This window comes from Planomonospora sp. ID82291 (assembly GCF_015711645.1).
GTDB lineage: Bacteria > Actinomycetota > Actinomycetes > Streptosporangiales > Streptosporangiaceae > Planomonospora.
In genome coordinates, this window is the sequence record NZ_JABTEX010000003.1 from 1,088,907 (window position 1) to 1,146,577 (window position 57,671).

Here is a 57,671-nt window from a genome sequence, read left to right on the forward strand (position 1 = left end):
GTCGACCTGACCGTGGACGGCGGCTGGCGCGCCTGAACCGCCCGCCCCGGTCCATCACGGCCTCCTAATGGGAACTACCGGGTCCGCCTCACTGGCAGACTCGATGCCTGGTAGCCGCTGGTGAGTGAGCACTCTCGCCTCCTGGACCGTGAGTCCTAGGGTCAGATCGTGCCCTCGCCGGTGGTCAGGGGTCTTGATCGCTGATGGGATGTCGTGCCCCCCGCGGGTTGGGGTGAGCACTGGTCCATTAGGTCGCCGACCGGCTCCTGCGGGCTGCTGAAACCGGTGTCGATCACGGAGGTTCGAATGCTGTTCGTCGGAGATGACTGGGCTGAGGATCACCACGATGTGGAGGTCCAGGACGAGCAGGGCCGGGTGTTGAAGCGGGTCCGGTTGCCCGAGGGGATGGCCGGGATGTCCCGCTTCCACGAGCTGGTGGGCCGGTTCGTGCCGGAGGACGGCGAGCCGGCGCAGGTGCTGGTGTGCATCGAGGTCGATCGGGGCCCGTGGGTGCGGGCGCTGCGGGCGGCGGGATACCGGGTGTTCGGGGTGGACCCCAAGCAGGCCGCCCGGCACCGGGAGATCCTCGGCTCGTCGGGGGCCAAGAGCGACAAGGGCGACGCGCACGCGCTGGCCGACATGATCCGTACCCGCCGTAACCAGCTGCGGGAGGTCGCCGGCGACTCCGAGGTCGCCGAGGCGGTCAAGGTCGTCACCCGCGCCCATCAGACGCTGTTGTGGGAACGCACCCGCCACATGCTCCGGCTGCGGGTGGCGTTGCGGGACTACTTCCCCGCCGCTCTGGAGGCCTACAAGCCCCTCGGCCTGACCTCGGATGCTGCGCTGAAACTCCTGGTCAAGGCCCCCACTCCGGCGACAGCGGCGAAGCTCACCGCCGTCCAGATCGCTGCCGCGCTGAAGGGGCGGCGGGATATCCCGGCCAAGGCCGAGACGATCAAGCAGGTGCTGCGGTCCGAGCAACTGGGCCAGGCCGATCTGGTCACCGCTGCCTACGCCTCGACCGTGCGGGCACTGGCCGCGGTCATCGCCACCCTCAACACGGAGATCAAGACCCTGGAAGACGAGGTCGAGGCGCATTTTGGCCGGCACCCGGACGCTGAGGTCATCCTCAGTCAGCCCGGCATCGGCGTCGTTCTCGGCGCCCGGGTGCTCGCCGAGTTCGGAGACGCTCCCGGGCGTTATGCCAGCGCGAAGGCACGCAAGAACTATGCCGGTACCTCGCCGGTCACCCGGCAGTCCGGTAAGACGCGGACCGTTCACGCCCGGTTCGTCCACAACGATCGGCTCGTCGACGCCCTGCACCTGCAAGCCTCCTGCGCCCTCCTGCACGACGTGGACGCCCGCGCCTACTACGACCAGATCAGAGCCCGCGACGTCAGCCACAACGCCGCCCTGCGCCAGGTCGGCAACCGCCTCGTCGGCATCCTCCACGGCTGCCTCAAGAACCACACCCTCTACGACCGGGCGACCGCCTGGTCACACCGCAACCACGACCTCGCCGCTTGACATCCAAGCTCCAGGGATGTCTGACCCGCCCGGTCTCGATCGGGACGGCCGGGCGGGCGGCGGCGGTCCGTCACCGCGGGCAAGGGACGTACCGGCTCTCGCCCCGCCCCTTCCGCGCGCCCCGGGTCACAGGTCGGACAGGCCCAGCTCGCGGGCGATCAGCATGCGCTGCACCTCGCTGGTGCCCTCGCCGATCTCCAGGATCTTCGCGTCGCGGTAGAAGCGGCCGACGGGGTACTCGTTCATGAACCCGTAGCCGCCGAAGATCTGGGTGGCGTCGCGGGCGTTGTCCATCGCGGCGTTGGAGGAGACCAGCTTGGCGATGGCGGCCTCCTTCTTGAACGGCTCGCCCGCCAGCATCCTCTCCGCCGCGTGGTAATAGGCCAGGCGGGCGGTGTGCGCGCGGACCTCCATATCGGCGATCTTGAACTGGATGGCCTGGTAGTGGCCGATCGGGTGGCCGAACGCCTGGCGCTCGCGGACGTGGCCCAGGCACTCGTCCACGCAGCCCTGGGCCAGGCCCACCGAGAGGGCGGCGATCGCGATGCGGCCCTCGTCGAGGGTCTGCAGGAACTGCGCGTAGCCGCGGCCCCGCTCGCCCAGCAGGTTCTCCGCCGGGACCCGGCAGTCGGTGAAGGAGAGCTCGCGGGTGTCGGAGCAGTTCCAGCCGACCTTGGAGTACTTCTTGGCGACGGTGAAGCCGGGGGTGCCGGCCGGGACCAGGATGGTGGAGATCTCCGGACGGCCGTCCGCGCGCCGCCCGGTGATCGCGGCCACGCCGACCACGCCGGTGATGTCGGTGCCGGAGTTGGTGATGAACGCCTTCGAGCCGTTGATCACCCACTCGTCGCCGTCGAGCACGGCGGTGGTGCGCATGCCGCCCGGCACGTCGGAGCCGCCGCCCGGCTCGGTCAGGCCGAACGCGCCCAGCATCTCGCCGCTCGCCAGCTTCGGCAGCCACCGCGCGCGCTGCTCGGCCGTGCCGAAGCGGTAGATCGGCATGGCGCCCAGCGAGACGGCCGCCTCGACGGTGATGGCCACGCTGGAGTCGACCCGGGCCAGTTCCTCCAGAGTGAGGCAGAGCGCGAAGTAGTCGCCGCCCATGCCGCCGTGCTCCTCGGGGATGGGCAGGCCGAACAGGCCCATCCGGCCCATCTGGCGGACGAGGTCGTAGGGGAACTCCTCGCGTTCGTACAGCTCCCCGATCACCGGGGCGACCGCGTCGCGGGCGAACGCCTCGACGGTCTTGCGCAGGTCCTCGTACTCTTCGGTCAGCTTCATCGCTGCGGTCACTCCTCGGTCGGGACTGCGGACGGGGCCTCGGACAGTGCCGTGGACGGGGCCGTGGACGGGGCCGTGGACGGGGCCGTGGACAGGGCCTGGACGACCCGGGACGGGCTGGGGCGGCCGAGCCTTCCGGCCAGCCAGGTGCTGGTCTCCACCAGGGCGCCGAGGTCGAGGCCGGTTTCCACGCCGAGGCCGTGCAGCATCCAGACCAGGTCCTCGGTGGCGAGGTTGCCGGTGGCGGACTCGGCGTACGGGCAGCCGCCGATGCCGCCGGTGGAGGCGTCGACCACCCGCACCCCGGCGCGCAGCGCGGCCAGCGTGTTGGCCAGGGCCTGGCCGTAGGTGTCGTGGAAGTGCACCGCCAGCCGCTCGGGCCCGCCGAACGCCTCGATCAGCGCGGCCACGTGGCCGGGGGTGCCGACGCCGACGGTGTCGCCGAGGGAGAGCTCGTGGCAGCCGAGGCCGAGCAGCCGACGGCCGACCTCGACGACCTGGCCGATCGGGGTGGGGCCCTCCCACGGGTCGCCGAAGCACATCGACACGTACGCCCGCACCTTCAGGCCGTGCTCCAGCGCCCGTGCGACGACCGGCTCGAACATCGCGAACTGCGACTCCAGCGTCCTGTTGAGGTTCCTGGCGGCGAACGTCTCGGTGGCGCTGGCGAAGACCGCGATCTCGGTGACGCCGTGCTCCAGCGCCCGCTCCAGGCCGCGCTCGTTGGGCACCAGCACCGGGTAGCGCACCCCGGGGACCTTCTCGACGGCGGCGAGCAGCTCGGCGGCGTCGGCGAGCTGCGGCACCCACCTCGGGTGCACGAAGCTGGTCGTCTCGATCACCGTGTGCCCGGCGGCGGCGAGCCGGGCCACGAACTCGGCCTTGACCTCGACGGGGACGACCACCGGCTCGTTCTGCAGCCCGTCGCGCGGCCCGACCTCGTAGACCGTGACCCGCTCCGGCAGGCCCTCCGCCCGGTACGGCGCGGGCCGTGCCTTCCCGGCCGTCCCCCGGGTCGCTCCGCCGGCCGTCCCCTCTGTCGTCCCCCTGGCCGTCACGGCTCCTCCTCCCGCCGGACGACGGCGAGCACGGCGTCCATGTCGACCGCCTGCCCGGCGCGCACCGGCAGCTCGGCGACCGTCCCGCCGACGGGGGCGGTCACGGTGTGCTCCATCTTCATCGCCTCGACGATGACCAGCGGCTGCCCTTCGGACACCCGCTCCCCCACCGCCGTCTTCACCACGAGCACGGTGCCGGGCATCGGGCTGCGGACCGCGCCGTCGCCGGCCGCCCCGGCGCCCGCCCGGTCCCCGGGGTCGCCCAGGTGGTGGCGGGTCAGGGCCCAGGCGCTCCCCTCCCGGCCGAGCCAGACGGTGTCGCCGTCGCGGGCGGCGGTGTAGCGCCGCCGGACGCCGTCCAGGGTGACGAGCAGGGTGACGGGTGTGCCGGAGCCGTCCACGGCCAGCTCCGCGCGCAGGACCCGGCCCGCGCCCGCCGTACCGGCGCCGTCGCCGTCGCCGTCACCGCCGCCGGACGGCAGGCGGACCTCGGCGGCCCCGCTCCCGGCGCCGGGCAGCCCGCGCACCCCGACCGCGGTCACGCCGCCGGGGCCCTCCAGGCGCCAGACGGTCCACGCGGCCCCGGCGCCGGGCCGCCAGCCGTCGGGCACGTCCCACGGGTCGGCCGGGGCGGCGGGCACGAGGTCGTGCTGCAGCAGCAGGGCGGCGGCGGCCAGGACGTCGTCCGGGGTGCCCGCGGGCGGGACCAGCTCGCCGAGACGGCGCTCGACCAGGCCGGTGTCGAGGTCTCCGGCGGCCACCTCGGGGTGGGCGACCAGCGCCCGCAGGAAGGCGATGTTCGTCGTCACGCCCAGCACGGTGGTGTCGGCGAGCGCCCGGTCGAGGGTCCGCAGCGCGCGCGGCCGGTCGTGCCCCCAGGCGATGACCTTCGACAGCATCGGGTCGTAGTCGCTGCCGACGACCGCGCCGGCCGCGAGGCCGGAGTCGACCCGGACGGTCCCGTCGGTGGCGGGCCGGCCGGGGCCGGGGAGTCCGGGCTCGTGCAGGGCGAGGATCCGGCCGCCGGTCGGCAGGAACCCGCGGGCGGGGTCCTCGGCGTAGACGCGGGCCTCGACGGCGTGGCCGTGCAGCCGCACGTCGTCCTGGGCGAGCGGGAGCGGCTCCCCGGCCGCCACCCGCAGCTGGAGCTCGACCAGGTCCAGGCCGGTGACCAGCTCGGTGACGGGGTGCTCGACCTGCAGGCGGGTGTTCATCTCCATGAAGTAGTAGTCGGCCGTGGAGCCCTGGACGATGAACTCCACCGTCCCGGCCCCGACGTAGCCGACGGAGCGGGCCGCCTCGACCGCCGCCGCGCCCATCCGGGCCCGCGTCTCCGGGTCCAGCAGCGGGGACGGCGCCTCCTCGACGATCTTCTGGTGGCGGCGCTGCAGGCTGCACTCGCGCTCGCCGAGGTGGATCACGTTGCCGTGGGCGTCGGCCAGCACCTGGATCTCGATGTGCCGGGGATCCTGCACGAACCGCTCGACCAGCAGGGTCGCGTCGCCGAACGCGGCGGCGGCCGTACGGCGGGCGGACTCCAGTGCCTCCGGCAGCTCGGCGGCCGAGCGGACCAGCACCATGCCCTTGCCGCCGCCGCCCGCCGACGGCTTGATCAGCGCGGGGAAGCCGACGTCGGCGGTGAGCAGGTCGTCGTCCGGCTCGGCGGCGCCGGGCACCACCGGCACCCCGGCCGCCGAGACGGTCGCCTTGGCGCGGATCTTGTCGCCCATGGCCTCGACGGCCTCGGCGGGCGGTCCGACGAAGACCAGGCCGGCCTCGGCGCAGCGCCGGGCGAAGGCGGTGTTCTCCGCCAGGAAGCCGTAGCCGGGATGGACGGCCTGGGCCCCGGTGGCCGCGGCGGCGGCGACGACCGCCTCGATGTCGAGGTAGCCGCCGGGCAGCCGGACCGCGGCGTCGGCCGCGCGGGCGTGCGGCGCGCCGGCGTCGGCGTCGGCGTACACGGCGACGGAGCGGATGCCGAGCCGCCGGAGCGTGCGGATGATCCGCAGGGCGATCTCGCCCCGGTTGGCGATGAGGACGGTGTGGAAGAGCATCAGGGGTGCCCCCGGCGGAGCGGGCGGGCCGTGACCGGGGTCACGCCCGCGGTGGAGGTCGCGGTCAGGGTCGTCGTCGCGGTCAGGGTCGTCGTCGCGGTCAGGGTCGTCGTCGCGGTCAGGGTCGTCGTCGCGGTCAGGGTCGTCGTCGCGGTCAGGGTCGCGGTCGCCGTCATGGTCGCGGTCATGGTCATGGTCGCGGTCACATCCGGAAGACGCCGTAGCCGACGGGGTCGAGGGGGGCGCCCGCGGCGGCCGACAGGGCCAGGCCGAGGACGGTGCGGGTGTCGAGCGGGTCGATGACGCCGTCGTCCCAGAGGCGGGCGGTGGAGTAGTAGGGGCTTCCCTGCTCCTCGTACTGCCGCCGGATCGCGTCGGGGTCGGCGTCGCCGACGGTGGACAGCACGTTGGCGGCCTGCTCGCCGCCCATCACCGAGATCCGGGCGTTCGGCCACATCCATAGGAAGCGGGGCGAGTAGGCCCGGCCGGCCATCGCGTAGTTGCCCGCGCCGAACGAGCCGCCGATGACGACGGTGAACTTCGGCACCCGGGCGCAGGCGACCGCGGTGACCATCTTGGCGCCGTGCTTGGCGATGCCGCCGGCCTCGTAGGCCCGGCCGACCATGAAACCGCTGATGTTCTGCAGGAAGACCAGCGGGGTGTCGCGGCGGTCGCACAGCTCGATGAAGTGCGCGCCCTTGAGCGCGGACTCGGCGAACAGGATGCCGTTGTTGGCGATGATCCCGACGGGGTGGCCGTGGACGCGGGCGAAGCCGGTCACCAGCGTCGTGCCGTACTCGGCCTTGAACTCCAGGAACCGGGAGCCGTCGACGAGGCGGGCGACGACCTCCCGGACGTCGTACGGCGTGCGGGTGTCGGCGGGCACGATGCCGTACAGGTCGCGGGGGTCGTGCGCGGGCTCCTCGGCGGGCAGGCGCTCCCAGGGGGCCTGCGGGCGGGGGGGCAGGGTGGCCACGATGTCGCGGACGATCCGCAGGGCGTGCGCGTCGTCCTCGGCGAGGTGGTCGGTGACCCCACTGGTCCGGGAGTGCAGCTCGCCGCCGCCGAGCTCCTCGGCGGTGACCTCCTCGCCGGTGGCGGCCTTCACCAGCGGTGGCCCGCCCAGGAAGATGGTGCCCTGGTTGCGGACGATCACGGCCTCGTCGCTCATCGCCGGGACGTAGGCGCCGCCGGCGGTGCAGGAGCCGAGGACGGCGGCGATCTGCGGGATGCCGCGCGCCGACATGGTGGCCTGGTTGTAGAAGATCCGGCCGAAGTGCTCGCGGTCGGGGAAGACCTCGTCCTGCCGGGGCAGGAACGCGCCGCCGGAGTCGACGAGGTAGACGCACGGCAGCCGGTTGTCGAGGGCCACCTCCTGGGCCCGCAGGTGCTTCTTGACCGTCATCGGGTAGTAGGTGCCGCCCTTGACCGTCGCGTCGTTGGCGACCACCACGCACTCGCGGCCGGAGATCCGGCCGACGCCGGTGATGATCCCGGCCGCGGGGGCGTCGCCGCCGTACAGGCCGGTGGCGGCGAGCTGCGAGAGCTCCAGGAAGCGGGAGCCGGGGTCGAGCAGCGCGTCCACCCGCTCGCGGGGCAGGAGCTTGCCGCGGGCGGTGTGCCGGGCCCGGGAGCGCTCCGGTCCGCCCAGCGCGGCGGCGGCGACCCGCTCCCGCAGCTCGGCGGCGAGCCGCCCGTTGACCTCGGCGTTCGCCGCGAAGGCGACCCCGCCCGGATCGCAGGTGCTGCGCAGCACCGGCCAGCTGCCCAATGCGGGCCTCCTTCGAGATCACCGCCCGGCGCCGTTGCCGGGGGTTAACGGCCGCTAACTCCACCGGAGATGTTAGTCATCGTTAACGCCACCGTCTACCATGCGAGTCGTGACGACCGCCCGTACCCCTACCCGCGAACGCCGCTCCCGGCGCACGGAGATCCTGGACGCCGCCGCGGAGCTGTTCGCGGCGCGCGGCTTCCACGGTGTCTCCATCGAGGACATCGGCGGCGCGGTCGGCACCTCCGGCCCGGCGCTCTACCGGCACTTCAGCGGCAAGGAGGCGCTGCTGGCGGAGATGCTGCTGGACGTCAGCGAGCGCCTGCACACCTCGGCGGCCGAGCGCGTCACCACCGCGCCCGACGCCGAGAGCGCGCTGGACGCCCTGCTGGCCGGGCAGATCGCGTTCGCGCTCGGCCATCCGGCGCTGATCACCGTGCACGACCGCGAGCTGGGCAACGTCCCCGAGCCGGCCCGCCGCCGGATCCGCCGGCTGCAGCGGCTGTACGTGGAGGAGTGGGTGACCGTGCTGAGCGAGCTGCACCCCGGCTGCCCGCCGTCCCGGCTGCGCGCGGCCACCCACGCGGTCTTCGGCCTGCTCAACTCGACCCCGCACAGCGCGGGCGAGCTGCCGCCGGAGGCGATGGCCCCGCTGCTGCACGCCATGGCCCGCGCGGCCCTGGCCGCGGCACGGAGTTAAGAACCGTTAACTTCACTCCCCGGAGAGGGGACGCCGGTGCGGGCCCCGGAGAGGGGACGCCGGTGCGGGCCCCGGAGAGGGGACGCCGGTGCGGGCGCCCCCTCTCCGGGCCGCGTCACGGCGGGGTCAGCGCTTGACCCTGACGTGGTCGGCGCGGCTGGAGTCGCCGTAGAAGTCCGCGTCCCCCTTGAAGACGAGCCTCCAGTGGCCCGACCGGTAGGCCCTGGCCTTGGTGTAGATCTTCCCGCTCCCGGTGGACCACGTGTTCTTCACGTGGTGCCACCGTCCGGCGCCGTCGGGCTTGAAGTACAGCCGGACCTTGGCCCGGTGCCCCTCCCGGCCCCAGCCGTCGCCGACCTGAAGCGTGCCGCGGAACCTCAGGTACCGGCCGTGGCGGACCGGTTCCGGCGAGGCGTTGAAGGAGGAGATCCGGCTCTCGCCGCGCTCGGGCTCCGGCTCGGGTGCGGGTTCGCGGACCGTCACGTGGTCGACGGGGCTGCTCGCGCCCTCGGCCCCGGAGTCGCCGCCGAACTCGGCGCGCCAGCTTCCGGACCGCACGGCGGCGGTGTCGACGCTGAAGCGGCCGTCGGCGTCGGTCCGGTCCGCGGCGACGCGCGTCCACCGGGACGAGCCGTCGGCGCGGAACAGGATCGCGACCTCGCGGTCGGCGCGGCCGTCCCAGCCGAGCGTGCCGTCGGCCTGCAGGCGGCCCCGGACGGTCAGCGTGTCCCCCCGGTCGATCGGGTCGGGCCGGGCGCCGAAGTCGACGATCCTGGTGTCGAGGACCTTCCTGGACTCGACGGTGAACTTGCCGCTCGCCGTGTCGTCCGGCTTGCCCGCGGCCCGGGCGACCGCGACGTAGCTCCACTGCCCGGCGGCGGCGGCGCCGAACTCCTTGGACGCGGTCCACCGGGTCTCCAGGCCGTGCGGCGCCGGGGTGAGCTTGACGGTCGCCCAGGCGGCCCCGGGCGCCCTGAGTCGGAACTCGACGTCGCCCGTGTGCCGGGTGGTGAAGGTGAACTTGACCGTGACCGGCGACCCGGTCACCACGACCGGGTTGGGGGCGATCGCCACGTTGGAGACGACGGGGTCCGGTGCGGTCCTGGCCGCGGCGGCCGCGAGGGGGGCCGCGGCGGCGGGGGGAGCCAGGGCGATCGCCCCGGCTCCCACGGCCACCGCGACGGCGGCGGCTCGGGTGCGGTGCAACATTCGGGTGTCCATCCTCCCGTGGGCTGGACGCGGCGGTGAGGGTGCCACGTCGGTACACCAAGTAGACGCATATACCGGTCGATCGGTTGATAAAACGCCCGAATTGGTGTCAGGAGCAGGTCCACCGGAGCCCGCCGTCCCCGGGCCCGGGGAAAGATCCGGTGGACGAAAGAGGCCAAGGACGGCGACGGGGACGGCTCTGCGGGACATAATCAGCCGTGTGGCGCGCGACACTGTTGAGACTCATTTCGCCGAAGCGGTGGCGGACCTGACCGTCGGGACCCGGCGCGACCCGGCGCTGCCGGTGCGCGAGGGCACGAGTCTGACGGGAGCCCGCTGCCGGGAGCTGTTCGAGTTCCAGCTCGGCAGCCGGCTCCTGGACGTCACCGCCCGCCTCCTGCGCGAACGCGGCGAGGGCTTCTACACCATCGGCTCCGCCGGTCACGAGGGCAACGCCGCGGTCGCCGCGGCCCTGCGCACGACCGACCCGGCGCTGCTGCACTACCGCTCCGGCGCCTTCTACCTGGCGCGCTCGGCGATGGCCGGGCGGCTGCCCGAGCAGGGCCTGCGGGACGTGCTGCTCGGCCTGGTCGCCTCGGCGGAGGAGCCGATCGCGGGCGGCCGGCACAAGGTCTTCGGCCATCCGGACCTCGCGGTGATCCCGCAGACCTCGACGATCGCCAGCCATCTGCCGCGCGCGGTGGGCGTGGCCTTCGCGATCGAGCGCGCCCGCCAGCTCGGCGTGCGGGGGGCCTGGCCGGACGACGCCGTCGCGGTGTGCAGCTTCGGCGACGCCTCGGTCAACCACGCCAGCGCCCTGTCGGGCCTCAACACCGCCGCCTACGGCTCCTACCAGGGTCTGGGGCTGCCGATCCTGTTCGTCTGCGAGGACAACGGGCTGGGCATCAGCGTGCGGACCCCGAGCGGCTGGGTGGAGGCCTCCCGCCACCCCCTGCTCACGTACTTCGCGGCCGACGGCTGCGACCTGGCCGACGCGCACGACGCGGCCAGGGCGGCCGCCGACCACGTGCGCGCCACCCGCTCCCCCGCCCTGCTGCACCTGGGCACCGTCCGGCTGATGGGCCACGCCGGCTCCGACGTGGAGCTGTCCTACCGGACCAAGCGGGAGATCAACGCCGACCTCGCCCGCGACCCGCTGGCGGCCACGGCCCGCCTGCTCGTCGAGGCCGGGCTGGCCACCCCCGACGAGCTGCTCACCCGCTACGAGACGATGCGCGAGCACCTGCTCCGGATGGCCCTGGAGAGCTCCCGGCGGCCGAGGCTGACCTCCGCCGTCGACATCATGGAACCGCTGGCCCCGCGCACCCCCGGGGCCGTGGCCGCGGCGGCGGCGTCCCCCGCCCCCGCCGCGGCCCGCGAGCGGGCCTTCGGGGGTCGGCTGCCCGAGGACGAGGGGCCGCTGACCCTCTCCCAGGCGATCAACCGGACCCTGGCCGACGAGCTGGCCGCCCGTCCCGACGTCCTGGTCTTCGGCGAGGACGTGGCCCGCAAGGGCGGCGTCTACGGCGTCACCCGCGGCCTGCAGAAGCGCTTCGGCGCGAACCGGGTGTTCGACACGCTCCTGGACGAGCAGACGGTGCTCGGCCTGGCGCTGGGCTCGGGCGTGTCCGGCCTGCTCCCGGTCCCCGAGGTCCAGTACCTCGCCTACCTGCACAACGCCCTCGACCAGATCCGGGGCGAGGCCGCCACCCTGCAGTTCTTCTCCCGCGGCGCCTTCCGCAACCCGATGGTGCTGCGCCTGCCCTCCTACGCCTACCAGAAGGGCTTCGGGGGCCACTTCCACAACGACGACTCCGTGGCCGCGCTGCGCGACATCCCCGGCCTGGTCGTCGCCTCCCCGGCCCGGCCCGACGACGCCGCCGCGATGCTGCGCACCTGCCTGGCCGCCGCGCGCACCGACGGCAGCGTCTGCGTCTTCCTCGAACCGATCGCCCTCTACACCGCGCGCGACATGTTCGAGGACGGCGACGGCGGCTGGCTCGCGCCGTACGCGCCGCCGTCCCGCTGGGCCGAGACGCACGTCCCGATCGGCCGCGCCCGCAGCTACGGCGACGGCCGCGACCTGACCATCGCGACCTTCGGCAACGGCCTGCGGATGAGCCTGCGCGCCGCGGTCAGGCTCACCGCGGAGGGGTACGGCTGCCGGGTGCTCGACCTGCGCTGGCTGTCCCCGCTGCCGGTCGAGGACCTGCTGCGCGCGGCCGAGCTGACCGGCAACGTGCTGATCGCCGACGAGACCCGCCGCAGCGGCGGCGTCTCGGAGGGGATCGTCGCGGAGCTGCTGGACGCGGGGTTCGGCGGGAGGATCGCCCGGGTCACCTCCTCCGACAGCTTCGTCCCGCTGGGGGATGCGGCCAAGCACGTGCTGCTCTCGGAGGACGAGATCGAGGAGGCGGCCCGCAAGCTCCTCGGCTGACGGGCCCGACGGCTCCGCGCTCCGGACGGGGAATCCCGGCGCCGACCGGGCGGAGCGCCCGGACCCGGGCGGGGCGGTGTCAGGCGGGGGCCATCGACTCCTTGAGTCCTTCCATGGCCTGGCTCCGGATCCGCGCCCGGAGCGCCGGGGTCCAGCCGACGACGAGCCCCACCGGCCGGCCGAGGGCCATCTTCGACCAGTGCTTGAAGTCGAAGTCGTCGTGCTGCCGGACGATCAGCCCGCTCTCGAACCGGAACAGCGAGTCGATCTGGTTGACGACCCTCCTGCCGGTCGCGGCGAAGGTGTATCCGGCGGTCCAGTCGGCGGTCACCTCGTGGCGGCCGGCGCTCACCCGCCCGAGCGAGACGTCCAGGCCGGTGCCGTACCCCATCAGCAGGCGCCACATGCCCATGATCCGGGCCCGGCCCTCCAGCTCCTGGAAGATCGGATCGCCGAAGGTGACGTCGGGGTGGTAACAGCGTTCCATGGCGTCGAGGTCGCGGCGCGCGAGCGCGTCGTAGAAGGTCCTGACGAGTGTGGCGTGGGTGTCGCTCACGGGCATCTCCCGATCATTGCCATTCTGCACTTCGAGCTTAATAACGGCAGATACTTCACAGGTATACAGCACCCCGGGCCTGTCTCCACCAGACTTGTTCCCGTGGGACGCTTTGCTCTGGCGTTCCGGGACGTCTGCGAGGGGAAGTGACCGTTGAGCGAGGTGTGGGTGACTCTCACCACAGCCCATCCGGGGCCGCCCGCGTGGGTCGTGCTGCTGTCCGCGCTGACCGCCCTGGCGGTGGTGGCGTGGTCCACCTCGTGGCAGCTCTCCCGGGGCCTGGTCACCATCGCCCACGAGGGCGGGCACGCGGTGATGGCGCTGCTCACCCGGCGCAGGCTGCAGGGCATCCGGTTGCACTCCGACACCTCGGGCGTGACGCTCACCCGCGGCAGGCCCACCGGTCCCGGCATGATCCTGACGGCCGCCGCCGGTTATGTCGCCCCCTCCCTGCTGGGACTGGGCGGGGCGTGGCTGACCTCCGCCGGCTACGTCGCCGTGCTCATCGCCGTCGTGATCACGCTGCTCGTCTGCATGCTGGTGGTGATCCGCAACCTGTTCGGGGCGGTGAGCCTGCTGGCCGTCGGCGGAGCGATCACCGCGCTCACCTGGTACGCCCCCGCGGACGTCGACGCGGTCATCGCCTATCTGACCGTCTGGTTCCTGCTGTTCGGCGGGATCCGGCCGATCCTCGAACTGGGCCGCAAGCGCCGCCACGGCCGCGCCCCCGACTCCGACGCCGACCAGCTCGCCCGGCTGACCTTCCTGCCCGGCGGATTCTGGGTGCTGCTCTTCCTGCTGGTCTCGGGAGCCGCCCTGCTGGCCGGCGCCTACCTGCTGGTGCCGCTGCCGCTCAGCCTGCCCTGAGCGGTCCTGTCGGCTTTCCCGGCGAACCCCGGCGAACCCCGGCGAACCCCGGCGAACCCTGGTGAACCCCGGCGAACCCTGGTGAACGAAAAGCCGTGAATATTACATATCAGGCGATCATGACCGGTGTTGACTTGTCGGATTCATTGACATAGCCGAGCATTATTTGGTTTTGTTGACAGTTAACTTGGTTGATGGTTTTATGGCGGAGTTGTTCCCCTCCGGCGAGAGTCGGCATGCTGTCTCACATCCATCCCGCGGTGACGATCACGACACTGCTTTTCCCCGCCTCGTTGAGCATAACGGTCCTTCTCTGGCTGCGGCTCCGACGGCTCCGGAGGGAGCAGGCGGCCGAGCGGGACAGGGCCGTGGCGCGGGCGCGCGAGGACTTCACCCGCGACATGCACGATCTCGTGGGCCACTGGCTCTGGCTCGCGTCGATCAAGAGCGAGCTGGCCTACCGGCAGGCGCGCGACGACGCCCGGCTCCGCGGCGAACTCGCCGAGGCCCTCCAGGCGGTACGGCACGCCGCCCACGCCGTGCGCAACGCCTCCCGGTCCCAGCGGACCCTCTCCCTGCACGGTGAGGCCGTACGGGCCGAGGCGCTGCTGTGGAGCCTGGGAGCCTACTGCCTGACCCGGGTGGACGCCGCCGGCCTGCCATCGGACCTGAACAGGGCGCTGGGCGCCGTGGTCAGGGAGGGCGTCACCAACATGCTGCGGCACAGCGCGGTCCGCAAGTGCGTGATCGAGACGGCCCGGCACGACGGCCGGCTGCGGCTGACCGTCGCCAACGACGGCGCGGCCGGTCCGGGGCGGTTCCCCGCCGGCCGCTCCCGTCCGGCGGCCCCGTCCGGCGCCCTCGCCGCCGAGCCCGCCGCCGGCTCCCCGCCCGTCCCCGGAACGCGTTCGCGAGCCGGGGGCCTGGCCAACCTCCGGCAGCGGATGGCCCGTCTCGGGGGCACCGTGGAGGCCGCGGCCGGACCGGACGGATGGTTCCGGCTGGTCGTCGACGTCCCCGTGGACTTTTCCGAATAACTTTCACTTCAACGGCTCCACCTCGCGCGACGCATATCTTCACCATCGGACCTGTGAATTATGCATATGCGAGCGGTGGAACTTGTAACTGGAAATAGCCCCCTACGTCCGGGATTCTCTTCATGGAAGCCAGCAAGGAGATCCCCGTGAACGACCAGTACGAGCTTTACTGCCTCGCGGATCCGCTCTTTTACGACACGCTCGACGGCAGCCGCGGCGGCCACCCCGATTTCCCCCTCGCGTCACGGGAGGTCCCGGACGGCTGGGCGCACCAGGCGACCGACACGTGGATGCACTACGCGCCCGCCGAGGCGGCGGTGCCGCCGCAGGGCTGGAAGATCCACGTGTCGGCGTGCGTGGAGGACGCCGAGCGCGCCATGGAAGCGGTGTGGGACTACTGCGTGCCGCGGGACATCCCGTTCAAGTTCCTGCGCAGCCGGCCGGTCATGACCATGCTGAACTCCAAGGCCGCCGCGCGGGGATCGAGCGGCAAGCTGGTCACGGTCTACCCGCTGGACGACAGCCAGCTCGAACTCGTCCTGAAGGAGCTCGACGTCCTGCTGCGGGGGGTGCGGGGGCCCTACATCCTCAGCGACCTCCGGTACGGCGACGGCCCGCTCTTCGTGCGGTACGGCGGTTTCGTCCCGCGCCACTGCCCGGGGAAGGACGGCGAGCCGGTGCTGGCCCTGGAGGACGGGAACGGCGATCTCGTCCCGGACGTCCGGGGGCCCTCCTTCAGCCTCCCTCCGTGGATGACGCTGCCGGCCTTCCTCGAACCCCACCTGGCCGCGCGCAACGCCGTCACCACCTCGGGCCTGCCGTACGAGATCGAGAGCGTCATCCAGTTCTCCAACGGCGGCGGGGTCTACCTCGGCCGGGAGACGCGGACCGGCCGGCGGGTGGTGCTGAAGGAGGCGCGCCCGCACGCCGGGCTCGACACCATGGACCGGGACGCCGTGACCCGGCTGGCGCACGAGCGGGACATGCTGGAGCGGCTGTCGGGGCTGGAGGCCGTGCCCGCGCTCGTCGACCACTTCACTCTGGGCGACCACCACTTCCTGGTCCAGGAGTTCGTCGACGGCAACCCGCTGCAGCGGCTCCTCGTGCAGAGGTACCCGCTGACCCGCGCCTCCTGCGGTCCCCGTGAGCTCGCCGACTACACCGCCTGGGTGCTCGACGTGCTGCCCGCGGTCCGGGCGGCCGTCGCGTCCCTGCACGGGCGCGGGGTGGTCTTCGGCGACCTGCACCCGAACAACATCCTCGTCACCGCCGAGGGCCGCATGGTCCTGATCGACTACGAGGTCGCCACCCTCGCCGAGGACCGCGGACGCGCCACGCTCGGTCACCCCGCCTTCGCCGCGCCCCGCGACCGGCACGGCGTCGAGACGGACGCCTACGCCCTGGCCTGCCTCTGCATCGGGCTGTTCGCCCCCCAACTGATGATCATGCAGATGCTCGACCGGGGCAAGGCCGTCCAGCTGGCGGGCCTGATCAAGGAGGCCTTCCCCGTCCCGCCCGAGGTGATCGACGACGCGGTCCGGACGATCACGGGTCCGGAGCCGGTGACGTCGCGGCCGGCACCCCGGCCGGGCCACGACGACTGGCCCGAGGTCCGCGACGCGATGGTCCGCGCCATCCTGGCGAGCGCCACCCCCGACCGCGACGACCGGCTCTTCCCCGGCGACCCCGCCCAGTTCGAACCCGGTGGCGGCCTCGCCTTCGCCCACGGGGCCGCCGGCGTGCTCTACGCGCTGGACGCCGCCGGGGCCGGGCGCTTCCCCGAGCACGAGGAGTGGCTGCGGCGCCGGGCGCGCGACCTGGGACGGGGGGCGCGCATCGGCTTCTACGACGGGCTGCACGGGGTGGCGCACGTCCTGGACCGGCTCGGCCACCGCCAGGACGCGCTGGACATCCTGGACAGGTGCCTGCGCGAGAGATGGGAGCTGCTCGGCACCGGCCTGTTCGGCGGCGTGGCCGGGATCGGCCTGAACCTCCTGCACCTGGCCCGGACCACCGGCGAGCCCGCGCTCGCGGACACCGCGCTGCGCGCCGCCGGCATCTGCGCCGACCGGCTCGGCGGCCCCGAGGACGTGCCCGAGCTCAGCGGCGGAACCGGCCCCCGCGCCGGTCTGATGTACGGCTCGGCCGGCTCCGCCCTGCTCTTCCTGCACGCCTACGAGCACACCGGCGACACCGCGCTGCTGGAGTACGCCGCCGTGGCGCTCCGCCAGGATCTGCGGCGGTGCCGGACCACCCAGGACGGAACGCTCCAGGTCGACCAGGGCTGGCGCACCCTGCCCTATCTCGACGAGGGGTCCGTGGGCATCGGCCTGGTCCTCGCCCGCTACCTGGCCCACCGCGACGACGAGGGGTTCACGGCCGCGCTGGACGCCTGCCGGCTCGTCACCCGCGGGAGATACTTCGTGCAGCCCGGCCTGTTCACCGGCCGGGCCGGCATGATCGCGGCTCTCGGCGGAGGGCTGGGCCCCTTCCCCGACGACCCCGGCACCGACCTGGCCGAGCAGATCCGGGGGCTGGGCTGGCACGCGCTGCGTCACGGCGGCGGACTGGCCTTCCCCGGCGACCAGTTGCTCCGGCTCTCCATGGACTTCGCGACCGGCACGGCCGGAGTCCTGTTCGCGATGAGCACCGCGCTGAACGACCGCCCGGTGTTCCTCCCCTTCATCCAACCGCCCGGCGGTGCAGGCGCTCCGGCAACGGTGTCGCCTGCGCACGAACCCGCCGAGCGGTCCCGTCCCGACGAGCAACCGAAGGAGGTGTGAACCCATGGTCCTTCTCGACCTGCAGTCCCTCGAGGCCCCCACCGGCGGCGGCCACGGCGGCGGCAGCACGCTGACCGCGCTGACCTGCAACTCCGGCAAGCCCAGCAACCTCAGCGTCGCGCTCTGCCACTAGTCCGCGGTTCCCGATCCATCCCCCGAACGACCACCAGAACTGGAGTGATCCCCATGGTCCTTCTCGACCTGCAGTCCCTCGAGGCCCCCACCGGCGGCGGCCACGGCGGCGGCAGCACGCTGACCGCGCTGACCTGCAACTCCGGCAAGCCCAGCAACCTCAGCGTCGCGCTCTGCCACTAGCGGCGTGAGTGTCCGGGACGGCCTGCGCAGGCCGTCCCGGACATTTCCTTTGCGGACGGCACCGGGAGAGGAGGGATGCGTGCGATCGTCGGATCGGCTGGTCGCCCGGATCGTGCGGCGCAGCGGCCCGTGGCTCGGCGTCCTGGCGGTCACCGCCGTGACCGGTGCGCTCGCGCAGCTGGCGCTCCCGTTCGTCCTGGGCCGGACGGTCGACGCCCTCGTCTCGGCCGCGCCCTCCCGCGGGACGTGGCTGGGCGCCTGCGTCACGGTCGTGGCCGCGGCCGTGGCGTGCGACGCCCTCGGGGTGTGGGCGACAGGGGCGTCCAGCACCCGGGCCTCGGAATGGCTGCGCCACCTGACCGTCCGGCACGTGCTCGGCGTCGGCCCGGCGCTGAGCCGGCGCTTCTCCGAAGGGGAACTGGCCACCCGGGCGGGTGTCAACGCCGAAGAGGCGGGCCGCGCACCGGAGACCCTCGTCACCGGGGCGGCGCTGGTCATCCCCACCGCGGGGGGCCTGGTGGCGCTCACCCTCATCGACCTGTGGCTGACGCTGACCCTGGCCGTCGGCCTCGTCGCCATCGTGCTCGTGCTCCGGACCTTCCTGCGGGTGAGCACCACCCTGGCCGGCGGTTACCAGGAGGCGCAGGGCGACATCGCGGCTCGGCTGACCGACGCCCTGGCCGGGGCGCGCACGATCGCCGCCGCCGGGACCCTCGCCGAGGAGAAGGCGCGGGTGCTGGCCCCGCTCCCCCGGCTGCGCGCGCACGCCATGGAGATGTGGCGGACCAACGCCCGCGCGGGCGTGCGGGCCGGCGTCGTGGTGCCGCTGCTGGAGGTGGCCGTGCTCGGAGTCGGAGGATTCCGCCTCGCCGCGGGCGACCTGTCCGCGGGAGAGCTGTACTCGGCCGCCCGCTACGTCGTCCTCGGCGCCGGACTCGGTGCGGCGCTGGGCTACGCGGGCCGCCTGGCGCGGGCGCGGGCCGCCGCGGGACGGATCGGCGAGCTGCTCTCCGAACCGCGCAGGACCCACGGCCGCCACCGCCTGCCCCCCGGCCCCGGCACCCTGGAGCTGAGAGGCGTCACCGCCGACGGCCTGTCCGAGGTCGACCTGCTGGTCCCGGGCGGATGCGCGGTGGCCGTGGTCGGCCGGTCGGGTGCGGGCAAGTCGGTCCTCGCCGCCCTCGCGGGCCGCCTGGCCGACCCCTCCGCCGGCGTGGTGCTCCTCGACGGCGTCGCGCTGCCGGAGTTGTCCCGGGAGGCGCTGGGCGGGGCCGTCGGGTACGCCTTCGAGCGCCCCGTCCTGATCGGTGAGACCGTCGCCGACGCCATCGGCCTCGGCCTGCGGGAGACCGGCCCCGGACCTGCTCCCGGGGCGCCGGCCGGCCCGCCCGCCCCGGAGCGGGTGGAGGCGCTGCGCGCGGCCGCCCGCGCCGCGTGCGCCGACGCCTTCGTCAGGAGGCTCCCGGCGGGGTACGGCACCCCGCTCGCCGACGCCCCGATGTCCGGCGGGGAGCGGCAGCGGCTCGGCCTGGCCCGCGCCTTCGCGCACGGCCGGCGCCTGCTCGTCCTGGACGACGCCACCTCCAGTCTGGACACCCTGACCGAGCACCGGGTGAGCGAGACGCTCGCCGGTGAGCTGGGAGGCCGTACCCGGCTGATCGTGACCCACCGGGTCGCGACCGCGGCGGCGGCCGACCGGGTGGTCTGGCTGGAGGACGGCCGGGTCCGCGGTTACGACCGGCACCACCGCCTCTGGGACGATCCCGGTTACCGGGCCGTCTTCGAGGTACGGCCGTCCGGGCCGGGCGAACCGGAACCCCGTCCGAGCCGGACCGGCGGGACGGACCGGACCGGCGGAACGGAGCACGCCGACGGGACGGACCGGACCGGCGGAACGGACCGGACCGGTGCCGCGGCACCCCGTCCGAGCCGGACGGACGCCGCCGAGCGGGCGGGCAGACCGTGAACCGGCCGGTCCGCCGGGCGCTCCGCCGGGATCCGCGCCTCCTGGTCCGGCTCGGCCTCTGGTCCGTTCTGGAGAGCGCGCCCGCGCTCGTCATCGGCCTCGCCATCGCGGGGGCGATCGACGACGGCTTCGCCGCGGACCGGCCGGTCACCGCCCTGGTCTGGCTGGCGGTCCTCGGCGGGGCCTGGCTGGTCGCCGCCCTCGGCGCGCAGCAGGTCGTCCTGGCCGTCGCCGCGATCGTGGAACCGTTCCGGGAGGATCTGCTCGGCCACGTCGTCGAGGCCGCGCTGGACCGGTCGGCCGCGCCGGGACCGGGCACGGAGTCCTCGGCGGTGGCCCGCTCGAACCTCCAGGTGGAGCTGGCCCGGGACGCGCTGGCCTCGGTCGTCGCGGTCGTCAGGTCCTTCGCCTTCACCGCGGTGAGCGTGCTGATCGGGCTGACGGCGCTGATCCCGCAGGTGCTGGCCCTCGTGCTGCCGCCCTTCGTCGCCGGTCTCGGCCTCTTCCTGCTCTCGCTGCCGGCGCTGGCCCGGCGGCAGCGGGCGTTCCTGCTGGCCGACGAGCGGACGGCGGAGTCGGTCACGGCCGTGGCCGGAGGACTGCGCGATATCACGGCCTGCGCGGCGCAGGAGCGGGTGGCCGCCGCGGTGGGACGCCGGGTGACGGAGCAGGCCGAAGCGGGGCGCGCACTCGCGCGGGTGACCGCCGTCCGCACGCTGTCGCTGGCGGTGGGAGGCTGGGCCCCGGTCGTGCTGGTGCTGGCCGGCACCCCCTGGCTGCTGTCCGAGGGGGCCGGCCCCGGTGCGGTCCTGGGCGCCCTGGCCTACGTCACGCAGTCGCTGGCGCCGGCTCTGGACACCCTCGTGGAGGGGCTGGGCGTCAGCGGGGTCCGGCTGTGGGTCGCCCTCGACCGCATCGGGGAGCCGGCGCGGGCCGCCGCGGACCGGCCGCGCACGGCGGGCGACCGCCGCCCCGCCGTGCACGGGGGGGCCGAACTGCGCGGCGTGACGTTCGCCTACGGGCCGCACGCCGAACCGGTGATCGCCGGTCTCGACCTGTCCGTCCCCGAGGGGGACCACCTCGCGGTGGTCGGGCCCAGCGGCATCGGCAAGTCCACGCTGGCCGGGCTCCTCGCCGGCGTGCTCCGGCCGGACGCCGGCGAGGTCCTGGTCGGCGGCGTGCCCGCCGACCGCCTCGACCCGGCCGAGCGGGTGCTCATCCCCCAGGAGGCGTACGTCTTCCGGGGCTCCCTCATGGAGAACCTGACCTACCTCGCGCGGGCCGGCGCGCGGGAGGTGGACGGGGCGGTGGCGGCGATCGGCCTGACCGGGCTGGTGGAGCGGCTGGGCGGCTACTCCGCCGAGATCCGCCCCTCCCTGCTCTCCCCGGGCGAACGCCAGCTGGTCGCGCTGGCCCGGGCCTACCTGGCCCCGGCCCGCCTGGTCGTCCTCGATGAGGCGACCTGCCATCTCGATCCGGTGGCCGAGGCCCGCGCGGAGGAGGCGTTCGCCCGCCGCGGGGGCACGCTCCTCGTCATCGCCCACCGGCCGGCCTCCGCCCTGCGCGCCCGGCGCGTCCTCGTCATGGACGGCACCCGCGTGCGGCTGGGATCGCACGGGGAGCTGCTCTCCTCGTCCCCCCTCTACGCCGACCTGGTCGGCCGGTGGGACCCCCGGACCGCCTCCGCGCCGGACGCGTCCGCCGCCCGCCCGGACGCGTCCCGCGGGCACGCGGCCTGACCCCATCCCGGACGACCAGGACCAGGAGCCGATCAGATGATCTATCCCCCCGCCGAGCGGCAGCCGGTCACCGACCTCCTCCACGGGCGCGCCGTACCCGATCCCTACCGGTGGCTGGAGGACCCGGCGAGCCCGCGGACCCGCGGATGGGCGGCCGCCCAGGAGGAGCTGTGGCGGGCGCACGCCGCCGCCCTGCCGGGCCGCGACCGCTGGCACGCCCGCGTGGCCGAACTCGGCTCCGCCGGAACGGTCACACCGCCGCTGTGGCGGGGGACGCGCCGCTTCTTCCTGCGCCACGACCCGGGGCGGGCGCACCCGGTGCTGTACACCGCCGGTCCGGACGGGGCGGAGGAGGCGCTGGTCGACCCCGAGGAGATCGATCCCTCCGGGTCGACGGTCCTGGACGCCTGGCAGCCCGACCTGACCGGCCGGCTGCTGGCCTACCAGCTGTCGCGGGGCGGGGACGAGCGGTCGGAGCTGCACGTCATGGACGTCGGCGCCCGGCGGACCGTGGACGGCCCGATCGACCGCTGCCGCTACGCGCCGGTGGTCTGGCTCCCGGACGGCACGGCGTTCTTCTACGTCCGCGACCGGCGGGTGTGCCTGCACCGGCTCGGCACGCCCGCCGACGAGGACGCCGTCGTCTGTGCGGCGGAGCGCTCCTACGGCCTGGGCTCCAGCCCCGACGGCCGCTGGCTGACGGTCGCGGCGCCGGCCGGGGCCGGCAACGACGTCTGGCTGGCCGACCTGGCCGCGGGCCCGCCCGAGCGGCCCGGCCTGCGGACGGTGCAGGAGGGGACGGGCGCGGTCACGGTGCCCGCCGTGGGCCGCGACGGCCGGCTGTACCTGCTCACCACCCTGGACGCGCCCACGGGCCGGCTCTGCGTCGCCGACCCGGCCGACCCCGGTCCGGGGGGCTGGCGGGAGCTGGTCGGCCCGGACCCCGAGGCGGTGATCTCCGACTTCGCGCTCCTGGACGGTCCCGGCCGCCCGGTGCTCCTCGTCGGCCGGACCCGGCACGCGATCAGCGAGATCGGGGTGCACGACCCGGTCACCGGCGAGCGGGTGGGCGGGGTCCCGCTGCCCGGGCTCGGCGCCGTGGGCCGGATGTCCGCGCGCCCCGAGGGCGGCTGCGAGGTGTGGTTCTCCTACACCGACGGCGTCACCCCGGGCGGCGTGCACCGCTACGACGCGCGCACCGGGCGGACCGCGCTCTGGGCCGCCGCGCCCGGCGCCGTCGACGTGCCCGAGCTGGAGTCCCGCCAGATCGTCTACACCTCGGCCGACGGCACGCCGGTGCGGATGGTCGTGCTCGCCCGGCCCGGGACCGGGCCCCGCCCGGCGATCCTGTACGGCTACGGCGGGTTCGGGATCCCGCTGACCCCCTCCTACTCGGCCTACATCCTGCCGTGGGTGGAGGCCGGCGGCGTCTTCGCGCTCGCCCAGGTGCGCGGGGGCGGCGAGGAGGGGGCGGCCTGGCACCGCGACGGCATGCTGGAGCGCAAGCAGAACTCCTTCGACGACTTCACCGCCGCCGCGGAGCGCCTGATCGCCGACGGCTGGACCACGGCCGGGATGCTGGCGGCCTGCGGGGAGTCCAACGGCGGGCTGCTGGCCGGGGCCGCGATCACCCAGCGGCCCGAGCTGTTCGCCGCCGCCGCCTGCTCGGCCCCGCTGCTCGACATGGTCCGCTACGAGCGCTCCGGCCTGGGCCCGTCCTGGCGAGGGGAGTACGGCTCCGCGGAGGACCCGGAACAGCTGGGGCACCTGCTGGGCTACTCGCCGTACCACCGGGTCCGCGAGGGCGTGGACTATCCGGCGACGCTGCTGGCCTCCTTCGGCGGCGACTCCCGGGTGGACCCTCTGCACGCGCGGAAGATGTGCGCGGCGCTGCAGCACGCCACGTCGGGCCGGCGGCCGATCCTGCTCCGCCACGAGGACGGCGTCGGGCACGGCGTCCGGGCCGCCGGCCGGGCGGCCGGCCTGGCGGCGGATCTGCTGGCCTTCCTCGCGGCGCACACCGGGCTGGAGCCCCCGCCGGCCGGGCGGTGACGCCGGGCGGCGACGGAGGGCGACCGCGCGGGGGCGGGCGCGCGCGGTCGCGAGGACGGGCGCACGCGGTCGCGAGGGGGGCGGGGCACGGTCGCGAGGGCAGGGCGGGCGCACGGTCGCGGGGGCGGGGCTCAGACGCGCGAGCGGTGGCGGACCAGTCCCACCTCGCTGAGGTCGTCCGGCCAGAGCCAGCCGTCCTGCTTGGCGATCCTGATCGCCTCCACGCGGGTCCTCGCGCCGACCTTCGCCAGGATCCGCGAGAGGTAGTTGCGGACGGTGCCCCCCGACAGGTAGAGCCGGTCGGCGATCTCCTCGACCGGGGCCCCCTCGGCGGCCACCTTCAGCACCTCCAGTTCCCGGCAGGTCAGCGGGTTCTCCCTGGCGCTGAGCGCGGCGACGGCCAGGTCGGGGTCGACGACCTGCTCGCCGCGCGCGACCCGGCGCACCACCCCGGCGAGCTGGCCGGCCGGGGTGTCCTTGACGACGAAGCCGCGCGCCCCGGCCTCCAGTGCCCTGCGCAGCGCGGCCGGCGTCGCGAGGCCGGTGAGGATGACCGCGCGGCAGCCGGGCAGGGCGCGCCGCAGCTCCGCCGCCGCGGTGATGCCGTCGGCGCCGGGCAGGCCGATGTCGATCAGCGCGACGTCGGGACGGTGGCGCAGGCACGCCTCCACCACCTCGTCGCCGTGCCCCGCCTCTCCGACGACCTCGATGTCCTCCTCCGTCGAGAGCAGGGCGGCCATCGCCCCCCGAACCAGGTGCATGTCCTCGGCTATCAGGACATCTATCACGCGCAGTCTCCCTCTCACGGCGACACACGGTCCGTCTCCCGGGCCCCGGTGCCACCCAGGGGAACCGGCCGACTACGGCGTTACCCGAATTCGGCCCGCAGGAACGGCGGATGCTGGCCGGTTCCGGCCAGCACGGCATTCGATCAGACAGAATGTCCAATTTCGTCAGGGTTCGGCGGGGCCCGGAGGACGCGGAGGACGGGATTGTCGGACGCAAGCCTTACGGTAGGGCGCGTGCCGGAGACGAACCACGAGATCACGCTGGACGCGGCCCTCAGCGAGGAGGCCGTGCTCACCACCTACCGCCGGATGTTCGCCGCGCTCGCACGCGACAGCGGTGCGGTGGTGGACGATCCCGCCCTCGTCGACATCGCCGAGACCCTGTTCACGGCGTTCGCCGAGGCCGGGGAGGAGTGGCTGACCCACGAGCAGATGCGGCACGCCTGCCGGGCCCACCCCCCGGAGATGTTCGAGAACCGCCTGCGGGTGCTCAAGGGCCTCGGCGCGGTCCGCGAGGTCTTCCCCAAGCCCCACCAGCTCCGCTACCGGGCGTCGTTCACCAGCATGGTGGGCCTGATGTTCATCCGGCGCATGCTCCACGACGGCGGCCAGTCCGAGGTGCACCGGCTCCTCGCCCTGGAGGACCTCAACGCCGCCGACCCGGGCACGACCATGGAGGAGGCGCGCGCCAGCGCGCAGAACCTGGCGCGGGCCTTCCGGCTCTGGGCGCTGGAGCTGATCACCCTGACCGGCGGCACCATCGAGGAGCTGCGGGAGCAGGCCCCGACGCTCTGGGGCACCGAGGAGATCGCCCGGCGGGCGCAGAGCCTGCACGCCACGATCCTGACCCGCTGGCCCGGCCTCGACCGCACCTGCACCGAGCTGCGCGCGGCGATCTACGCCTACAGCGACGCCTCCCGCCGCGCCGCCGGGCGGCTCGCCGACTCCGCGGGCACGACGAGGAACCTGACGCTGCTGCCCGCCGAGACGTGGCGGACGTTCGCCCGGACGGCGGGCAGGGAGCGCCTGGCCGCGGTGCTCGACGGATTCGTCTTCGACGCCCCGGCCCCGTGGCACGATCCGGCGGCGATCGTCCGCGCGGTCGACGAGAGCCCCCGCCCCGCGCCGGTCCAGCCCACCCCTCCGCGCCCCGCGCTGCCCGATCCCGGCCCGGCGGACTCCTACGAGCCCGGCGCCGACGGGCTCGACCGCCTGGCCTCGGTGGCCGAGACCGCGCTCGGCGGGCGCTCCTCGGCCCGGCTGGAGGAGCTGCTCACCGCCGACGGCGAGTGGGTCTCGGTCCGCCGCCTGCTCGCCGACCTCGTCGCCGCCGATCTGCGTCCCGAGTCGCCCTACCGCCTGCGCTGGTCCGACGGCCTGTCCGCCGCGCCCGGAGCCGAGCCGGCCTGGCTCTCCCACGGCGTGCTGGAGAGGACCGGCCATGACCTCTGAGACCGGCGGCGCCGCCGAGACCTCCTGGGCCTCCGGGACGGCGGCGCTCGCGCACGTCCGGGCCCGGTCCACCGGCCCCCTCCCCCTGGGCCCCGGCGAGCCCGCGCCCCCGGGCATGGCGCGGCTGGGCTGCGGCGACGGCACCGGACTGGCGCTGCCCTTCTGGCCGGACGGGGCGACCCCCTCGCTCCTGGCCGAGTACCAGGTCGCGCCGGTGGCCGTGGAACGGTCCGGGGAGACCCGCCGGGTGCTGGCCGCCGCCCTGAAGTGCTGCTGGAGCGACCTTGCCGCCGACCCGTGGCCGGGGACGCCCGCACCGATCGACGACGTGCTGGCGGTCTACCGGGCGCTGATCGGCCGCTCCGACGACCTCATGCGCAACTGGGCCGTCGGCGCCCTGCGCCGCCTGCACGACTCGGCCTGGCTGGTGGTGGCCGACGGCACCGTACGGCTCGGCCCCCGGTGCGCCTGCTGGCCCGCCGCCGCCCACGCGCAGCTGCGCGAGCTGGTGCTGCGCCTGCCCGGTCCGGGCGAGGAGGGCGTCCCGGCCGTGCTGCCCGTGGCCGGCGAGGTCCGGCACGAGGCGGTCGCGAGCCTGGACGCCCCCGAGGGCGCGGACGACGACCTGCTCGGCCCGTTCGACGAGCGCCACCGCGCCGAGCTCGTCGCCGCGTTCATGGCGGTGGAGCACGCGGCCGAGCCGGTGCACGAGGCCCGGTTCCCCGCGCTGCGCGATCCGGTCCTGCGCCGGGCGCTGGCGGAGATGCTCCGGCGCCGGGGCCGGGTCCTGGTCTCCGGCCGGGAGACGTGGACCTCCGGCTACGCCGACGACGTGGCCGCCGGGGCGGGCACCGCCCTGGGCGAGGCCGAGCGGGCCGTCCTGGTGCTGGTCCTGCTCCACTCGGTGGCCATCCCCCGGGCCGAAGGGCTGCTGCCCGCCGACAGCTGGCTGTCGCCGTTCCCCGCCCAGGCGGAGGAGCTGCGGCGGCACACCCTGCTGCCGATCGGCGAGCTGGAGGCGGCGCTGCGGGTGCTGCGCCACGCGGGACTGGTCACCCAGGTGAAGTCCGGCGAGGAGGCGGGGGGCTACGTGCCGGGGCCGCAGTTCCACCGGCTGACCCCGGCGGCCAGGCGCCGCCTGCAGGAGGAGCTGATCCTCGCCGCGGGACCGCACACCCCGCTGGCCGCCGCCGTCCGGGCACGGCGCGGATAGGGCGGGGGACGCCTCCCGCCCGGTCCGGCGCGTCCCGCGCCGGGATCGGCGCCCGCAGGTCCCGGCGGGCGCCTCGCACAGGTATGACGAAAGGAACGACGAGGTTGGCCGAGCAGTCGAGCCGTACGATGGGGGACTCGTCCGGGAGCCAGGCGAGCCTGGTGCCGGTGGAGGTCCGGACGGGTGAGCCGAGCCGGGACGTGGTCGGCGACCGGGCGCTGATCGCCGTGCAGGCGGTGAACATCTCCCGCCTGTCCACCCATCCCGTGCCGATCGTCCCCGGCACGCTCGTCGTGGTCGCCGGCGCCGGCCCGAAGGACTCCAACGGGGCGGGCAAGTCCTCGTTCATCGCGATGATCACGGCCCTGCTCGGCGACGAGCAGTGGCGTTTCGCCTCCGGCGCCAAGTCGGTCGCGGAGCTGCTGTTCAACGCCGAGCTCGCGGCCGGAGGCGGCGGGCGGACGTGGGCCAGCGCCGGGCACGGCTACATCGTGGGCGTCTTCGACCACCCCCGCGTCCGGGAGGCCGGACTGCCCGACGCGGTGACCGTGTGGCTGCGGGTCAACCAGGAGGCGCCGCACCTGGAGGTCCGGTGGACCCGGGGGGTGCGGATGGCCGCCGCCGCCTCGGAGGCCGAGCGGGTGGTCCGGGCCGACGAGATCTGGGCGGGCCTGCCGCGGTCGGCGGGGCGGCGGGACGTGGTCGCGCGCGACCTGACCAGGTTCCTGTACGGCGACCGCGTGCGGTGCGTGTCGTTCCTGTCCACCTCGGTGCGGAGCAAGGTCGCCACGAACCTGCTCTCCCAGCCGCTCAACGAGATCTCCCCCGAGCGGGTCTTCGAGGCCGTCGCCGCGCTGACCGGGCTGGACGCCGAGCTCGACCAGGAGCGGGAGGCCCGCCGCGACGAGCACGCCAAGCGGGTGCGGGCGGCGCGGGCCGTCGAGACGCTCAAGGAGTTCGAGGACGAGTCCCGGGCCCTGCTGGAGACCTTCGACCGGCGCGACCGCGCCCGGGTGCGGCTGGCGGACGCGCTGCGCTGCTGGAGGGGGCGGCAGGCGCGCAGGCTCGGCGACGCGGTGCTGCGGGACGAGGCGCTCGCCGCCGACCTGGAGGACCTGCGCCGGTCGGGCGAGCGGGCGGCCGGGGAGATCGAGGCCGTCCGCGCGGAGATCGCCGCGTTGAAGGACGACACGCTGGACCGGAGCCTGGCCGAGGCCCGTGCGGAGCTGGCCGCCCTGCAGGCCCGCGCGGCCCGGCTCGACGCCGACCGGGCGGTGGCGGAGAGCGCGGCGGACGAGCTGCGCGGCCGGATCCCCGGCCTGGAGGAGCGGCGGCGGCTGGCCGACGGCCGCGACGTGCCCGCCGCCGAGGACGGGCTGGCCCGGGCCCGGGCCCGGCTGGGCGAGGCGCTGAAGGCGCTGGGCGTGGCCGACCGCGAGGTCGCGGACGCCGGGGCCGCGCTCGGCGACGCCGAGAGCGGTCCGGCCGCCGCCCAGCTTCGGGCGCTCGCCGAGGCGGGCGTGGGCGCGACCGGGCTGCTCGACGCGATCGACGTGGCCGAGCACGCCCGGGACGGCGGACCGGCGGGAGAGGCCCCGGCGGGCGGACTCTCCCGGGGAGGCGCTCCGGCGGGCGCTCCGGCAGGCGCTCCGGCAGGTGGGGACGCCGCGCCGGGGAGCGGGGCGGCGGTTCCGGCCGCCGTCACGGGCGCCCGGGGCTGGCCGCAGGAGCACGCGGTCGTCGTGGACGCCGCCGACCTGGAGGCGGCGGCGCGGGCCCTGTCCGCACTGCCCGGCTCGGTGCTGGTCAGCGCGGCGGGCGTCACCGTGGTGGGAGCCTTCGCCGCGGTGGCCACCGGCCGGGAGAGCCGGATCAAGGCCGCCGAGCTGCGCCTGCACCGGGCGCGCGACCTGCAGGAGGAGGCCGCCGAGGCCGTGCGGGCCGCCGAGGACGCGGTGGCCGAGGCCGGGCGGCGGCTGGAGGGCGCCCGGGCCGCCGTGCAGCTGGCCGACGTCGAGCGGCGGCTGGCCGACCGCAGGGCCCGGTTGACCGAGCTGACCGGGGCGCTGGCCGAGATCTCCCCGGCGGTGGCGGAGGCCGAGCGGCGGGCGGGCGCACTGGACTTCCGCTCCCGGACCAGGAACATGGAGATCGAGCGGCTGGAGGGGCTGCGCGCCCGGCACGCGGCCGACCGGGACCGGGCCGGGGCGCAGGCCGCCGCGGTCGCGGCCGAACGCGAGGCGCTCGGCCTGGAGGCGCTGACCCGCGAGTGGGGCGGCACGGCCGAGCAGGCGCGCGACTGGTTGCGGGAGCTGCCCGAGGACGAGCGCCCGCTGACCGCCGAGGAGTGGTGGCGGACGGCCGAGCGCCGCCTGGACGAGGCGCTGCGCGACGCCTTCCCCGGTGAGGACGCCGAGACGCCGGAGGAGCTGCGGTTCCTCCTCCGGCAGCGGACCGAGCCCGGCGCGGGCCGGACCGCGCGGGAGCAGGCGACCTTCCCCGGCGTGTGCGCGGCGCTCTCGTCCTACCTGCGCGGCCAGGAGGAGTACGAACGGCACCAGCGCCGCCAGATCGAGGCCCAGCTCGCCACCCGGCAGCGCGACCTGGCCGTCGCCGCCAAGGGCGCCGAGGAGGCGGCCCGGTCCACCGCCGTGCACCGGTCGGCGCTGACCGCGGCGATCAAGGCGCGGCTGACCCGGGTGGCCGAGGAGTTCGACAAACTGGACACCGCCTACGGCGGGTACGGCGCGACGCTGGAGTTCCCGGTCCCGCCCGCGCCGGCCGACCCCGAGCAGCGCTGGGCCTGGCGGGTGACGCCCAAATGGCGCCGGGGCGAGGGGCAGTCCTTCGTGCCGTACAACCGCCGGGCCAACACCGCGCTGATGGACGAGAAGGCCGTGAAGCTGGTCTGCGCGGCGGCGATCGCCTCCTCCGGCGGCGGACACCTCTGCCTGGTCCTGGACGAGCTGGGCCGCAACCTCGGCAAGGAGCACCGGCGCGAGGCCGTGGCGCTGTTCCGGCGGATCGGCGAGACCTACGGGATCACGGTGATCGGCGCGCTCCAGGACGACATGGAGCCCTACGCGGTGGACGCCTGCGGGCAGTACGTCAAACTGCGCCGCTCCTCCGACGCCATGCCGTACAACGAGCCGCCGGTGATCATCGGTCATGACCGGCACGCCGAGCGGGTGCGCGCGCTCGCCGCGGTGGTGTCCCGGCCCTGACGCCGCACCGGCCGCCGCCCGCCGGCCCGCGCGCCCCCTCGCTCTCCGGCCCGCACGCCCACCGCCCCGTCCTCGCCCACCGCCCCGTTCGCCCGTTCGCCCGCGCCGGGGGGCCGCTCCCCCTTTACGCCGGGTGCGGGTCGTGACAGGCTCCGCCCCAGACGCGGATCTTGAGGAGACCGGGCTCACGTTCCGTTCGACGCCCGACGTCCTCGTCCGCCGGTGGGCGGGGCGGGAGCCTCTCGACCGGAAGGCGCGCAGGAGAGGGACGTGAAGATGATCCGGGTGGACGGCCTGACGAAGCGCTTCGGCGGCAGAACGGCGGTGGACGGTCTGACGTTCACCGTCGGACCGGGCCGGGTCACCGGCTTCCTCGGCCCCAACGGGGCGGGCAAGTCGACGACCATGAGGATGATCCTCGGGCTCGACAGGCCGGACGCCGGAAGCGTGACGGTCGACGGCCACGACTACACCGGCCTGCCCCGGCCCATGTACGAGGTGGGCGCCCTGCTGGACGCCCGCGCGCTGCACCGCGGGCGCACGGCACGCGACCACCTGCTCTGCCTCGCCCAGACCAACGGGATCCCGGGGCGGCGGGTGGACGAGGTGCTGGAGCTGGTCGGACTGGCGTCGGTGGCGCGCAAGCGGGCCGGCGGCTTCTCCCTGGGGATGGGCCAGCGGCTCGGGATCGCGGTGGCGCTCCTCGGCGATCCGCAGGTGCTGCTGTTCGACGAGCCGGTCAACGGCCTGGATCCCGAGGGCGTCAAGTGGATCCGCGAGCTGATGCGCGGGCTGGCCGCCGAGGGCCGCACCGTCCTGGTCTCCAGCCATCTGATGAGCGAGATGGCGCAGACCGCCGACCACCTCGTCGTCATCGGCAGGGGGAGGCTGATCGCGGACATCGGGATCGGCGAGTTCCTCCGGCAGGGCTCCAACGTGCTGGTGCGGGCGGACGATCCGGATCGGCTCGTCCCGCTCCTGATCGAGGCGGGCGGCGCCGTCCGGCAGGGCACCGACGGCTCCTTCATCGTCACCGGGCTGGAGACCCGGCGGATCGGCGAGACCGCGCTGGCCGCCGGGGTCGTGCTGACGGAGCTGACGCCGCAGCGCTCCCTGGAGCAGGCCTACATGGACCTGACCCGCGACAGCGTCGAGTTCCAGGCGAGCGCGGCATGAGCGCCGCCATCGCGGACACGATGCGCTCGGAGTGGACCAAGTTCCGCTCGATCCCCTCCAACCTGCCCACGCTGCTGGCGACCGTCGCCGTCATGGTGGGCACGGGCGCGCTGACCGCCGACCGCGCGGCCGAAGGCCACCGGGCGGCGGGCGCCGCGTTCGACCCCGCCTACCTCAGCATGTACGGCGGGTTCCTGTTCGCGCAGATCAGCGTGGGCGCGCTCGGTGCGCTGGCGGTGACCTCCGAGTACGCCACCGGGATGATCCGCACGAGCCTGACCGCGGTGCCGCGGCGGGGACGGCTGCTGGCCGCCAAGATCGGAACGTTCGGCCTGATCGCCCTGGTCACCGGGGAGGCCGCGAGCTTCGGCTCGTTCCTCCTCGGCCAGACCGTGATCGGCGCCGCCGGCGCTCCGGCCGCGGCACTCGGTGACGCCGGCGTCCTGCGCGCCGTCGTCGGCATGGGCCTGGTCTGGACCCTGGTGGGTCTCACCGGCGTGGCGCTGGGCTTCCTGCTGCGCGACACGATGGCCGCCACGACCGTGGTGGCGGTCGTCGACTTCGTCATCCCCATCATCGGACCCCGGCTCATGCCCGAAGCCGTGGGGGACTGGGTGAGCACGTACTGGCCGGTCGCGGCCGGTCTGCGGGTCGCCACCACCGTCCCCGACCCGGAACGGCTGGCTCCCTGGACGGGGTTCGGCCTGATGGCCGCCTGCACCGCCGTCCTGCTGGCGGCGGCCTTCGCGGTGTTCCGCTCGCGGGACGCCTGACGGCGGCGGTCCCGGCCCCTGCGGTCCATCCCCGGCATCAGCGGTCCGCCCCGGCCCGGCCGTCGAGGATCCGCAGGCCGAACCCGCCGCCCGAACGGCTCCGGTCGCCCGCCGCTCGGCGAGGCTCCCGGTGATGCGTGCCGTTCGGCGGCGGGCCGCCACCGGTCCGCCGGCGGTCTCTCAGAGGAGGCGGGTCGCGCAGCCCAGACGGTGTCCCGTCCGCACGAGGCTCTCGGCGAACCCCTGCCGCGTACGGCCGGCGAAGCCGATGAAGAAGCGGTTGGCCAACGGCACACCCCACCGCATCCATTGCGCGACGTTGAAGACCCGGTGCACGAGCAGCGTGCCCTCGGGATGCGGTTCGACGCTCCACTCGCCCCGGTACCACCAGCCGCCCTGCAGGGAGACGGTGTGCCCGGTGACCTCCGCGGTGGAGGTGTGACCGGGCAGGTCCTCGACGGTGAAGCGGCCGGTCCGCCCGCGGTCGGGCAGCAGCGCCCCGGCCAGGTCGTCGAAGACCGCGGCGGGCGGTGCCTCGACGATCCCGGCGACCTCGGTGATCAGCTTCTTCCCGCTCACCGCGCCGCCCCGGTGCCGGGGAGGGACGACCTGGTGTTCTGGAAGGAGGCGAACCGCCGGCCCTCGGGCGTGCTGACCACGGTGAAGGAGACGATCGACTCGCGGAACTCGCCCGCCACCTCGGTTCCGCCTCCCGAGACCACCAGGACCACCCCGTCGGCCAGCGGCTTGACCTTGGCCCGGCCGTCCGGGTCGGACATGGTGGAGCCCTTGAGCGGGCCGTCGAAGAGCAGGCGGTGCGACGACTCGATGGCCGCCCGTCCCTCGCTGTGCATGCCGTTGAAGGCGATGTAGTCGGCGTCCTCGGTGAAGAGAGCGGCGTAGGCGGTGGCGTCGCCCGCGTTCCACGCCTCGGCGAGGCGGGTGAGCAGGCCGGTGATCTCCGTGTGCACGGACATGGCGCGATTCCTTCTGGTCGCGGCGCCTATCCTGGAGGTTGTGAGTCCAGACAGGGCGGGCGCCTTGTTCGGATGTCCGGCCGCCGGGGTGTTGGCGCACCCCGGCGGCCGTTTTCTCATGGCTCGCCGAGCACCTGCGACAGCAGCTCCTGCCGGACGGTGCCCGACCAGTCGAGTTCGCCTGATTCCAGGCGGGTGACGACGCCCTGCACCCAGGCCAGCTCGGCCTCGTGGAGCGTGCGCTCGTAGTCCACCTCGATCATCAGGATGTCGGGCAGGCCGGCCTCCTCCATGACCCGCAGGTGGGCGTTCATCCCGGCCAGCAGCCCTTCGAGGGTCGCGGCCCTGGCGCGCAGGGCGCGCAGCGCGTCGGGCACCGGCAGGGTGCCCATGAGGGAGACGGCCGCGGTGAACCTCCGGCGGTCGGAGTCGGGGTTCTCCAGGAGCGCGCGGAGCCTGGTCGACAGTTCTCTGCGGCCCTCGTCGGTGATCTCGTAGACCGTGCGTTCCGGCCTGCGGCCCTCCCTGCTGGTTTCGACCGGGACGATCAGGTCGTCGCCCGCCAGTCTTTCGACCGCGTGGTACAGGCTCCTGGGCAGCCCCGTCACGTAGTCCTTATGCGTGTCGACGATGAGGCGGTGAAGCTCGTAGGGATGGCCGGCGCGCACCGAGAGCAGGGCCAGCACGGTCAGGCCGACCAGATCGGGACGCCGCGCCATCGTCATGCTCCTTTCTATATTGCAACATGCACTATAGCAGTATTGGAGATCTCTGTCCGATCCGGATGTCCGCAGGCGTGAAAGAACCCTCATCCCGGCCGCGCGCGGGGCCCGGTGCGGCGAGTCCGGCCGCGCCGGGGGTTTCCGGCGCGGCCGGGTCACCCCGGACCGCGCCTACTGGTGGATGGTCGAGCCGTGCCGCTCCTTGCGGACGTGCAGGCGGGCCGGGATGCGGGTGCGCAGCTCGCCGACGTGGCTGACGATGCCGACGGCCCGCCCGCCGTCGCGCAGCCCGTCGAGGATGTCCAGGACGCCGTCGAGGGTGTCCTCGTCGAGGGTGCCGAAGCCCTCGTCGACGAAGAGCGTGCCGAGCTCCACGCCCCCGGCCTCGGCGGTGACCACGTCGGCCAGGCCGAGGGCCAGCGCCAGCGAGGTGATGAAGCCCTCCCCGCCGGACAGGGTGGCCGGGTCGCGGTCCACCCCGGTCCAGCCGTCGAGGATCCGCAGGCCGAGCCCGCCGCCCGACCGGCTCCGGTCGCCCGCCGCGCGGCGCAGGTCGTGCTGGAGGAGGTAGCGCCCGCCCGACATGTGGTCCAGGCGCTCGTTGGCCGAGGCGACCACCTGGCGGAGCCGCTCGCCCAGGACGTAGGACGACAGCCGCATGCTCCACTGGTTGTCGGCGGAGTTGCCGCTGGTCAGCGCGGCGAGGCTCTCGGCGATGCGGTGCCGTTCGGCGGCGGGCCGCCACCGCTCCAGGCATCCGGCCAGCTCGGCGCGGAGGGCGGCCAGCCGGTCGCGGCGCCGGCCGGCCCGGTCCGCGACGGACAGCAGGGCGGCGTGCGCGGCACCGGCCGCGTCCCGGGCGGACTCCAGTCCGGCCAGGTCGGGTTCGGGCTCGGCCGCCGCGGCGATCAGCTCGGGGTCGGCGAGCCGGGCGTCGACGGCGGCGCGCTCCCGGTCGAGCGCCCGGAGGCGGTCGGCCTTCTCCTCCTGCTCCGCGGCGGGGCGAGCCGCGGCCCGGGCGTCCTCGATCCCGGCGAAACCCGCCTCGGCGGCCCCGGCCGCGGCCCGGACCCGGGCCGTCTCCAGCTCGTCCTCGGCGTCCCGCTCCCGCCGGGTGGCCTCCGCGGCCTCCCGCAGCAGCCCGGCCTCGTCGGCCAGCCGCTCCAGCCGGGCGGCCAGTGTGGGGTCCTGGCCCCGGGCCGCGTCCAGCCGCGCGGTCAGCAGGCCGATGTCCGCGGTGACCTTCTCCAGGTTCGCGCGGCGGGCCGACAGCGCCACCGCCAGTTCCCGCGACCGCTCCCGCAGCTCTTCCAGCTCGGCGGCCAGCCGCTCCGCCTCGGCTTCGAGTCCGGGCACGGCTCCGGCGGACTCCCGGAGCCCCTCCAGGGCCCGCTCCGCCCGGCGGAGCGCCTCCGCCGCCCGGCCCGCGGAGGACTCGGAGCCCTCTCCGCCGGCGCCCGGCCCGCCGTCCCCGGCCGCGTCGCCGGCGTCCCCCGCCGCGATGCCGTCCCCGTCCCCGACCGTGTCCCGGGCGGCGTCCCGGGCGGTGTCCCGGGCGGCGTCCCGGGCGGCGCGGAGACGGACGGCCAGCCGGGCCTGCTCGGCTCCGGCCCCCTCCCGCCGGGCCCGGGTCTCGGCCAGCAGGCCGGAGACCTCCTCCGCCCGCGCCCGCACGTCCTCCAGTTCGGCCGTGATCCGGTCCGTCTCGGCGGCCAGCCCCGGTTCGCCCGCGGCGGCCTCGGTCAGGGCGGCGAGCTCCCGCTCCGCCGCGGCGAGCGACTCCTCGGCCTGCCCGGCGGTGAGGCCGCCCGCGGCGGCGAGGGTCTCGTCCAGCCGGGAGGCGAGGTCGGCGACGGTGCTCTCGGCGTCCTGCCGCCGCTTCAGCGCCGCCTCGTAGGCGCTCTCGGCCGCTCGCTCGTCGTCGGGCGTGGGCGCCGCGTCGGCGGGGGCGGCCGGCGCGGGGTGGTCGGGCGAGCCGCAGACCGCGCAGGGGTCTCCGGGGACGAGCCGGGCGGCGAGCTCGGCCGCCATGCCGTCGATCCGGGCCTGGCGGACCCCCTGGAGCCGGTCGCGGGACTCCTGGGCGCGGTCGACGGCCTCGTTCCGGGCCCGGTGGGCCGCCTCCAGCCGGACCTCCAGGCCGTCGCGCCGCCGGACGGCGTCCCGTACGGCGGCGGCGGCGCGGACGGCGGTCCGGGCCGCGGGGATCCCGGCGGCCTCGGCGCGCACGGCGGCCAGCCGGGCCGCGGCCTCCTCCAGGGCGGCGGGCAGCCCCCGCCGGGCCTCGGCGAGCGCGGCCTCCTGCCCGGCCAGGTCGCGCAGCCGGGTGTCGAGCCGGGCGAGGTCCGCCTCCAGCTCCGCGAACCGGGCGGCGGCGTCCCTGGCCTCCTCCGCGGCGGGCAGCCGGGCCGCGTCCAGACGGGCGGCGGTGAGGCGGTCCTCCACCTCCGCCCGCAGGCCGGGCAGGACCGCCAGCCGCGCGTCCGCCGCGCTCTGCTCACCCGTCAGACGGGCGATCTCCGCCTCCGCCCGCTCGCGGTCCCGGAGCAGCGCGGCCAGCCTCGGCTCCTCGGCGCGCAGCTCCTCCAGCCGGGTGATCTCGTCCAGCCGCTCGCGTTCCAGTGCGGTCAGGCGGTCGGGACCCGCCGGCCGGGCCCCGCCGTACCGGGGGTCCGGCTCCAGGAGGGGGGTGGCGCGGTTGAGCGCGTCGGCGGCCAGGCTGCGGGCCTTGGCGGCGGTCTCGGCGCGCTGCTCGGCCTCCCGGATCAGCGGGAGCACCCGGTCGGCCCGGGCCGCCTCGGCGAGGACGGCCTCCAGGTCGGCCCGTTCCTCGGCGCTCTCCTGCAGCGCCCGGCTCCGGGCGAGGGCCTCGGCGTGCCGCCGCCGCCGGTCGGCGAGCGCGACGCCGTCCTCCAGCAGCCGGCGGGCCCGCCGCGCCGCCGCCTCGCTCCCGGCGCACGCGGCGGCCGCCCGCGCCGCCGCCTCCTCCGCGAGCCCGGCCAGCGCCCCGGCCCATCCCAGCGGGTCGTCCTCCACCCACGCGGCCACGTCCCGCATCTCCGCGGTGTGCTCGGCGATGCGCTCCGCGGTGTGCTCGGCGGCCGAGGGCTCCGGCGCCTCGGTCCCCGGGAGCGCCGCCAGGACGCCGGGCTCCATCTCCGGGAGCACCGCGAGCGTCCCCGTCGCCGCTCCCGTCGCCGCTCCCGTCGCCGCCTCGGGGGACGCCTCCGGGGACGCCGCGGGGGCCGTCCCGGAGACCGCCGGCGCGGCGAGGGCGGCCAGGAGCCCGGGGCCCGCGGCCTCCTCGACGCGGTTGACGACGGAGTCGACCTCCCGGCGCAGGGCCTGCTGGTCGCGGAAGGCCGCGGTCCGCCGGTCGGCGAGCCAGGACTCGGCGGCGGCGTAGACCTTCACCGAGAAGAGCCGTTCCAGGACCTTGCGCCGCTCCTCGCCGTCGGCGCGCAGGAAGTGCGCGAAATCACCCTGCGGCAACATCGCGACCTGGCAGAACTGGGCCAGGTTCATGCCGAGCAGGCCGCCGACGAGATCGCCCGCCTCGTCCATCCGGGTCGTCAGCCCCCGCCACTCCCCTGCGGGCGTCAGCTCCTCCAGCACCACCTTGGCCTGTTCCAGGGTGGTGCCGGCGCCCTTTTTCTTGGGCCGCTGCCAGGCGGGCGAGCGGGTGACGCGCAGCCGGCGGCCCTGGACGGTGACCTCCAGGACGACGCGCGGGCCCCGGTCCGGCGGGGCGTGGTCGCAGCGCAGGCTGCGGGCGCTGTTGCGCTGGCCGGGCACCTGGCCGTAGAGCGCGAAGCACAGGGCGTCCAGCACGGTGGTCTTGCCCGCGCCGGTGGAGCCGTGGATCAAAAACAGCCCGGCCTCGGCCAGGGCGTCGAAGTCGACCTCCTCCTCACCCGGGAAGGAGCCGAAGGCGGTGATCTGCAGACGGTGGGGGCGCATCTACGCCATCGCCTCCTTGGCGCGGGACTCCTCGACGGCCTGCCGGAGCAGCCGGGTCTCCTCGTCGTCGGCGGCCTCGCCGCGCACCTCGCGGACGAAGTCGAGCACCACCTCGATCTCCGGTCGGCCCGCCAGGCGGGGCCGGGCCGCGGCCTCCGGCGGTCCGCCCTCGGGCGCGAAGGAGAGCGTGAGCGCGTGCGGGAAGCGGGTGCGCAGGCGCTCCATGGCGCTCTTCGGCCGGACGGGATCGGTCAGCACCACCTGCAGCCAGCAGTCCTCGTGGTCGGCGTGGGCCTCCGAGGCGAGCAGGTCGTCGAGGCGGCCTTCGAGGCGGCCGAGCCTGCGGGGCACCGGGGCCTCGGCGAACTCGGCGCCGGCGAACCCGTCCGGGCCGACCTCCACCAGCCAGGAGCCCTTGACCTGGCCGAGCTCGGAGAAGGAGTAGGCGATCGGGGAGCCGGAGTAGCGCACCGTCTCACTCATCCGCTGACGGCCGTGCAGGTGGCCGAGGGCCGTGTAGTCGACGCCGTCGAACGCCGCGACCGGGACGTGCGCGACGCCGCCGACGCTGATGTCGCGCTCGCTGTCGCTGGCCTGCCCGCCGGTCACGAACGCGTGGGCCAGCACCACCGACCGGGTGCCGCGGCGCGCGAGGTCGGCGCGGACGAGGGACATGGCGTGCCCGATGGCGGCGGTGTGGGTGCGCTCGGGCAGCTCCCAGGGGCCGCGGACCAGCTCGGGCTCCAGGTAGGGGATGCCGTAGAACGCCACGTCCCCGACGAGCACCGGCGTGCCGACCCGGGCCGGGTCGGTGCGCAGGTGCACGCCCGCGGCGTCGATCAGGTCGGCGCCGAAGCCGAGGCGGCGCGCGGAGTCGTGGTTGCCGCTGATCAGCACGGTGCGCACGCCCTCGGCGACCAGCCGCCGCAGCGCCTCGTTGCACAGGTCGACCGCGTCGACCGACGGCAGCGCCCGGTCGTAGACGTCGCCCGAGACGACGACCACCTCGACCCGCTCGGCCCTGACCGTCTCGATCAGATGGTCGACGAAGACTCCCTGGGCCGCCAGGAGGCTCTCCCGGTGGAACGAGCGGCCCAGGTGCCAGTCCGATGTGTGCAGCACCCGCATGACGCCTGAAGCTAACAGGACTCGGCGGCATGTGCGGCCACTCCCGTCTCGCCGGGCTCACCGATATCTGCTGGATGCCCACGGTTCCTCCTCTCTGGGTAGGGTTGACGATCGGAGGCAGACACTCCGACGGACGGCCATCGGGGAACGGAGCGGCATGCGCGTGGGCCGGGGCGTGGTGGGCCTGGCCGCCGGATTGATCATGGCGGCCCTGGCGACGGTGGGCTACATCCTGCCTCCGCCGTTCGATCCGTCGCCGCTCACCGTGGACCCGGCCTTCCGCACCCTCCCGCCGCAGCCCGCCCGCGAGCTGCGGCCCGTCTCCGCCACGGCGCCCGTCTCCGTGCGGAACGTCACCGTCCCGGCCATGGGCACCCGCCTGGAGGCGACGATCCGCGCGCCGCTCACCCCGGGCCGGCATCCCGCGCTGGTCTTCGTGCAGGGGGCGGGGCCGGGGGTGCGCGACGAGTTCGCCGAGCAGGCCGAGTGGCTGGCCCGAGCCGGGATCGTCACGCTCGTCTACGACAAGCGGACCGTCGGCTACGACTTCCGGCACCGCGACTTCGGCCTGCTCGCCGACGACGCGCTGCGCATGCTGGCCGAGCTGCGCGGGCGCGCCGACGTGGACCCGGCCCGCACCGGGCTGTGGGGGGTCAGCGAGGGCAGCTGGGTGGTGCCGATCGCGGTCTCCCGCAGCGCCGACGTCGGCTTCGCCGTCCTGGTCTCCGCCCCGAACGTCTCCCCCGTGCGGCAGGTCAGCTGGGCGCTCGGCGAGCAGCTGGACCGGCTGCACGCCCCGAGCGGGGTCCGCGAACTGCTCATCCGGGCGATGTCCGCGGTCGACATGAACTTCCTGCGCCACGACGGCGTGCCGGCGCTGCGCGGGACGCGCCGGCCGGTGCTGGCCCTGTACGGCACGCGCGATCCGTCGATCCCGTTCGTGGAGAGCAGCCAGACCCTCACCCGCGCGCTCGCCGAGGCCGGCAACCCCGCCTACACGATCCGCTACCTGGAGGGGGCCGACCACGGCATGCGGGTGCACGGCGGGCCGTTCGCCCCCGGCTACCTGGAGACGCTGGCCAACTGGGTCCGGGGCCTGCCCGGCACGGCGGACCCCGCGGCGCCCCCGCCCGAATCGCCCCCCGCGCCGCGCATCGCCGGGGCCACCCCGGTCCAGCGCTACGAGGCCAGCGACGTCCCGGCCGCGCCGTGGTACGCCGGGGGCACGGTCCTGGGGCTCACGCTCTGCCTGGCCGCCGTCGGCTACGTGGCCGGCCCGGTGGCCGCGCTGGTGGTACGGCTGCGCGGCAGCCGCCCCCAGGCCGAGGCCAACGCCCGGCTCTGGCCTCCCGTCCGGCGCCGGTTCCGCCGGATGGCGTGGACGGGGGCCGGGCTCCTGGCCTCGGTGCTGGCCTTCATCACGCTGCTGGTGCTGTTCTCGGTCAACCAGGCGGGGGCCTGGCCCGCGGTCCTCACCGGCTGGCTGGTGATCCGGGGGCTGGCCGTATTGATGCTGCTGCAGGAGGTGACGGCCACCGCCGCCGTCGTCTCGGCGCTGCGGGAGGGCTGGCAGCCCAGCCGCCCGCAGCACGTCGCGATCGCCGGGGTCCTGGGCAGCACCGGGCTGCTGCTGGTCGCGGCGGCCTACTACGGCCTGTTCGCCTTCCCCTGGTGACCGGGCCGCCGTACGGGCCGGGCCGCCGTACGGGCCGCGGGCGGGGCGCCGGACGGGGGCGGGACGGGGGTCACAACCACCCGTTGTCGCGGGCGAGCCGCGCGGCCTCGATCCGGTTGCGGGTGTGGGTCTTGCCGATCGCCGACGACAGGTGGTTGCGCACGGTGCTCTCCGACAGGTGGAGCCGGGCGGCGAGATCGGCGATGGCGGCGCCGCCGAGGGCCGCGGCGAGCACCTCGCGCTCGCGCGCGGTCAGCGGGCTCGGCCCGGCGGTGAGCGCCGCGGCGGCCAGGGCGGGGTCGACGATCCGCTCGCCCGCCACGGCCCGGCGGATCGCGGCGGCCAGCTCCTCGACGGGGCCGTCCTTGACCAGGAAGCCCGCCGCCCCCGACTCCATCGCCCGGCGCAGGTAGCCGGGCCGGGCGAAGGTGGTCAGGACGAGCACGACGACGCCCTGGCGGCACAGCTCGCCGACGGCGTCGAGACCGCTGCGGCCCGGCAGCTCGATGTCGAGCAGGGCGACGTCGGGGCGGGTCCGGCGGGCCACGGGCAGGACCTCCTCGCCGTCCCCGGTCCGGGCGACGATCTCGAGGTCGTCCTCCATGTCCAGCAGCAGCGCCAGGGCGTCGCGCATCATGCCCTGGTCCTCGGCGATCATCACCCGGATCACGCCGTCCCCCCCGGGGAGGCCGCCGGGCCCCCTCCCACCGCCGGACCCCCTCCCACCGCCGGACCCCCTCCCACCGCCGGGGCCTCCCCCGCCGGCACCGCCACCCTGAGGCGGAACCCTCCCCCCGCGGCGGGCCCGGTCTCCAGCCGGGCCCCCGCCGCGGAGGCCCGCTCGGCCAGTCCGCGCAGGCCGTGGCCCCACCCCTCCGCCCCACCGGTCCCGTCGTCGGCGATCTCCAGCACGACCTCCTCCTCCCCCTTCCGCACCCCGATCTCGCACACGGTGGCCCCGGCGTGGCGGATCACGTTGGTCACCCCCTCCCGTACGGCCCAGCCGAGCAGCGCGTCGGCGTGCGGCGGGAGCCGTACCCCGTCGGCGGTGACGGCCGCGCGCACCCCGGCCGCGCGCAGGGCCGCGCCCGCGGCGGCCAGCTCCCCGGCCAGCCCGTGCCCGCGGTAGCCGGAGACCGCCGCGCGCACCTCGGTCAGCGCCCGGCGGCCGATCTCCTCGATCTCGGCGGCCTGGCGGGCCGCCGCCGCGGCGTCGCGGGGCGCCAGCCGCCGCACGGCCTCGGCCTTGACCACGATCAGGGAGAGGGTGTGCCCGAGCAGGTCGTGCAGGTCGCGGGAGAACCGCTCCCGCTCGGTGCTCACCGCCGCCTCGGCCAGCTCCCGCCGCGTCCGGTACAGCTCGAGCGTGACGTGGACGGCGACGCCCGCGGCGGCGGTGCCCCAGGCCACGGCGCCGGCCGCGTCCCGGCCGCCGCCCGTGGCGAAGGCGACCGCCATGGAGACGACGGTCACCGCCGAGAGGGCCGCCGGGACGGCCCTGCCGCGCAGCACCAGGACGCAGGCGATGGAGACCAGCGGGCACAGGTAGAGCCAGGTGCCGCCGTAGGCCGCGCAGCCGGCCAGGACGGCGCCGGCCAGCCCCGCCAGCGCGACCCGTGCGGCGGGGGCGACGGGGGCGGCGGCGGGCCGGGCGAAGGCGGCCCGGACGCTCAGCAGGTAGCAGGCGGCGACGGCGGCCAGGGCGGCGGCCTCCGGCCACCGGGGGGCCTCGGCCAGGGCGGCGGCCGGGAAGAAGACCAGCGCCACCCAGAAGGAGAACGCCGCGGGACCTTTCACCCGCTCCACGTTAGTTCCAGAAGTCCAGCCGGTGCCCGGCCGCGTAGTCGATCGGCCGGACCGCCCCGGGGGCCAGCGACTGCACGCCCCCGTCCAGGCGCGGCCAGGCGGGCAGGCCGGGGCCGTTGGGGTCGCCGGTGCGGGCGAAGTTCGTCCAGTAGGCGGTCATCCGCCGCGACAGCTCCCGCTGGCCGGGGGAGAGCGCGGCCCCCTTCTCCGGGAACAGGTACGGCAGGTCGCCCGCGTGGTAGGCGCCCCAGTCGAAGTCCGTCTTCAGCGGCAGGAACATCGGGGCGCCGCGGTCGGCGAACTCGTAGGCGTAGACCGGCGCGTGCCGGGCGAGCAGGGTGTTCTGCTCGTGGGTGGCCCGGGCCCACATGCGGTCGGTCAGGACCGTCGCCCAGGCGATGCCCGGCGAGGCGAAGCTCCGGGCCGGGTAGCGCCGCAGGACGCGCGCGGCGTCCCGGCCGAAGGCCGCCGCCACCAGGTCGCGGTAGCCCCGGCCGGTGAGCGGCTCGCCCCGGGCGTCGTACTGCATCCCGACGAAGAGCCGGTGCTCGTCCCGGGTCGCCCCGGCCAGGACCGGCACGCGGTGGTGGCGGCCCGCGCGGATCGCCTCCGCGGGCATCTCCGGGAGCACCGCGTTGCCGTAGGCGTACGCCTGGAAGGCGTTCATGATCTGCGGCTCCCTCAGGATCCGCGCCACCGGCAGGGCGCGCAGGCAGGCCAGGTCGCGGCAGCCGAGCCGCTCGGCGTAATGGGCGCCCAGCGCCTCGGTCTCGCGCGTGCCGCGCCAGCCGAGGGAGGGCTGCGCGGGAACGCCGGGGACCAGGCTGCCGGCGGGCATGTCCATCATGGTCTCGCCGCTCTGCATGATCGCCCGGTGGAAGAGCCCCTTCGCCCCGGGCGAGGTGAGGTGCCCGCCGATGGACATCGCGCCGTAGGAGACGCCGAAGACGGTCACGTTGCCCGGGTCCCCGCCGAAGGCGCGGATGTTGCGCCGCACCCAGGCGAGCGCCGCCTGCTGGTCCTGCAGGCCGTACGTGCCGGAGTCCTTCAGACCCGGGTGGCCGAAGGCGCCGAAGACGCCGAGCCGGTAGTTCATCGTGACGACGGCCGTGCCGCGCGCGGCGAGCGGGCGGGCGTCGGAGAAGTGACCCGCCCCGAGCGCGCCGTCGCCGTGCAGCCAGACCATGACCGGCAGCCCGGCGGCCCGGCCGCGGGGCACGGTGACGTTGAGCACCAGGCAGTCCTCGGTGGTGCTGGTGACGGGGGCGTACTCCGAGCCGACCTGCGGGCACATGTTCCCGGGCCGGGTGGCGTCCCGCACGCCCGGCCAGGGCCCGGCCCGCCGCGGCGACTCCCAGCGGGCGGCGGTGGCGTACGGGACGCCCTGGAAGATGCGGTGGCCGGGGGTCACCGTGCCGCGCACGGCCCCGGCCTCGGTCCTGACGACCGCGGGGTCGGCCTGCGGCGGCGGCCCGGCGGCGCAGGCGGTGGCGGCGAGGAGGAGGGCCGCGGCGGCGGGCACGGCCCGGCCGGTGATCCGCCGGACGGCGGGAAGAGGTCTCATGGGTCCGACGCTGCCGGATCCCGCGCCCGCGCAGAAGGTCCGTCGATCCGGATCTCCCCCCGACAAATGTCCCGGGTCCTCCGGTCCCGGCGGTGCCGCGCACCGCCGGGACCGGAGGGGCGCGGACCTCAGGAGCCGCCGGGCGCCAGGTAGCAGGCCAGCCAGCGGTCCATCTCGGCGAAGACCTGCTTGCGGGCGGGCTCGGGCGAGAGCACCAGGTCGTGCATGCCGCCGGGCACCCGGACGCAGGTGACGTGCCCGCCGATCCGGGTCGACCAGCGGGCGATCTGCTCGGGGTCGAGCACGGTGTCGGCGCCCTGCGCCTCGGGGGCGAAGTCGCGCAGCCGCAGGCCCTTCTCCGCGCAGAGCACCAGGACCGGCACGTCCACCCGCAGGCCGCCGTGGAGCCGCTTCTGGGCCCGGCGGATCGCCGCCAGCCAGGCGGCGTGCACCGGGAACCCGCCGACGGGCTTCCACTCCAGGTCGAACTCCCACTCGCCGTGGTGGTCGCGGTGCAGGCTGGTGCCGTACGCCGTGGACAGCCCGAGGGGCAGCACGGCGCGGGCGGGCAGGCGGGAGAGCGGCAGGTGCAGGACGTCGGCGGCCAGGCGCAGGTGGCCGGGGACGTTGAGGTCGAGGAAGGGGCTGTTGAGCACCAGGCCCTGGACCAGCCCCCGGCCCCGGACCCGGTCGGCCCAGAGCGCGGCGACGAGCCCGCCGGTGGAGTGGGCGTTGAGGACCACCTGCTCGTGGCCGTGCTCGGCCCGGATGATCCGGACCGCCTCGTCGATCTCCGGGAAGTACTCGGTGACGCTGCGCACGAACCCGCGGGTCTGGTGCGGCAGCAGCGATCGGCCGTACTTGCGCAGGTCCAGGCCGTAGAAGTCGATCCCCTGGGCGGCGAAGTGCTCGGCCAGGTGGGTCTGGAAGAAGTAGTCGGTGAAGCCGTGCAGGTAGAGCACGGCCCGGCCGGTGGGGTCCGCGGCGCGGCGGTGGACGAGGGAGGCGACGACCTCGCCCTCGTCGTCGTCCGGCAGGGGCAGGACCGTCAGCTCGTAGTCGGGGCCGAGAACGTCGTGCATGCGCTCAGGATATTTCGTACGGGTTGGCGGGCCAGGCGGGGACGGCGTCCGGGAGGTCCCGGCTGACCTTCATCGGGAAGTCCGCCGGGCGCTTCTCCAGGAAGGACGTGACCCCCTCGGCCGCGTCCGGGGCTGCGCCCAGGACGTTCATCAGGATCGAGTCGGCGCGGTGCGCCTCCCACGGGGAGGCGGCCGACAGGCCCGACCACATGAGCCGGCGGATGGCGGCGACCGAGACGGCGGAGGTGGTGTCGGCGATCTCGCGGGCGAGCGCGTAGGCGGCCGGGAGCAGGTCGGCGGGGGCCAGGACCCGGGAGACCAGGCGGCCGTCGAGCGCCTCGGAGGCGGGGAAGACCCGGCCGGTCGCGGCCCACTCCATCGCCTGGGAGATGCCGACGATGCGGGGCAGGAACCAGCTGGAGGCGGCCTCGGTCACGATGCCGCGGCGGGCGAAGACGAAGCCGAACCTCGCGGTGTCGGAGGCGAGCCGGACGTCCATGGGGAGCGTCATGGTCACCCCGACGCCGACGGCGGGGCCGTTGATCGCGCCGATGACCGGTTTGAGCGAGCGGGCGATCCGCAGGGCGACCGTGCCGCCGCCGTCGCGCGGCGAGCCGTCGACGGTGTCGGCGCCGCCGAACATCTCCCCGCTCCTGCGGTGGTCGAAGGTGTCGCCGCCGCCGCCGAGGTCGGCCCCGGCGCAGAAGGCCCGGCCCCGCCCGGTGACGACCACGGCGCGCACCTCGTCGTCGGCGTCCGCGCGGTCGAAGGCCTCGATCAGCTCGGCGCGCATCACGTAGGTGAAGGCGTTGAGGCGCTCCGGGCGGTTGAGCGTGATGGTGGCCACACCGTCGGCCACGCCGTACTCGATCTCGGTGAAAGACATGACCGAATCTTATTCCAGTTCAAATGTCTGGATTAATCGGGATGTTTTTCTGATGTGTTCACGCGCTCTTCGCCTGCCCGACCTGCCCTTCCGCCTACCATCTCCTGTGCGGCGCACGAGTGCACGAGCCCGCGGACGCGGAGCGCGCGCCGCACGGCGGGTGCGGAGAGTGCGGGAAACGGGGAGCAGGTGCGGGACAGATCACAGCCGCCCGGGATCGGCGCGGTCATCGGGTGGACGGCGCTGTCGGTCATCGCGCCGGGGGCCGCGCACCTGCGCGCGGGCTGGCGCCGGACCGGACTGGCGCTGCTCTCGCTGTACGCCGCGGTACTGCTCGCGCTGCTGTGGGTCGGGCTCACCTCCGACCTCGGCGGCCTCGCCGGGCGGCTGCTGGCGTCGTCCTGGCTGACGGGCGTCACCGTGATCTCGCTCGCCCTGGGGGTCGCCTGGTTCGCGCTGGTCGTGCACTCCTTCACGGTGCTGAACCCCGGCACGCTGCCGGCCGCCGGGCAGGCCGCCGCCGGGACGGTCGCCGGCGTGCTCGCGGTGGCGGTGCTGCTGCCGTTCGGGTTCGTCGGGCAGTACGCCGCGGTCTCCCAGACCGCGATCGAGGGCGTCTTCACCGCCCCCGCCGCGACGATGCCCGCCGAACGCGAACAGGACCCGTGGGCGGGCCGCGGCCGGGTGAACATCCTGCTGCTCGGCGGCGACGCCGACGACCACCGGCCCGGAGTGCGCACCGACAGCATCAACGTGGCCAGCGTCGACGTGCGCACCGGCAACACCGTCCTGCTCAGCCTCCCGCGCAACCTGGAGAACGTCCGGTTCGTGCCGGGCAGCCCGATGGCCAGGCGGTTCCCGAACGGCTTCCGGCTCCCGGTCGGGCCCGGAGGCGGGCGCGAGGACCTGCTGTTCGCGGTCTGGGAGTACGCCGACGCCCACCCGGAGATCTTCGGCGGCCGGAAGGGGCAGGGCGCCCGGGTCCTGATCGACACCGTCGGCTACACGCTCGGGTTGAAGATCGACTGGTACGCCCTGGTGAACATGTGGGGCTTCGCCCGCCTCATCGACGCGCTCGGCGGCGTGACGATCACCGTGCCGCACGACGTGGTGTTCGGCAAGTACAACGAGGGCGTGGTCAAGGCGGGCCGGCGCAGGCTCGGGGGCGCCGACGCGATGTGGTTCGCCCGCTCGCGCACCTACAGCGACGACTTCAGCCGGATGGGCCGCCAGCGCTGCGTGCTCGGCGCCATCCTGCAGCAGGCCGACCCGGCGACCGTGCTGGCCCGGTTCAACCAGGTGGCGCTGGCCACCCGGGAGCTGATCAGGACCGACATCCCGCGCCCGATGCTGGAGCACCTGGTCCCGCTGGCGCTGAAGGTCAAGGGCGCCAAGGTGACCAGCGTGCAGTTCGTGCCGCCGCTGATCAACACCGGCTACCCCGACTGGACGAAGATCCGCGCGGTCACCGCCAAGGCCGTCCGGGCCTCGGCCGCCACTCCCCGGCCGTCCGCCACACCGGCCGCCACACCCGCCGCCACTCTGGCCGCCACCCCGACCGTCACACCGAGCGTCTCCGCGCCCGCCGAGGCCGTCGCGAAACCGACCGCCAAGCCGACCGCCAAGCCGGCGGACCCCACCGCGCCCAAGGGCATCACCGACGGCTGCGGCTGAGTGCCGTTGGTGGGGTGTTCTGCGGCGGGTCCCGCTCATGCGGTGGCGGGTGGGGGCTGCGGTGGTTCGGCCGGGTCCCGCTCATGCGGTGGCGGGTGGGGGCTGCGGTGGTTCGGCCGGGTCCCGCTCATGCGGTGGCGGGTGGGGGCTGCGGTGGTTCGGCCGGGTCCCGCTCATGCGGTGGCGAGTGGGGGTGCGCACTGCGGCGGGCCGGTGGTCCTGGCGGCCGTCGCAGCCGAGCTCTGGTGGTCTCGGCCTCCGGCCGGGGCGGGCGCGCGGGGTTCGGGCCCTTATACGCCGCCAGGACCACCGGCCCGCCTCCGTGCACCGCTGCTCCGCCGTACCGATGCGGGCCGTAGCGTCTCGCTCTCCGGCCGCCCGGCGTTCCCGCCGCCGCTGAAGCGATCCGTCCGGGACCGCTCGGGCGGACCGCCGCAGCTGAAGCCACCCCCGGCGGAAAGGAGCTCAGGGCCGGGCACCGTAAGCCCTGCGAGCTTCCTGCATGCAAGATGTCCACGACGCGATGGGCCGTCACTCTCAACCGAGCCGTACGGCGCTGCGGGCCGCGAACCGGATGGAAAGTGGATCTTCCTTCTGCGAGAGGGCGGGATATGGGAAGCAGCAAGGGCACCAGGGAACTGGAGCGGGCGTTACGGGCGGGCAAGCCGGTCGGGGTGCGGCGGGTGATCCGTTGCCGGATGTCGATCCCGACTCCACCGCCCGGCTGATCGAAACCATGGCAGAGGCGTTTCCTCTGCTGGGGCTGACGTTCGAGGAGATCGACCCCGATGCCCTCTTCATCGGCCGCGCGCGGGGGATCGCTTCGAAGAAGAAGGTCCGCCTCCAGCAGATCGACTCCCGAGCCGCTTGGGACGGCTTGTGCACCATGCACAGGATCGGCGACATCACCCGGCTGGATGCCGGTGACGGCTACCTGGAAGCACTGCATCTGGTCGGAGGAGATCCGCGCGACCGGTGAACCGCACCTTGCGGCGCCCGGCCCTGAGCTCCTTTCCGCCGGGGTGGCTTCAGCTGCGGCGATCCGCCCGAGCGGTCCCGGACGGATCGCTTCAGCGGCGGCGGGAACGCCGGGCGGCCGGAGAGCGAGCCGCTACGGCCCGCATCGGTACGGCGGAGCAGCAGTGCACGGAGGCGGGCCGGTGGTCCTGGCGGCGTATAAGGGCCCGAACCCCGCGCGCCCGCCCCGGCCGGAGGCCGAAACCACCGGACCTCGGCTGCGACGGCCGCCAGGACCACCGGCCCGCCGCAGTGCGCACCCACACCCGCCGCCGAATGAGCGGGACCCGGCCGGACCACCGCAGCCCCCCGCCACCGCATGAGCGGGACCCGGCCGAACCACCGCAGCGTGCCGTTCAGACGCGGTGGGACTGCTTGGCCAGCCGGCGGACGCGCTCCTCGTCGATGGCGTGCCCCAGACCGGGCTGGGTCAGCGGAACGGCCACCACGCCGCCGGAGGCGCCGACCGGAGGGGTGACGATCTGGGTGCTGCGCGGCGGTTCGGCCACGTCGCAGGGGAGGCTGCACCCAGGCAGGCTGGCCGCGGCGACGGTGGCCGCCCGGGCCAGGCCCGTGCCCTGCCCTCCGGCGCAGGCGACCTCCCAGCCGGCCGCCACGGCGCCGTCGTGCACCCGCCGCACGCTCCGCAGGGAGCCCAGCGCGGCGGGGCGGAGCAGCAGCGCGCGGCCCGCGCCCGCGGCGACCGCCTCGTCCAGCTCCCGCTCCGAGGCCACCTCCAGCAGCACCGGGGCGGCCACCCGCTCCTGCAGGTCGGCGTGGTCGGACAGGTCGGTGAACGGGCGCTCGATCACGGAGGGCGCGTAGGCGTCCAGCGCCGCCAGGGCCTCGACGTCGGTGTAGGCGGAGCGCGCGTCCAGGCCGATGCCCAGGGCCGGGTAGGCCTGGCGGACGGCGCGCAGCGGCTCGATGTCCCAGCCGGGGTGGACGTCCATGGTGATGTGCGCGTACCCGGCGCAGACGTGCCGGTTGACCCGGGCGACCAGGCTCTCCAGGTTGCGCTCGGCGCCGATCCTGACGGTGGCCGTCAGCGAGGTGCGGCTGCCGCCGAGGGCGTGGGCCAGCGGGACGCCGCGCATCCGGGCCCACAGGTCCCAGCAGGCCATGTCGGCGGCCGGGCCGCCGGGGATCTCACCGAGGTCGTCCGGATGCTCCCAGTCGGCGCCGACCAGCTCCCCGGCCAGCCGCTCCACCAGGGCGGGCCAGGTCCCGGGACCGGGATCGACGACCTCCCCCCAGCCGGTCATGCCCCCGTAGTCGGTGAGCCGGACGAGGATGCTCTCCGGCCGCCTGCCGTACGGCAGGACCAGCCGGTACACCTCCAGCTCGCACACGCGTGGCATGAACTCCCCTTGGTCTTCCCGTGCCGGTGAACGCGGACCCCGCCCGGAGGCGGGACCCACCCTTCAACGTGAGGAAGAGGCACGTTCTTCCCATGGTGCCATGCCGCCGGCATGCCCCCGTCAGGTCCGGACCCGGCCCGCGACGAGCGTGCCGGTGACCGCCACCAGCGCCGTCAGCGCGAAACAGGCCAGGTAGACGGGGCCCGCCGCGCCGAAGGCCGCGACGATCGCGCCGACCGCGGCGACCGTCATCACCGTGAAGGCCGACTCCCCGACGCCCATCGAGGCGCTGTTCTCGCCCTCCTCCCCCGGCGCGGACAGCTCCAGGACGAGCACCGAGAGCGTGGGGTAGACGCTGCCGATCCCGAGGCCCATGACGATCTCCCCGGCGAAGGCGAAGGCGACCGGGACCTCCGGGAACACGGTCAGCGCCATCATCAGCAGCCCCGCCGCGATCAGCAGCGGACCGGTCCGCAGGATCAGGACCCGGTCGTACGGCCTGCGCCCGACGATCCAGGAGGCGAGCGACCAGGCGAGCGCGCCGCCGGTGAGCACCGTGCCGGCCATGGCCGGGGAGAGGCCGCGCTCCTGGGTGAGCATCAGCGGCAGGTACACCTCGCCGCCGAAGACGGTGCCGGCCGCGATCCCGCGCAGCACGATCACCGTGGGCAGGCCGCGCCCGGCGCGCAGCGTGCCCGGCGGGAGCAACTTGACCAGGGCCGGGACCAGCGCGGCCAGTCCGGCCGCCAGGAGGAGCACGCCCGCCCCGCGCGCCGCCCCGCCGTACTGCGTGAGCGCCGCGCCCGCGGCGGCCAGCACCGCCCAGCCGAACCTGCGGGCGATCGGCGTCCGTTCCGCGGACCCGGTGCGCTCCGCCTGCCCGCCGTCCGGGACGGCGGCCAGGCCGCGCCAGAGCAGCAGCGCGGCGGGGGCGACCAGCAGCGGCACGCCGAGGAAGACCCAGCGCCAGCCGAGCTGCTCGACCACCACTCCGGTGATCGCCGGCCCGACCATGGAGGGCACCACCCAGGCCCCGGCGAAGACCGAGAACACCTTCGGGTGCGTCTCGGCGGGGTAGACCCGGGAGACCAGCACGTACAGCGCCACCTGGAAGAGGCCGCCGCCGAAGCCCTGCACGAACCGGCCCAGCACGAACACGTCCATGGTGGGCGCCGTCCCGGCCAGCAGGAGTCCCGCGACGAAGGCCGCCACGCCCGTCCAGAGCGGGACCACCGGCCCGCGCAGGTCGCCCCAGCGCCCGCCCAGCACGGTGGCGGTCATCCCCGCGGCCAGCGCCCCGCTGAAGGCCAGCGCGTACAGCCCGAGCCCGTCGAGCTCGCGCCCGACCACCGGCATCGCGGTCGCCACCGCCAGCGCCTCGAAGGCGACCAGCACGATCAGGGCCACCATGCCGATCGTCACCGCGCGGTGGCGCCGCGCGAATATCCCCGAAGGGGGTTGCAGAACCGTCGTCGTCATGGTCGGACCGTACGGCCGCCGCCCCGCCGGGCGCATCGGCCGGGCGGGTCAGCCCTTGGGCGTAGGACTCCCGTCGGCGTCGGCGTCCTGGACGTAGGAGGCCAGGCCGCGCAGCATCAGGTCGAGGCCGAACGCGAACCGCTCGTCGCCGTCGGGACCGGTCAGCGCGTCGACGTGGCCGGCGAGGAGGGGGAAGCGGCCGGCGGGCAGGCTCTGGTAGAACTCCCTGATCTGGCCGAACGTCTCCTCCAGGAAGGCGTCGAGGTCCTTGTCGCTGCCGCGCTGCCGGTTGACGTAGAGCGCGCTCTCGTAGGCGTCGGCGCAGATGTAGAGGCCGAACCGGTCGAGCATCAGCCCGGCGATCCGCGGCGGCACCCCGCCGGCGAGCATGATGGCCAGCTGCCCCTCGGCGATGCGCAGCGCGTTGGGGCTGGTCGGGATGTTGGCCAGGCCCACCCGGGCGATGTCGGCGTGTGAGCCGAACACCCGGAACGCGTCCATGATCATCTCCCTGAGCTGCTCCAGCCAGCGCTCCGGATCCGGCTCGGGGACGGCTATCTCGGCCATGACCCGGTCGTAGATCAGGTCGAGCAGCTCCTCCTTGTTCGCCACGTGGGCGTAGAGCGAGGCGGGGCCGGTGCCGAGCTCCTGGGCGACCCGGCGCATGCTCAGCGCCTCCAGCCCTTCGGCGTCGACGATCCGCAGGCCCGTGGAGACGATGAGCTCCCTGCTCAGCGCGGTGCGGGGGGCGCTGGGGACGCGGGTCTTGCGCCAGGGCGGGACGGGGATGTCGGTCACGCGGCGATGGTATCCCGCCGGATTCCCCCCGGCGAACGCCGTACCGGCAGTCGAACGGAGTGCGTTCGACGAACGGCGGACCCAGAACGAACGGCGTACTTGACGCGAACAGTGTTCGTTTATATAACAGCGTTCGTATTCAACGAACACTGTTCTCGCCCTGTCGCGTGCCCTCCGGAAGGAACCCCTCATGACCCGCACCTCCCCGGCCGTTCCCGAGACCGCCGCCGCGCCGTACCGATGGCGCTGGCCCGCCCTCTTCGTGATCCTCCTCGTCGAGGTCATGGACCTGGTCGACTCCGTGATCACCAACATCGCGGCCCCGTCGATCCGCGCCGACCTGGGCGGATCGACCAGCGTGATCCAGTGGCTCGGCGCCGGCTACACCATGGCGATGGCCGTCGGGCTGATCACCGGCGGGCGCCTCGGCGACCTCTACGGCCGCAGGCGCATGTTCGTGGTCGGCGCCCTGGGCTTCACCGCCGGCTCGCTCCTGTGCGGCCTGGCCCTCTCCCCCGAGATGCTGACCGGCGCGCGGGTCCTGCAGGGCCTGTTCGGCGCGGTGATGCTCCCGCAGGGCCTGGGCATGATCAAGGAGATGTTCCCGCCGAAGGAGCTGGCCGCCGCCTTCGGCGCCTTCGGCCCGGTCATGGGCCTGTCCATGGTCGGCGGCCCGGTGCTCGCGGGCTGGCTGGTCGACGCCGACCTGTTCGGCACCGGCTGGCGCATGATCTTCCTGATCAACCTCCCGCTCGGCCTGCTCGCCGTCGCCGGAGCCCTCACCCTGCTGCCGGAGTCCCGCGGCGAGCGCGCCTCCCGGCTGGACCTCACCGGCATGGGGCTGATCTCCGCCGCCGCCCTCCTGCTGATCTACCCCCTGGTGCAGGGACGCGACCTCGGCTGGCCCGCCTGGACGTTCGGTTCCATGGCCGCCTCGGCCGCGGTCCTCGCGCTCTTCGCCCGGCACCAGAGCCGCAAGCGCCGCGCGGGCGGCGACCCGCTGCTCGAGACGGGACTGTTCCGCAAGCGCGCCTTCACCGGCGGCCTGATCACCGGGTTGGTCTTCTTCACCGCGCTCGTCGGCTTCTCGATGGTGCTCGGCCTGTACTTCCAGCTGGGTCTGGGCTATGACCCGCTCACGGCGGGCCTGGCCAACCTGCCCAGCGCCGTCGGGACGGTGCTCGGCTTCATCGCCGTCAACGCCGCCGGGCTGGCGCAGAAGGCGGGGCGCAGGCTGATCCACCTGGGCGCCGTCGTGATGGTCGCGGGCCTGGCCGGCGTCGCCGTCACCCTCGACCTGGCGGGCACGGACGTCACCCCGTGGCAGCTCACCCCGGCCCTGCTCGTCACCGGCGCCGGCATGAGCATGGTCATGGCGCCGTTCTTCGACATCGTGCTGGCCGGCGTGGAGCCGCACGAGTCCGGCTCCGCCAGCGGCACGCTCACCGCCGTCCAGCAGCTCGGCGGCGCGCTCGGCGCCGCCGCGGTCGGCACGCTCTTCTTCGGCCTGCTGGAGGGCGGCAGGGCCTTCCCCGAGGCGATGCGGATCACCCTGTGGGTCTCCGCCGGCATGGTCGCCGTCGCCTTCGCCGCGGCCTTCCTGCTCCCCCTCCGGGCCCGCCCCGAGGAGGAGGGCGCCGGGCACTGAGCGTCCCGGCGATCCTGTGCCGGGCATCCCTCCGGATGGCCCGCCTTCCGAAGGCCGTGCGTCGAGCGTCCCGGCGGGAGACGGGCCCCCGTGCCGCCTCCCGCCGGGACGGGTCCGTCAGCCCGCTGGGCGCTCCAGGCGGCGCTCGGCCCACCGGCCGATGTCGCGCCGCTCGATCGCGGCGGCCATCAGGTCGGGGAAGGCGTCGGGGGTGCAGGCGAAGGCGGGCACCCCCATCGCGGCCAGGGCGGCGGCGTTCTCCCGGTCGTAGAAGGGCGCGCCCTCGTCCGACAGCGCCAGCAGGACGATCACCTGCACCCCGGCCGCGGTCATCTGGGCGACCCGGCGGAGCATCTCCTGCCGGACCCCGCCCTCGTACAGGTCGCTGATCAGGATGAAGATCGAGTCGGTGGGCCGGGTGATGAGGCCCTGGCTGTAGGCGATGGCCCGGTTGATGTCGGTCCCGCCGCCGAGCTGGGTGCCGAAGAGCAGCTCCACCGGATCGTGCAGCTGGTCGGTGAGGTCGACGACCGCGGTGTCGAAGACCACCAGCGACGTCCTCAGCGACCGCATCGAGGCGAGCACCGCCCCGAAGACGCTGGAATAGACGACCGAGGCGGCCATCGAGCCGCTCTGGTCGATGCAGAGCACCACCTCGCGCTGGACCGCCCGCTGGCGCCGGCCGTACCCGACCAGCCGCGAGGGGATCACGGTGTTCTTCTCGGGCAGGTAGTTCTTCAGGTTCGCCCGGATCGTCCGGTCCCAGTCGATGTCGGCGACCCGGCGGGGCCGGTGGGTGCGGGCCGAGCGGTCCAGCGCGCCGGTCACCGCGGCCTTCGTCTTCTGCACCAGCCGCCGCTCCAGCTCCGAGACGACCTTGCGGACCAGCGCGCGGGCCGACTCCCTGGCCTTCTCCGGCATCACCCGGTTGAGCGACAGGAGCGTGCCGACCAGGTGGACGTCCGGCTCGACCGCCTCCAGCATCTCCGGCTCCAGCATCAGCCGGGTGAGGTTCAGCCGCTCGACGGCGTCCTTCTGCATCACCTGGACCACGGTCGAGGGGAAGTAGGACCTGATGTCGCCCAGCCAGCGGGCGACCCGCGGCGCGGACGCGCCGAGCCCGGCGCTCCGCTCCCGCGAGCCGTCCCCGCCGCCGTCGTTGTAGAGCGCGGCCAGGGCGCCGTCCATCTGCGCGTCGGTCCCGCCCAGCGCGCACCCGGTGCCGTCGGCGTCGCCGCCGAGCACCAGCCGCCAGCGGCGCAGCCTCTCGCCGTCGCCCATCCGGGCCTCCTCCGTGATCCCGCCGCCCATCAGGCCCTCCCGAGAATCGCCAGCACGGTCCGCACGGCCGCCGCCGCGCGCTCGTCGTCCACCTCGTCGGCGTCCTCGGCCGCTCCCGGGTCCGCCCCCCGGCCGAGGACGCGGACCCGCTCCCCGATCGAGCGGCGCTCCGGCGCGGCGAAGGCGCCGAAGGCCCGCCGCAGCAGGGGCAGCACGTCCACGAACGCCTCCGGGGCCAGCCCGGAGAGCCACCCGTCGACCAGCCCGAGGAGCCGGGCGTCATGGACGAGCAGCAGCCCGCCGCCCGAGGTGAAGCCCTCGATCCAGGCCGCCGCGCGGGCCGGCGGGTGCCCGGCGGACATGGCGCGGGACATGCGCCGCTCCGCCCCGCCGGTGTCGAGGTCGCCGGCGTCCAGCAGGATCCGCACGAGCCGTCCCTCGATCAGGCCGTGCAGGTCGGAACGGCGGGACACCGCGCGGAGCGCGCCCAGCCAGCGCGCCTTCGGCCCGTCCTGCCCGGCGTCCTGTCCGGCGTCCTCCCCGGAGTCGAGCAGGCCGACCGCGGTGTGCACCGCGTCGACGTGGCCGACCAGGTCGCGGGCGGCGTCGTCGTCCAGCCCGGCCGCCGCGGGGGCCAGCCCGACGCAGATCCGGGTCAGCAGCGCCTCGGCGATCGACGACAGCCCCGCGGCCGGCGTGCCGCGCACGTCGCCGTAGCGCTGGGCCCTGACCATCGCGGGCAGCGCCGCCATCAGGTGCGTCACGTCCCCGTCCAGCGCCGCCCGCGCCGACAGCGCGTCCAGCACGTCCGGCAGCGCCTCCGGCAGGTCGGCCAAAAGGCAGCGCTCGACCAGCCCCGTCAGGTCGGACAGGGAGACCGCCGCGGACCCCAGATCCCGGACGCGGGTGGCCGCGGCGGCCGGGACGGTGGTGCCCCAGGCGCCCGCCTCGATCAGGTCGATGTCGAACTCCGGACGCCACGCGAGCGTCCACGACTCGCGGAAGGTGCCCTTGCCCGTGCTCTGCCGCGGGCTGCCCCAGCCCACCCCGAGCAGGCGCAGGCGGTGCAGCAGTCTGCTGCGCTCCAGGTCGAGCGGCTTGCGCAGGTCGAGGTCGAGGTCGCGCTCCAGCGCCTCGGGCTTGAGCCGCAGCCGCCGCTGCTCGGCGCGCAGGTGCCGCTGGAGCGGGACCATCGGGGTGGCGTCGGGGACGCGGCCGAGCCTCTCCCCCACGACCATGCGCCGCCCGATCAGCTCCACCGGCAGGTCGTCGCCCTCGCACAGGACCGCCCTGGCCGCCTCGGTGACCTCCGCCAGCCCGGCCAGCGGCCGCCCGCGCAGCACCGCCAGCGAGCGCGCCAGCCGTACGGCCTCGATGACGTGCGCGGAGGAGACCGGCAGGTCCTCCTCCCGCAGCACCCCGGCGGCCTCGGTCAGCCACCGCTCCACCGGCCGGTCGGGCGCGGCGAACAGGTGGTGGTACCAGCCCGGGGAGGTCACGCCCGCGCCGTACCCGCTCCAGGCGGCCAGCCGCCCGTAGGTCCACGGCACCCAGGTCGTCTCCACCTTGGCCTTGGGCAGGCCGCGCAGCAGCGCGTCGTCCGCCTTCGCCGGCGGCAGCCCCGCGCCCCAGGACTTCCCCTTGCCCGTGCCCGGCGCGCCCGGCGTGCCCGTAAGGGCGGGAACGTGCCAGGCGCCGCAGACCACGACGACCCGCTCGAACCCGTCCTTGAGCGCCGCGCGGACCGTGCGGCGCATGAAGGCCTCGCGCCGCGCCTCGTGCGCGTCCGGGACGTGCCCCTCGCGGACCGCGGCCATCGCCTCGGCGATCACCTGGAACGGCGTGTCGCCGCGGTGCTCGACCGCGTCCTCCCACCACCGCTCGGGGTCGTCGTAACCGGCGGCGCGGGCGAGCGCCCCGATCGGATCGACCCGTACGGCCCGCGCCCCCTCGTCCCCTGTGCCCGCGGGCGCGTCCGGCGCATCCAGCGCGTCCGGCGCGTCCAGTGCATCCGGCGCGTCCAGTGCATCCGGCGCGTCCGGGCGGGCCGCGAGGGTGTGCGCGGCGGGCAGGTCGCAGAAGCGCACCGGCACACCCGACCCGGTCGCGTAGCGGATCGCCTGCCACTCGGGCGAGAAGACCGCGAACGGCCAGAACGCCGCCTTCGACGGCTCGCCCGGCACGTGCGCCAGCAGCGCCACCGGCGGGCGCAGGTCGGGGTCCCGCGCCAGGTCCACGAGCCCGTCGGCCTCCGGCGGGCCCTCGATGAGCACGACGTCGGGCCTGAGCCGCTCCAGCTCCACGCGCAGGGAGCGCGCCGAACCGGGTCCGTGGTGCCGCACGCCGAGGACGTGCACGTTCATCGTTCGCCTCCTGTCGTGGTGCGGGCCGAGGGGGTGCCCGGCCCGCCGGGGGCCCCGGGGCGGCCCGGGACCACCGGCGGGCCGGGCCGCGGCTCAGCCCGCGTCACGGCACGCCCGGTAGAAGTCGCGCCAGTCCTGGCGCTCCCGGACGACGGTCTCGAGGTACTCGCGCCACACGACGCGGTCGGAGACCGGGTCCTGGACGACCGCTCCGGCGATCCCGGCCGCCACGTCGGAGGGGCGGAGCACGCCGTCGCCGAAGTGGGCGGCCA

General features: G+C 75.1%; 45 protein-coding genes (2 of these 45 cut by a window edge). 21 read left to right on the forward strand and 24 right to left on the reverse strand.

Annotated elements, in window-relative coordinates; all coding sequences use genetic code 11:
• On the forward strand, nucleotides 1-36 hold the 3' end of the coding sequence (locus HS045_RS24060) for an SDR family oxidoreductase (protein ID WP_196453645.1). It extends 660 nt beyond the left edge of the window; 36 of the gene's 696 nt are visible here — the last part of the coding sequence; its start codon lies beyond the left edge, outside the window; it ends in the stop codon at nucleotides 34-36.
• A gap of 270 nt (nucleotides 37-306) precedes the next feature.
• Entirely contained in the window at nucleotides 307-1,527 is a 1,221-nt protein-coding gene (locus tag HS045_RS24065) for an IS110 family transposase (RefSeq protein ID WP_196450359.1), read from the forward strand.
• A 126-nt stretch (nucleotides 1,528-1,653) separates the two neighbouring features.
• Here HS045_RS24065 and HS045_RS24070 read toward each other — a convergent pair whose 3' ends face one another.
• The 5 genes from HS045_RS24070 to HS045_RS24090 all read right to left on the reverse strand — a co-directional run bounded on the left by HS045_RS24070 (nucleotide 1,654) and on the right by HS045_RS24090 (nucleotide 7,691).
• Entirely contained in the window at nucleotides 1,654-2,808 is a 1,155-nt protein-coding gene (locus HS045_RS24070) for an acyl-CoA dehydrogenase family protein (protein WP_196453646.1), read from the reverse strand.
• An 8-nt stretch (nucleotides 2,809-2,816) separates the two neighbouring features.
• Nucleotides 2,817-3,773, reverse strand: coding sequence for a hydroxymethylglutaryl-CoA lyase (locus HS045_RS24075; protein ID WP_230884778.1), 957 nt, complete (start codon nucleotides 3,771-3,773; stop codon nucleotides 2,817-2,819).
• Between the two features lie 89 nt (nucleotides 3,774-3,862).
• The gene (locus HS045_RS24080; protein WP_196453648.1) at nucleotides 3,863-5,920 is read right to left on the reverse strand and encodes a biotin carboxylase N-terminal domain-containing protein; all 2,058 of its coding nucleotides are present in this window, start codon (nucleotides 5,918-5,920) and stop codon (nucleotides 3,863-3,865) included.
• Nucleotides 5,920-6,126 (reverse strand): hypothetical protein, encoded by a 207-nt coding sequence (locus HS045_RS24085; protein ID WP_196453649.1) that lies wholly within the window; start codon nucleotides 6,124-6,126, stop codon nucleotides 5,920-5,922. The genes HS045_RS24080 and HS045_RS24085 overlap by 1 nt, the downstream gene beginning before the upstream one ends.
• Nucleotides 6,123-7,691 (reverse strand): carboxyl transferase domain-containing protein, encoded by a 1,569-nt coding sequence (locus tag HS045_RS24090; RefSeq protein WP_196453650.1) that lies wholly within the window; start codon nucleotides 7,689-7,691, stop codon nucleotides 6,123-6,125. The genes HS045_RS24085 and HS045_RS24090 overlap by 4 nt, the downstream gene beginning before the upstream one ends.
• 100 nt (nucleotides 7,692-7,791) lie before the next feature.
• Here HS045_RS24090 and HS045_RS24095 point away from each other — a divergent pair, with 100 nt between their 5' ends.
• A complete protein-coding gene (locus HS045_RS24095; protein WP_196453651.1) occupies nucleotides 7,792-8,391 on the forward strand; it encodes a TetR/AcrR family transcriptional regulator in 600 nt (199 codons plus the stop codon).
• Between the two features lie 126 nt (nucleotides 8,392-8,517).
• Here the strand turns inward: HS045_RS24095 and HS045_RS24100 are convergent, their stop codons facing one another.
• Nucleotides 8,518-9,600 (reverse strand): hypothetical protein, encoded by a 1,083-nt coding sequence (locus HS045_RS24100; RefSeq protein WP_196453652.1) that lies wholly within the window; start codon nucleotides 9,598-9,600, stop codon nucleotides 8,518-8,520.
• A 220-nt stretch (nucleotides 9,601-9,820) separates the two neighbouring features.
• On the opposite strand from HS045_RS24100, the gene HS045_RS24105 reads away from it, so the two are divergent.
• Nucleotides 9,821-12,037 carry a thiamine pyrophosphate-dependent enzyme gene (locus HS045_RS24105; protein WP_196453653.1) on the forward strand — a complete coding sequence of 739 codons (2,217 nt, stop codon included), beginning with the start codon at nucleotides 9,821-9,823 and terminating at the stop codon, nucleotides 12,035-12,037.
• A 79-nt stretch (nucleotides 12,038-12,116) separates the two neighbouring features.
• Here the strand turns inward: HS045_RS24105 and HS045_RS24110 are convergent, their stop codons facing one another.
• Nucleotides 12,117-12,599 (reverse strand): nuclear transport factor 2 family protein, encoded by a 483-nt coding sequence (locus HS045_RS24110; RefSeq protein WP_196453654.1) that lies wholly within the window; start codon nucleotides 12,597-12,599, stop codon nucleotides 12,117-12,119.
• Nucleotides 12,600-12,755: 156 nt separating this feature from the next.
• Between HS045_RS24110 and HS045_RS24115 the strand changes: the two genes are divergently transcribed.
• The 8 genes from HS045_RS24115 (at nucleotide 12,756) to HS045_RS24150 (ending at nucleotide 23,352) form a co-directional block, all read left to right on the forward strand.
• Nucleotides 12,756-13,460 carry a M50 family metallopeptidase gene (locus HS045_RS24115; protein WP_374191412.1) on the forward strand — a complete coding sequence of 235 codons (705 nt, stop codon included), beginning with the start codon at nucleotides 12,756-12,758 and terminating at the stop codon, nucleotides 13,458-13,460.
• Nucleotides 13,461-13,753: 293 nt separating this feature from the next.
• A complete protein-coding gene (locus HS045_RS24120) occupies nucleotides 13,754-14,497 on the forward strand; it encodes a sensor histidine kinase (protein WP_196453656.1) in 744 nt (247 codons plus the stop codon).
• A 122-nt stretch (nucleotides 14,498-14,619) separates the two neighbouring features.
• Nucleotides 14,620-17,280, forward strand: a complete 2,661-nt coding sequence (gene lanKC / locus HS045_RS24125) for a class III lanthionine synthetase LanKC (protein WP_230884563.1) — start codon at nucleotides 14,620-14,622, stop codon at nucleotides 17,278-17,280.
• 4 nt (nucleotides 17,281-17,284) lie between these two features.
• Entirely contained in the window at nucleotides 17,285-17,413 is a 129-nt protein-coding gene (locus HS045_RS24130) for a SapB/AmfS family lanthipeptide (protein ID WP_189235733.1), read from the forward strand.
• A gap of 53 nt (nucleotides 17,414-17,466) precedes the next feature.
• Nucleotides 17,467-17,595, forward strand: a complete 129-nt coding sequence (locus HS045_RS24135) for a SapB/AmfS family lanthipeptide (protein ID WP_189235733.1) — start codon at nucleotides 17,467-17,469, stop codon at nucleotides 17,593-17,595.
• A 79-nt stretch (nucleotides 17,596-17,674) separates the two neighbouring features.
• Complete coding sequence (locus HS045_RS24140) at nucleotides 17,675-19,561, forward strand: ABC transporter ATP-binding protein (protein ID WP_196453657.1); 1,887 nt, start codon at nucleotides 17,675-17,677, stop codon at nucleotides 19,559-19,561.
• Complete coding sequence (locus tag HS045_RS35920; protein ID WP_196453658.1) at nucleotides 19,558-21,300, forward strand: ABC transporter ATP-binding protein; 1,743 nt, start codon at nucleotides 19,558-19,560, stop codon at nucleotides 21,298-21,300. Before HS045_RS24140 ends, HS045_RS35920 begins: the two co-directional genes overlap by 4 nt.
• A gap of 36 nt (nucleotides 21,301-21,336) precedes the next feature.
• Nucleotides 21,337-23,352 carry a prolyl oligopeptidase family protein gene (locus HS045_RS24150; protein WP_196453659.1) on the forward strand — a complete coding sequence of 672 codons (2,016 nt, stop codon included), beginning with the start codon at nucleotides 21,337-21,339 and terminating at the stop codon, nucleotides 23,350-23,352.
• A gap of 131 nt (nucleotides 23,353-23,483) precedes the next feature.
• Here the strand turns inward: HS045_RS24150 and HS045_RS24155 are convergent, their stop codons facing one another.
• A complete protein-coding gene (locus tag HS045_RS24155; RefSeq protein WP_196453660.1) occupies nucleotides 23,484-24,140 on the reverse strand; it encodes a DNA-binding response regulator in 657 nt (218 codons plus the stop codon).
• A 234-nt stretch (nucleotides 24,141-24,374) separates the two neighbouring features.
• Here HS045_RS24155 and HS045_RS24160 point away from each other — a divergent pair, with 234 nt between their 5' ends.
• The 5 genes from HS045_RS24160 to HS045_RS24180 all read left to right on the forward strand — a co-directional run bounded on the left by HS045_RS24160 (nucleotide 24,375) and on the right by HS045_RS24180 (nucleotide 31,978).
• Complete coding sequence (locus tag HS045_RS24160) at nucleotides 24,375-25,592, forward strand: hypothetical protein (protein WP_196453661.1); 1,218 nt, start codon at nucleotides 24,375-24,377, stop codon at nucleotides 25,590-25,592.
• Nucleotides 25,582-26,805 carry a hypothetical protein gene (locus tag HS045_RS34905; protein WP_230884564.1) on the forward strand — a complete coding sequence of 408 codons (1,224 nt, stop codon included), beginning with the start codon at nucleotides 25,582-25,584 and terminating at the stop codon, nucleotides 26,803-26,805. The genes HS045_RS24160 and HS045_RS34905 overlap by 11 nt, the downstream gene beginning before the upstream one ends.
• 104 nt (nucleotides 26,806-26,909) lie before the next feature.
• Nucleotides 26,910-30,029 (forward strand): chromosome partitioning protein ParA, encoded by a 3,120-nt coding sequence (locus HS045_RS24170; RefSeq protein ID WP_230884565.1) that lies wholly within the window; start codon nucleotides 26,910-26,912, stop codon nucleotides 30,027-30,029.
• 276 nt (nucleotides 30,030-30,305) lie between these two features.
• Nucleotides 30,306-31,205, forward strand: coding sequence for an ABC transporter ATP-binding protein (locus tag HS045_RS24175; RefSeq protein ID WP_196453844.1), 900 nt, complete (start codon nucleotides 30,306-30,308; stop codon nucleotides 31,203-31,205).
• Nucleotides 31,202-31,978 carry an ABC transporter permease subunit gene (locus HS045_RS24180; RefSeq protein ID WP_196453662.1) on the forward strand — a complete coding sequence of 259 codons (777 nt, stop codon included), beginning with the start codon at nucleotides 31,202-31,204 and terminating at the stop codon, nucleotides 31,976-31,978. The genes HS045_RS24175 and HS045_RS24180 overlap by 4 nt, the downstream gene beginning before the upstream one ends.
• Nucleotides 31,979-32,158: 180 nt before the next feature.
• Here HS045_RS24180 and HS045_RS24185 read toward each other — a convergent pair whose 3' ends face one another.
• The 5 genes from HS045_RS24185 to HS045_RS24205 form a co-directional block, all read right to left on the reverse strand.
• Nucleotides 32,159-32,557, reverse strand: coding sequence for a hypothetical protein (locus HS045_RS24185; protein ID WP_196453663.1), 399 nt, complete (start codon nucleotides 32,555-32,557; stop codon nucleotides 32,159-32,161).
• Nucleotides 32,554-32,955: an SgcJ/EcaC family oxidoreductase gene (locus HS045_RS24190; protein WP_196453664.1), complete on the reverse strand. Its 402-nt coding sequence runs from the start codon at nucleotides 32,953-32,955 to the stop codon at nucleotides 32,554-32,556. Before HS045_RS24190 ends, HS045_RS24185 begins: the two co-directional genes overlap by 4 nt.
• A gap of 116 nt (nucleotides 32,956-33,071) precedes the next feature.
• Nucleotides 33,072-33,674, reverse strand: a complete 603-nt coding sequence (locus HS045_RS24195) for a PadR family transcriptional regulator (protein WP_196453665.1) — start codon at nucleotides 33,672-33,674, stop codon at nucleotides 33,072-33,074.
• 174 nt (nucleotides 33,675-33,848) lie between these two features.
• Nucleotides 33,849-37,637, reverse strand: coding sequence for an AAA family ATPase (locus HS045_RS35925; protein ID WP_196453666.1), 3,789 nt, complete (start codon nucleotides 37,635-37,637; stop codon nucleotides 33,849-33,851).
• Entirely contained in the window at nucleotides 37,638-38,765 is a 1,128-nt protein-coding gene (locus tag HS045_RS24205) for an exonuclease SbcCD subunit D (RefSeq protein WP_196453667.1), read from the reverse strand.
• A 157-nt stretch (nucleotides 38,766-38,922) separates the two neighbouring features.
• Here HS045_RS24205 and HS045_RS24210 point away from each other — a divergent pair, with 157 nt between their 5' ends.
• Nucleotides 38,923-40,440 carry a S9 family peptidase gene (locus HS045_RS24210; protein ID WP_196453668.1) on the forward strand — a complete coding sequence of 506 codons (1,518 nt, stop codon included), beginning with the start codon at nucleotides 38,923-38,925 and terminating at the stop codon, nucleotides 40,438-40,440.
• A 70-nt stretch (nucleotides 40,441-40,510) separates the two neighbouring features.
• Here the strand turns inward: HS045_RS24210 and HS045_RS24215 are convergent, their stop codons facing one another.
• The 5 genes from HS045_RS24215 to HS045_RS24235 form a co-directional block, all read right to left on the reverse strand.
• Nucleotides 40,511-41,110: a response regulator transcription factor gene (locus HS045_RS24215; protein ID WP_196453669.1), complete on the reverse strand. Its 600-nt coding sequence runs from the start codon at nucleotides 41,108-41,110 to the stop codon at nucleotides 40,511-40,513.
• Nucleotides 41,107-42,237: a sensor histidine kinase gene (locus HS045_RS24220; RefSeq protein ID WP_196453670.1), complete on the reverse strand. Its 1,131-nt coding sequence runs from the start codon at nucleotides 42,235-42,237 to the stop codon at nucleotides 41,107-41,109. The genes HS045_RS24215 and HS045_RS24220 overlap by 4 nt, the downstream gene beginning before the upstream one ends.
• Nucleotides 42,238-42,247: 10 nt before the next feature.
• Complete coding sequence (locus HS045_RS24225) at nucleotides 42,248-43,810, reverse strand: carboxylesterase/lipase family protein (protein ID WP_196453671.1); 1,563 nt, start codon at nucleotides 43,808-43,810, stop codon at nucleotides 42,248-42,250.
• Nucleotides 43,811-43,938: 128 nt separating this feature from the next.
• Entirely contained in the window at nucleotides 43,939-44,892 is a 954-nt protein-coding gene (locus HS045_RS24230; RefSeq protein ID WP_196453672.1) for an alpha/beta hydrolase, read from the reverse strand.
• A 4-nt stretch (nucleotides 44,893-44,896) separates the two neighbouring features.
• Complete coding sequence (locus tag HS045_RS24235) at nucleotides 44,897-45,778, reverse strand: crotonase/enoyl-CoA hydratase family protein (protein WP_196453673.1); 882 nt, start codon at nucleotides 45,776-45,778, stop codon at nucleotides 44,897-44,899.
• A gap of 189 nt (nucleotides 45,779-45,967) precedes the next feature.
• Between HS045_RS24235 and HS045_RS24240 the strand changes: the two genes are divergently transcribed.
• Both HS045_RS24240 and HS045_RS24245 read left to right on the forward strand, forming a co-directional pair.
• Complete coding sequence (locus HS045_RS24240; RefSeq protein ID WP_307827678.1) at nucleotides 45,968-47,452, forward strand: LCP family protein; 1,485 nt, start codon at nucleotides 45,968-45,970, stop codon at nucleotides 47,450-47,452.
• Between the two features lie 691 nt (nucleotides 47,453-48,143).
• Nucleotides 48,144-48,431 carry a hypothetical protein gene (locus tag HS045_RS24245; RefSeq protein WP_196453674.1) on the forward strand — a complete coding sequence of 96 codons (288 nt, stop codon included), beginning with the start codon at nucleotides 48,144-48,146 and terminating at the stop codon, nucleotides 48,429-48,431.
• A gap of 394 nt (nucleotides 48,432-48,825) precedes the next feature.
• Here HS045_RS24245 and HS045_RS24250 read toward each other — a convergent pair whose 3' ends face one another.
• From HS045_RS24250 to HS045_RS24260, 3 genes are all read right to left on the reverse strand, one after another.
• Entirely contained in the window at nucleotides 48,826-49,830 is a 1,005-nt protein-coding gene (locus HS045_RS24250) for an enolase C-terminal domain-like protein (RefSeq protein ID WP_196453675.1), read from the reverse strand.
• Between the two features lie 120 nt (nucleotides 49,831-49,950).
• Nucleotides 49,951-51,309 carry an MFS transporter gene (locus HS045_RS24255; protein WP_230884566.1) on the reverse strand — a complete coding sequence of 453 codons (1,359 nt, stop codon included), beginning with the start codon at nucleotides 51,307-51,309 and terminating at the stop codon, nucleotides 49,951-49,953.
• A gap of 48 nt (nucleotides 51,310-51,357) precedes the next feature.
• Nucleotides 51,358-52,107: a TetR/AcrR family transcriptional regulator gene (locus tag HS045_RS24260; RefSeq protein WP_196453677.1), complete on the reverse strand. Its 750-nt coding sequence runs from the start codon at nucleotides 52,105-52,107 to the stop codon at nucleotides 51,358-51,360.
• A gap of 190 nt (nucleotides 52,108-52,297) precedes the next feature.
• Between HS045_RS24260 and HS045_RS24265 the strand changes: the two genes are divergently transcribed.
• On the forward strand, nucleotides 52,298-53,755 hold the full coding sequence (locus tag HS045_RS24265; protein WP_196453678.1) for an MFS transporter: 1,458 nt from the start codon (nucleotides 52,298-52,300) through the stop codon (nucleotides 53,753-53,755).
• Nucleotides 53,756-53,872: 117 nt separating this feature from the next.
• On the opposite strand, the gene HS045_RS24270 is transcribed toward HS045_RS24265, so the two are convergent.
• The 3 genes from HS045_RS24270 to HS045_RS24280 form a co-directional block, all read right to left on the reverse strand.
• Nucleotides 53,873-55,036, reverse strand: coding sequence for a VWA domain-containing protein (locus tag HS045_RS24270; RefSeq protein WP_196453846.1), 1,164 nt, complete (start codon nucleotides 55,034-55,036; stop codon nucleotides 53,873-53,875).
• Between the two features lie 29 nt (nucleotides 55,037-55,065).
• The gene (locus HS045_RS24275) at nucleotides 55,066-57,399 is read right to left on the reverse strand and encodes a DUF5682 family protein (protein WP_196453679.1); all 2,334 of its coding nucleotides are present in this window, start codon (nucleotides 57,397-57,399) and stop codon (nucleotides 55,066-55,068) included.
• 93 nt (nucleotides 57,400-57,492) lie between these two features.
• Nucleotides 57,493-57,671: the 3' end of an AAA family ATPase gene (locus tag HS045_RS24280; protein WP_068895698.1), read on the reverse strand. Its footprint extends 889 nt past the window's final position; 179 of the gene's 1,068 nt are visible here — the last part of the coding sequence; the start codon falls outside the window, past its right edge — the gene reads right to left on this strand; its stop codon occupies nucleotides 57,493-57,495.

Excerpts from the sequence above, each read along its gene's own strand:
- HS045_RS24080 (WP_196453648.1), bottom strand. The coding sequence starts at position 5,920 with ATGCTCTTCCACACCGTCCTCATCGCCAACCGGGGCGAGATCGCCCTG.
- HS045_RS24175 (WP_196453844.1), top strand. The coding sequence starts at position 30,306 with ATGATCCGGGTGGACGGCCTGACGAAGCGCTTCGGCGGCAGAACGGCG.
- HS045_RS24130 (WP_189235733.1), top strand. The coding sequence starts at position 17,285 with ATGGTCCTTCTCGACCTGCAGTCCCTCGAGGCCCCCACCGGCGGCGGC.
- HS045_RS35925 (WP_196453666.1), bottom strand. The coding sequence starts at position 37,637 with ATGCGCCCCCACCGTCTGCAGATCACCGCCTTCGGCTCCTTCCCGGGT.
- HS045_RS24180 (WP_196453662.1), top strand. The coding sequence starts at position 31,202 with ATGAGCGCCGCCATCGCGGACACGATGCGCTCGGAGTGGACCAAGTTC.
- HS045_RS24210 (WP_196453668.1), top strand. The coding sequence starts at position 38,923 with ATGCGCGTGGGCCGGGGCGTGGTGGGCCTGGCCGCCGGATTGATCATG.
- HS045_RS24205 (WP_196453667.1), bottom strand. The coding sequence starts at position 38,765 with ATGCGGGTGCTGCACACATCGGACTGGCACCTGGGCCGCTCGTTCCAC.
- HS045_RS24065 (WP_196450359.1), top strand. The coding sequence starts at position 307 with ATGCTGTTCGTCGGAGATGACTGGGCTGAGGATCACCACGATGTGGAG.
- HS045_RS24070 (WP_196453646.1), bottom strand. The coding sequence starts at position 2,808 with ATGAAGCTGACCGAAGAGTACGAGGACCTGCGCAAGACCGTCGAGGCG.
- HS045_RS24225 (WP_196453671.1), bottom strand. The coding sequence starts at position 43,810 with ATGAGACCTCTTCCCGCCGTCCGGCGGATCACCGGCCGGGCCGTGCCC.
- HS045_RS24135 (WP_189235733.1), top strand. The coding sequence starts at position 17,467 with ATGGTCCTTCTCGACCTGCAGTCCCTCGAGGCCCCCACCGGCGGCGGC.
- HS045_RS24250 (WP_196453675.1), bottom strand. The coding sequence starts at position 49,830 with ATGCCACGCGTGTGCGAGCTGGAGGTGTACCGGCTGGTCCTGCCGTAC.
- HS045_RS24255 (WP_230884566.1), bottom strand. The coding sequence starts at position 51,309 with ATGACGACGACGGTTCTGCAACCCCCTTCGGGGATATTCGCGCGGCGC.
- HS045_RS24095 (WP_196453651.1), top strand. The coding sequence starts at position 7,792 with ATGCGAGTCGTGACGACCGCCCGTACCCCTACCCGCGAACGCCGCTCC.
- HS045_RS24265 (WP_196453678.1), top strand. The coding sequence starts at position 52,298 with ATGACCCGCACCTCCCCGGCCGTTCCCGAGACCGCCGCCGCGCCGTAC.
- HS045_RS24275 (WP_196453679.1), bottom strand. The coding sequence starts at position 57,399 with ATGAACGTGCACGTCCTCGGCGTGCGGCACCACGGACCCGGTTCGGCG.
- HS045_RS24190 (WP_196453664.1), bottom strand. The coding sequence starts at position 32,955 with ATGTCCGTGCACACGGAGATCACCGGCCTGCTCACCCGCCTCGCCGAG.
- HS045_RS34905 (WP_230884564.1), top strand. The coding sequence starts at position 25,582 with ATGACCTCTGAGACCGGCGGCGCCGCCGAGACCTCCTGGGCCTCCGGG.
- HS045_RS24110 (WP_196453654.1), bottom strand. The coding sequence starts at position 12,599 with ATGCCCGTGAGCGACACCCACGCCACACTCGTCAGGACCTTCTACGAC.
- HS045_RS24195 (WP_196453665.1), bottom strand. The coding sequence starts at position 33,674 with ATGGCGCGGCGTCCCGATCTGGTCGGCCTGACCGTGCTGGCCCTGCTC.
- HS045_RS24235 (WP_196453673.1), bottom strand. The coding sequence starts at position 45,778 with ATGTCTTTCACCGAGATCGAGTACGGCGTGGCCGACGGTGTGGCCACC.
- HS045_RS24150 (WP_196453659.1), top strand. The coding sequence starts at position 21,337 with ATGATCTATCCCCCCGCCGAGCGGCAGCCGGTCACCGACCTCCTCCAC.
- HS045_RS24230 (WP_196453672.1), bottom strand. The coding sequence starts at position 44,892 with ATGCACGACGTTCTCGGCCCCGACTACGAGCTGACGGTCCTGCCCCTG.
- HS045_RS24100 (WP_196453652.1), bottom strand. The coding sequence starts at position 9,600 with ATGTTGCACCGCACCCGAGCCGCCGCCGTCGCGGTGGCCGTGGGAGCC.
- HS045_RS24270 (WP_196453846.1), bottom strand. The coding sequence starts at position 55,036 with ATGGGCGACGGCGAGAGGCTGCGCCGCTGGCGGCTGGTGCTCGGCGGC.
- lanKC (WP_230884563.1), top strand. The coding sequence starts at position 14,620 with ATGGAAGCCAGCAAGGAGATCCCCGTGAACGACCAGTACGAGCTTTAC.